This window comes from Paenibacillus sp. J22R3 (genome assembly GCF_056269305.1).
The window spans coordinates 1,038,087-1,095,757 of the sequence record NZ_JBWDNS010000002.1 but is presented as its reverse complement, the minus strand read 5'-3'; the positions used below and the strand labels follow the sequence as shown (position 1 = coordinate 1,095,757).

General features: G+C 49.9%; 42 protein-coding genes (2 of these 42 cut by a window edge). 9 read left to right on the top strand and 33 right to left on the bottom strand.

Going from position 1 to position 57,671, the window contains the following annotated elements; genetic code table 11:
• The 13 genes from AC0YN4_RS12930 to AC0YN4_RS12870 form a co-directional block, all read right to left on the bottom strand.
• On the bottom strand, positions 1-454 hold the beginning of the coding sequence (locus AC0YN4_RS12930; protein WP_475780126.1) for a sensor histidine kinase. The gene continues 1,283 nt to the left of window position 1, outside the view; 454 of the gene's 1,737 nt are visible here — the first part of the coding sequence; the start codon lies at positions 452-454; the stop codon falls past the left edge of the window.
• Positions 451-2,064: a response regulator transcription factor gene (locus AC0YN4_RS12925; protein WP_475780125.1), complete on the bottom strand. Its 1,614-nt coding sequence runs from the start codon at positions 2,062-2,064 to the stop codon at positions 451-453. The genes AC0YN4_RS12930 and AC0YN4_RS12925 overlap by 4 nt, the downstream gene beginning before the upstream one ends.
• 174 nt (positions 2,065-2,238) lie before the next feature.
• A complete protein-coding gene (locus AC0YN4_RS12920; protein WP_475835956.1) occupies positions 2,239-3,558 on the bottom strand; it encodes a carbohydrate ABC transporter permease in 1,320 nt (439 codons plus the stop codon).
• Complete coding sequence (locus AC0YN4_RS12915; protein ID WP_475780123.1) at positions 3,558-4,433, bottom strand: carbohydrate ABC transporter permease; 876 nt, start codon at positions 4,431-4,433, stop codon at positions 3,558-3,560. The genes AC0YN4_RS12920 and AC0YN4_RS12915 overlap by 1 nt, the downstream gene beginning before the upstream one ends.
• 35 nt (positions 4,434-4,468) lie before the next feature.
• On the bottom strand, positions 4,469-5,878 hold the full coding sequence (locus AC0YN4_RS12910) for an extracellular solute-binding protein (RefSeq protein ID WP_475835955.1): 1,410 nt from the start codon (positions 5,876-5,878) through the stop codon (positions 4,469-4,471).
• 89 nt (positions 5,879-5,967) lie between these two features.
• Positions 5,968-7,587, bottom strand: coding sequence for a response regulator (locus AC0YN4_RS12905; RefSeq protein WP_475780121.1), 1,620 nt, complete (start codon positions 7,585-7,587; stop codon positions 5,968-5,970).
• A complete protein-coding gene (locus AC0YN4_RS12900; RefSeq protein WP_475780120.1) occupies positions 7,565-9,406 on the bottom strand; it encodes a cache domain-containing sensor histidine kinase in 1,842 nt (613 codons plus the stop codon). Before AC0YN4_RS12900 ends, AC0YN4_RS12905 begins: the two co-directional genes overlap by 23 nt.
• Before the next feature lie 196 nt (positions 9,407-9,602).
• Positions 9,603-14,051 (bottom strand): sugar-binding protein, encoded by a 4,449-nt coding sequence (locus AC0YN4_RS12895; RefSeq protein WP_475835954.1) that lies wholly within the window; start codon positions 14,049-14,051, stop codon positions 9,603-9,605.
• Between the two features lie 105 nt (positions 14,052-14,156).
• Entirely contained in the window at positions 14,157-16,934 is a 2,778-nt protein-coding gene (locus tag AC0YN4_RS12890) for a chitobiase/beta-hexosaminidase C-terminal domain-containing protein (RefSeq protein ID WP_475835953.1), read from the bottom strand.
• Positions 16,935-17,221: 287 nt separating this feature from the next.
• On the bottom strand, positions 17,222-17,614 hold the full coding sequence (locus AC0YN4_RS12885; protein ID WP_475835952.1) for a VOC family protein: 393 nt from the start codon (positions 17,612-17,614) through the stop codon (positions 17,222-17,224).
• A gap of 25 nt (positions 17,615-17,639) precedes the next feature.
• The gene (locus tag AC0YN4_RS12880; RefSeq protein WP_475835951.1) at positions 17,640-18,518 is read right to left on the bottom strand and encodes a phosphotransferase; all 879 of its coding nucleotides are present in this window, start codon (positions 18,516-18,518) and stop codon (positions 17,640-17,642) included.
• Between the two features lie 33 nt (positions 18,519-18,551).
• Positions 18,552-20,162 (bottom strand): gamma-glutamyltransferase family protein, encoded by a 1,611-nt coding sequence (locus AC0YN4_RS12875; RefSeq protein WP_475781855.1) that lies wholly within the window; start codon positions 20,160-20,162, stop codon positions 18,552-18,554.
• 12 nt (positions 20,163-20,174) lie between these two features.
• The gene (locus tag AC0YN4_RS12870) at positions 20,175-20,741 is read right to left on the bottom strand and encodes a DUF1697 domain-containing protein (RefSeq protein WP_475835950.1); all 567 of its coding nucleotides are present in this window, start codon (positions 20,739-20,741) and stop codon (positions 20,175-20,177) included.
• A 155-nt stretch (positions 20,742-20,896) separates the two neighbouring features.
• Between AC0YN4_RS12870 and AC0YN4_RS12865 the strand changes: the two genes are divergently transcribed.
• Complete coding sequence (locus AC0YN4_RS12865; protein ID WP_475835949.1) at positions 20,897-21,682, top strand: IucA/IucC family C-terminal-domain containing protein; 786 nt, start codon at positions 20,897-20,899, stop codon at positions 21,680-21,682.
• Between the two features lie 68 nt (positions 21,683-21,750).
• Here AC0YN4_RS12865 and AC0YN4_RS12860 read toward each other — a convergent pair whose 3' ends face one another.
• Positions 21,751-22,557: an ABC transporter ATP-binding protein gene (locus AC0YN4_RS12860; RefSeq protein ID WP_475836100.1), complete on the bottom strand. Its 807-nt coding sequence runs from the start codon at positions 22,555-22,557 to the stop codon at positions 21,751-21,753.
• Positions 22,558-22,726: 169 nt separating this feature from the next.
• Between AC0YN4_RS12860 and AC0YN4_RS12855 the strand changes: the two genes are divergently transcribed.
• The 4 genes from AC0YN4_RS12855 to AC0YN4_RS12840 all read left to right on the top strand — a co-directional run bounded on the left by AC0YN4_RS12855 (position 22,727) and on the right by AC0YN4_RS12840 (position 27,016).
• On the top strand, positions 22,727-23,488 hold the full coding sequence (locus tag AC0YN4_RS12855; protein WP_475835948.1) for a hypothetical protein: 762 nt from the start codon (positions 22,727-22,729) through the stop codon (positions 23,486-23,488).
• Positions 23,489-23,606: 118 nt separating this feature from the next.
• Positions 23,607-24,881, top strand: coding sequence for a stalk domain-containing protein (locus AC0YN4_RS12850; protein ID WP_475781850.1), 1,275 nt, complete (start codon positions 23,607-23,609; stop codon positions 24,879-24,881).
• 84 nt (positions 24,882-24,965) lie between these two features.
• Positions 24,966-25,979 carry a FecCD family ABC transporter permease gene (locus AC0YN4_RS12845; RefSeq protein WP_475781849.1) on the top strand — a complete coding sequence of 338 codons (1,014 nt, stop codon included), beginning with the start codon at positions 24,966-24,968 and terminating at the stop codon, positions 25,977-25,979.
• A complete protein-coding gene (locus AC0YN4_RS12840) occupies positions 25,976-27,016 on the top strand; it encodes a FecCD family ABC transporter permease (RefSeq protein WP_475835947.1) in 1,041 nt (346 codons plus the stop codon). Before AC0YN4_RS12845 ends, AC0YN4_RS12840 begins: the two co-directional genes overlap by 4 nt.
• An 80-nt stretch (positions 27,017-27,096) precedes the next feature.
• On the opposite strand, the gene AC0YN4_RS12835 is transcribed toward AC0YN4_RS12840, so the two are convergent.
• From AC0YN4_RS12835 to AC0YN4_RS12795, 9 genes are all read right to left on the bottom strand, one after another.
• Positions 27,097-28,974 carry a methyl-accepting chemotaxis protein gene (locus AC0YN4_RS12835; RefSeq protein WP_475835946.1) on the bottom strand — a complete coding sequence of 626 codons (1,878 nt, stop codon included), beginning with the start codon at positions 28,972-28,974 and terminating at the stop codon, positions 27,097-27,099.
• Positions 28,975-29,139: 165 nt separating this feature from the next.
• Positions 29,140-30,741 carry a gamma-glutamyltransferase gene (gene ggt, locus AC0YN4_RS12830; RefSeq protein ID WP_475835945.1) on the bottom strand — a complete coding sequence of 534 codons (1,602 nt, stop codon included), beginning with the start codon at positions 30,739-30,741 and terminating at the stop codon, positions 29,140-29,142.
• A complete protein-coding gene (locus tag AC0YN4_RS12825) occupies positions 30,734-31,978 on the bottom strand; it encodes a pyridoxal-phosphate-dependent aminotransferase family protein (protein WP_475781845.1) in 1,245 nt (414 codons plus the stop codon). Before AC0YN4_RS12825 ends, ggt begins: the two co-directional genes overlap by 8 nt.
• A complete protein-coding gene (locus AC0YN4_RS12820) occupies positions 31,965-33,212 on the bottom strand; it encodes an allantoate amidohydrolase (RefSeq protein ID WP_475835944.1) in 1,248 nt (415 codons plus the stop codon). The genes AC0YN4_RS12825 and AC0YN4_RS12820 overlap by 14 nt, the downstream gene beginning before the upstream one ends.
• 24 nt (positions 33,213-33,236) lie before the next feature.
• Positions 33,237-34,646: an allantoinase AllB gene (allB, locus tag AC0YN4_RS12815; protein ID WP_475781843.1), complete on the bottom strand. Its 1,410-nt coding sequence runs from the start codon at positions 34,644-34,646 to the stop codon at positions 33,237-33,239.
• 304 nt (positions 34,647-34,950) lie between these two features.
• Positions 34,951-37,581 (bottom strand): SLC13 family permease, encoded by a 2,631-nt coding sequence (locus AC0YN4_RS12810; RefSeq protein ID WP_475835943.1) that lies wholly within the window; start codon positions 37,579-37,581, stop codon positions 34,951-34,953.
• Between the two features lie 187 nt (positions 37,582-37,768).
• Positions 37,769-38,566 (bottom strand): hypothetical protein, encoded by a 798-nt coding sequence (locus AC0YN4_RS12805; RefSeq protein ID WP_475835942.1) that lies wholly within the window; start codon positions 38,564-38,566, stop codon positions 37,769-37,771.
• A 118-nt stretch (positions 38,567-38,684) separates the two neighbouring features.
• Positions 38,685-39,623, bottom strand: a complete 939-nt coding sequence (locus AC0YN4_RS12800; protein WP_475781840.1) for a phytanoyl-CoA dioxygenase family protein — start codon at positions 39,621-39,623, stop codon at positions 38,685-38,687.
• A 419-nt stretch (positions 39,624-40,042) separates the two neighbouring features.
• Positions 40,043-40,294 (bottom strand): YolD-like family protein, encoded by a 252-nt coding sequence (locus tag AC0YN4_RS12795; RefSeq protein WP_475781839.1) that lies wholly within the window; start codon positions 40,292-40,294, stop codon positions 40,043-40,045.
• A gap of 214 nt (positions 40,295-40,508) precedes the next feature.
• Between AC0YN4_RS12795 and AC0YN4_RS12790 the strand changes: the two genes are divergently transcribed.
• Genes AC0YN4_RS12790 through AC0YN4_RS12780 form a run of 3 tightly spaced genes read left to right on the top strand, consistent with a single transcriptional unit; the run spans position 40,509 to position 44,298 of the window.
• Positions 40,509-42,056, top strand: coding sequence for a spore germination protein (locus tag AC0YN4_RS12790; RefSeq protein WP_475781838.1), 1,548 nt, complete (start codon positions 40,509-40,511; stop codon positions 42,054-42,056).
• An 11-nt stretch (positions 42,057-42,067) separates the two neighbouring features.
• Entirely contained in the window at positions 42,068-43,147 is a 1,080-nt protein-coding gene (locus tag AC0YN4_RS12785) for a GerAB/ArcD/ProY family transporter (protein ID WP_475835941.1), read from the top strand.
• Positions 43,144-44,298, top strand: coding sequence for a Ger(x)C family spore germination protein (locus AC0YN4_RS12780; protein ID WP_475835940.1), 1,155 nt, complete (start codon positions 43,144-43,146; stop codon positions 44,296-44,298). The genes AC0YN4_RS12785 and AC0YN4_RS12780 overlap by 4 nt, the downstream gene beginning before the upstream one ends.
• 54 nt (positions 44,299-44,352) lie before the next feature.
• Here the strand turns inward: AC0YN4_RS12780 and AC0YN4_RS12775 are convergent, their stop codons facing one another.
• From AC0YN4_RS12775 to AC0YN4_RS12745, 7 genes are all read right to left on the bottom strand, one after another.
• On the bottom strand, positions 44,353-45,339 hold the full coding sequence (locus AC0YN4_RS12775) for a cell wall hydrolase (protein WP_475835939.1): 987 nt from the start codon (positions 45,337-45,339) through the stop codon (positions 44,353-44,355).
• A gap of 142 nt (positions 45,340-45,481) precedes the next feature.
• A complete protein-coding gene (locus AC0YN4_RS12770) occupies positions 45,482-45,793 on the bottom strand; it encodes a hypothetical protein (protein ID WP_475781834.1) in 312 nt (103 codons plus the stop codon).
• Positions 45,794-45,817: 24 nt separating this feature from the next.
• The gene (locus tag AC0YN4_RS12765; RefSeq protein ID WP_475835938.1) at positions 45,818-47,665 is read right to left on the bottom strand and encodes a UbiD family decarboxylase; all 1,848 of its coding nucleotides are present in this window, start codon (positions 47,663-47,665) and stop codon (positions 45,818-45,820) included.
• Between the two features lie 117 nt (positions 47,666-47,782).
• Positions 47,783-49,795 (bottom strand): bifunctional diguanylate cyclase/phosphodiesterase, encoded by a 2,013-nt coding sequence (locus AC0YN4_RS12760; RefSeq protein WP_475835937.1) that lies wholly within the window; start codon positions 49,793-49,795, stop codon positions 47,783-47,785.
• A 156-nt stretch (positions 49,796-49,951) separates the two neighbouring features.
• Positions 49,952-50,410 carry a DinB family protein gene (locus AC0YN4_RS12755; RefSeq protein ID WP_475781831.1) on the bottom strand — a complete coding sequence of 153 codons (459 nt, stop codon included), beginning with the start codon at positions 50,408-50,410 and terminating at the stop codon, positions 49,952-49,954.
• 43 nt (positions 50,411-50,453) lie between these two features.
• Positions 50,454-51,269 carry an ABC transporter permease gene (locus AC0YN4_RS12750; RefSeq protein WP_475781830.1) on the bottom strand — a complete coding sequence of 272 codons (816 nt, stop codon included), beginning with the start codon at positions 51,267-51,269 and terminating at the stop codon, positions 50,454-50,456.
• Positions 51,266-52,294 (bottom strand): ATP-binding cassette domain-containing protein, encoded by a 1,029-nt coding sequence (locus AC0YN4_RS12745; RefSeq protein WP_475781829.1) that lies wholly within the window; start codon positions 52,292-52,294, stop codon positions 51,266-51,268. Before AC0YN4_RS12745 ends, AC0YN4_RS12750 begins: the two co-directional genes overlap by 4 nt.
• A 233-nt stretch (positions 52,295-52,527) precedes the next feature.
• On the opposite strand from AC0YN4_RS12745, the gene AC0YN4_RS12740 reads away from it, so the two are divergent.
• Positions 52,528-53,277 carry an SDR family oxidoreductase gene (locus AC0YN4_RS12740; protein ID WP_475781828.1) on the top strand — a complete coding sequence of 250 codons (750 nt, stop codon included), beginning with the start codon at positions 52,528-52,530 and terminating at the stop codon, positions 53,275-53,277.
• Between the two features lie 67 nt (positions 53,278-53,344).
• Here AC0YN4_RS12740 and AC0YN4_RS12735 read toward each other — a convergent pair whose 3' ends face one another.
• The 3 genes from AC0YN4_RS12735 to AC0YN4_RS12725 all read right to left on the bottom strand — a co-directional run.
• The gene (locus AC0YN4_RS12735; RefSeq protein WP_475781827.1) at positions 53,345-55,114 is read right to left on the bottom strand and encodes a methyl-accepting chemotaxis protein; all 1,770 of its coding nucleotides are present in this window, start codon (positions 55,112-55,114) and stop codon (positions 53,345-53,347) included.
• A 160-nt stretch (positions 55,115-55,274) separates the two neighbouring features.
• Positions 55,275-56,552: an L-cysteine desulfidase family protein gene (locus tag AC0YN4_RS12730; protein ID WP_475781826.1), complete on the bottom strand. Its 1,278-nt coding sequence runs from the start codon at positions 56,550-56,552 to the stop codon at positions 55,275-55,277.
• A 158-nt stretch (positions 56,553-56,710) separates the two neighbouring features.
• Positions 56,711-57,671: the 3' portion of a Gfo/Idh/MocA family oxidoreductase gene (locus AC0YN4_RS12725; RefSeq protein ID WP_475781825.1), read on the bottom strand. Its footprint extends 308 nt past the window's final position; only the last 961 of its 1,269 coding nucleotides appear in the window; the start codon falls outside the window, past its right edge; it ends in the stop codon at positions 56,711-56,713.

Sequence of the window (57,671 nt, the reverse complement as noted above, 5' to 3'; positions counted from 1 at the left end):
GAATTTCATCTTTCAAACTCATATTTGGCGATTCTCGCACATTCTCCAGGTTCTGTATGCTTCTTAAGTAATCACCGTCATACTCGGTATCTTCAATCGAATAGATCTGAAAGTTAACGGTCGGATTATCGGACTTCATCGCAGTAATAACGCTTTGCAAATAGTCGCTGAAGTTCATAACGCCTACGAGGTTCTGATCCGTCTTGGTATCCAAATAATTGTAAATGTAGAAGTTGTTATTAATGGCCATCAGCTTATCCATGTTCGAGGACAGCAGGTTGTTGATTCCATTCACACTGCTTGTCAGCTGAATATCATTCTTGTTAATAATGTCTTTCACCTTGGCGCTCCACACTTTCTGAATCATCAAGGAACCGAGAATGATCATAGGCAGAAAAGCGAACACGAATATGATAGCGGCGATTTTGTGGCGATACGTCAGCTTCCCGATCATAAGACAACCTTGCTCTTGTATTCAGCAGGCGTCATCCCGACGTTCTTCTTGAATGCAAGGCAGAAATACGACGTATTCATGTAGCCGACCTCTTCGGCAACAGCAGCTACTCTGCTGTCTTTGTCCTTAAGCAGCTTCTTCGCCGCGTCAATTCGCACTTCGATGACATAGTCGAAGATCGTTTTGCCGACTTCCTTCTTGAACAGCGCGTTGGCATACCTGCCGCTTAAGTAGACCGATTTCGAGATATCCTCGATCGTGATCTGCTCGTGGTACTTCGTCTTGATGATATCCTTGATCGTGTCGACAACCTTCGTATTCTTGCTCGTATTCTTCTCCGATAACCGATCGATAATGGTCATGAGCCATTGGTAAATCTTCTCGCTGACATTGACCGGCGTATCCGGCTGGCTGAATTGCTTCCAGACCAGCAGGTCGTCCTCGGCCAGATCGCGGAAGGATTGATTGGCTTCCTGCAGAATAATCCGAGTAATATTCACAACCATGAAAGCAAAGTTCTTCACATAATTGGCATCATGCCGAGATACACGTTCGCCTAAATATTTGTCCACGAACTCCCTTACATCCACTGCGGTGCTATAGATCATTAGGGTTTTCAAATCCTGATAAACAGCTTCGAGATTCGGCAGATCCTCGAATGGGACATCCGTGCGATCTTCGATTTCTTCATAGGTAATAATCGGGTTGCTGCCGCTGTAGAACCGGGTATGTACGGCTTTCTGGGCCTGCTTATAAAGGGTTGAAATAGCTGCGATTTCTTCGGAAACTTTACTGATTCCGGTGATGGCCGTAAGCTCGACTCTTCTGCTAATCTCCATGCTGATCTCTACGGCTGTATTCATCATGTTGTCTTCATCATCAGCTTCGAAGATAATGGCGGCATAATCCAAGGGGGAAAATTGAATCGGATAGATATAACGATTGCCCGTGCTTAAGGAGGTAATGCTTCTCTTGACGGAGTAGGAGACGAAATAGGCATCCGCCACGCCATGATCGGTGGCTTGCTCTTCCGCTTCATGAAGCTGGATCGACAGCACATGGATCCGGTCATGCGGCCGGACGGCAACCTTGAGGAACGCCATCCGTTTGATAATATCCGCCTCATTGTGGAAATTGCCGAGCAGCAGCTCCTTGAAGAACTGCTCTTGCACGAGCGGAAGCATCATCTCCAGCTGCTGCAGCATGCGTTCCTTCTCCATCGATTGCGAATGCTTGATATCGATATCATGGACAAGCTTCTTGACCGCTGTGACGAGCTCATCCGCGATAATCGGTTTGAGGACATAACCATAGATGCCTAGATCGACGGCTGACTTGGCGAATTCGAAATCACTGTGGCAGCTGATGAAGATGACTTTTATGTCAGGATAACGCTGATAAATCTGCTCGGACAGCTGTACCCCGTTCATGATCGGCATCGCAATATCGGTTACGATGAGATGCGGCTTGAGTTCATCAATTCGCTCCAGCGCTTCCGCGCCATTCGGGAAAGTTGCCACCACTTCAATGCCTAGCGATGCCCAATCAATATGATTTTTAAGACCATTGCGCTCGTACTTGTTGTCATCCACGATGAACATTCGATACATGCTAGTCCCCCTCAAAACCCTTTTCTATGCATTACCATAAAAATATAGTGAAAGCGTTTTAATAGCAAGATGTTTTTGGAGGTGCTGCATCTTTGGAAATGCATGATCGATTCAAGAAGCAAACAAAAAATCCTTGAATTCTCAAGGATTCCGTTTCCTTTTTCTATTCACCATCTACCCTTTCACACCCGAGTACGCGACACCTTTCTCGATGTATTTCTGCGCGGTCACGAACACGATTAGCAGTGGAAGCATGGAGACGAAGGAGCTCGCCATGATCATATTTTGCTGGACGCCGCTACGATTCTGCAGATTATTCAGCGCAACGGTAAACGTCCAATTAATCGGCAAATTGTTTACGACGAGCGGCCAAACAAACTCATTCCAAACCGGAATAAAAGTCATGACCGCCACGACGGTGAATATCGGTACAGAGAGAGGAATGACAATTTGAGTAAAGGTACGAAATTCCGACGCGCCGTCGACTCTAGCCGCTTGCATCAGCTCCCGAGACAGCTGATCAAAGAAACCTTTGAACAGAAATACCACGATGCCCCAAGCCGAGTGAGGTAATATAACTGCCAGCAGCGTATTCACCAAATGTAGGTCCTTCATTAGCAAATAGAGCGGGAGCAGCAGCGAGATATCCGGAATCATCATCGTCGCCAGAAAGAACATGATCCAGAATAGCTGCCACCGTTTGCTGCTAATTAATTGCGACAAGGCATAGCCAGCTAACCCGCCTAGAATAAGCTGCATCATCACACTTGCAAACGTTATGATCGCACTGTTCTTGAAATATTGAAAGAAACCGAGCGTCCCCGAGACGTCTTGGGCTAATTTATTCAGAGACAAGTAGCTGTCAAACACCCGCATATAGCTGGGCGATTCGGTAATCGACGCAACTCTGCCTGTCACGAAAGCAGTAGAGTCGAAGAAAAGATTGAATTTCGCAGAAATCGCAGCGTGCAATTTGCCATCCTCTTTCGCAAAGGAAGCAGCCTTCCCTCTATCCCCATACCACCTAAAGTCGGAAAGTCCCTTCTCCCGAATAATCGGCAGCTTCAAATTAATCATCTTCGCATTGAACATGGTTGATGGTGTAACAGTTGGCTGTCCAACATGGAAGTTGGATGAAATGGTGCGAGATCCATAGAGAAGCTTACCTTTCCGAATTCCCGTTACACTCACTTCGCCGATATTTTCTCGGATATTCTTCATCCACGGGTACCACGTTGCCATCATCGCTTCCTTCTCGTAGAACAGTGCATCCTTCTGTTCATAGCCCGAATAATCGATCGTAATTCGAATCGCCTGCGGGATGCTGGGCAGCCATCTAGGCGGATATGCTTGAATGTCGGTCTCGTTCTTTAGCGAAGAAACCATCATCCAGAGAATCGGAACGATCGCCGAGATGGTGAAGAACAGCGTGACCGCATAAGCGGTCATCTTCAGCGCTCTCTGTCCTTTCTCCGCAATTCGAGGCGATTTCATCAAGCACCCTCCCTCTCAGCTGAACATTTATATTGCACGAACGTAAGAAGCGCAATTAGCAGGAACATAAACAGCGACATTGCTCCGGAGATGCCGAATTTGGATTGCTGGAACGCCGTGTTCACAATCAGCATCGATACCACTGTTGTGCTGCCTGCAGGTCCGCCCTGCGTCATGACATATATGTTGTCGTAAGCCAGGAGAACGCCGGACATGAAGGAGACGAAATTGATAATGACAATGAATTTGATATTCGGCAGAAGCATGGTCCACAACCGTCTCCAAGGGCCTGCCCCGTCTACTTTTGCCGCTTCGAGCATTTCCAAGGGGATGGATCGAATTGCAGAATAGTAGAGCAGAAGCGAAATGCCGCCGCTGGCAAAGAATCCGGGCAATACGATGGCAAGCTTCGTCATATGCAAGTCACTCAGCCACAAATATGGGCCTAACCCGATCTTCGACAGCCAATAGTTGAGCAAGCCGTAATCCGGATTGTACATCCATTTCCAAACCAATACGCCTGCTACCAGAGGAACGATCGTTGGCAGCTGGTAGAGAAATCGGAAGAAACCGTTCGCCCTGCGAATCTCGCTTAAGAATAATGCCTGCGCAATCGGCAGCCAAAAGGTCAACGCCATGTACAGCAGAAAGAACATAAATGTATTCTTGACGGCAAACCAGAACGTAGACGTCCGCAGAAACTGAACGTAGTTGTCCAAACCAATGAATGGACCCGGCGGATTCACGATGCTGTAATCAAAGAAGCTGATATAAATCATGTGAAGCAGCGGGTAATATTTGAACAGCATATAGCAAACGACAGAGGGGAACAGGAATAGCACCGGCATCCAGCGGATCGTTATCCTCATCTTCATAGTCTGATCCGCTCCTTCTCTGGGCATCGGTCGATTTATGGATTGAGCGCAGCATTGTAGGGGTCCACAACTTCCTTCTGCGCCAGATCTTGTGCCGCTTGAAGCTCTTTCTTCGGATCTGCGTTCGAGTCTAGCAGGATCTTCTGAATTGCTTTCACCACATAGGGGCTAAGGCTGGATTTCAAGAAATATTCCACATGCGTTTCCTTTGCCGCATTCTGAACGCTTGTCACCAAATCAGGTGAAAGACCGTCTATATATTGCGTCACATCGACGTCGGAGCGGACCGAAAGCAGGTTCGGAAACAGACCATTATCCTTCGCATATTGAAGCTGCGATTCGATAACTTCTTTGGACGTTACATAAGTCGCATAAGTAAATGCCGCCTGCTGTACTTCCTTGGAAGCCTTCGGATTAATAATCAAATAGCTCCCGCCGACTTGAGAGGGGGATTTGCCTGAAGGTCCTGCAGGTAGAGCGGCAAAACCGATATCGGCAACGTCCATCCCTTTGGAAATCATGCTGCCGATCCAGTCCGAAGCGGCCAACGTCGAAGCGGCATGTCCGGTGTAGAAGTCCTTCTGATTGTCATCAAGACTTTGGACAACGTTCTTCTGCGTCGCTTTATGCGTCCATTTCAAATCTTTGTAATATTGCAGCGCTTGTACGGCGGCATTCGAAGTGAAGTTTAGCTTAACTGCCCCACCTTCCTGCTTCTCCGTTAAGTCGCCGCCTGCCTGCCACACATAATACTCGAAGAACCAATCCGCCCAGTCCGTGCCGAGAATAGCATTGCCATAGATGCCTTTGGTCCGGTTGGTCAGCTTGGCGCTTGCTTCGGCGAACGAATTCCAGTCTTTGAATGCTGCCTCAGGATCAAGGCCGGCTTCTCTGTACATTTTCTTGTTATACATCAGTGCCGTTACGTACATTGAGCTGGGTACGCCATAGATTTTGCCGTCAACGGTTGCTGCATCCAGAGCGGAAGACAAGTACTTGTCTTTATCGGGATAAGCGTTCCACAGCTCCGTAATGTCCGCTGTTATGCCTTGCGCAATGTACGGCGCCATATCCGGGTATGCATTGTAATAGACATCCGGCTGTTCGCCGCCGGCTACGGCCGTCATGAACTGTTCCCGCTCCTTGCCCTTGGTTTGCTCCACATGGTTGACTTGGATATATGGATATTTTGCTTCAAAAGCAGTAAATTGCTGCTCCCTCAGCGACTTGTCCGCATCATCCGCATGCGGCTTATCCCATACCGTAATTTCTACCAATTCGATATCCTCATTCGATGACGCAGAAGGAACACCATTCGAGTTGGCTGCCGCATCGGTCGCATCGTTAAATTCGTTAGCCAAATTACCTGATCCGCATGAGGTAATCACAAGTGCAAATGCCACCATCATGACGGAAATCGCGGTAACCTTTGAAGCCTGCTTCAAGCTGGTTTCCCCCTCGATCATTGTGTACTTGACACTTCTAATTGTAGGTTCTCCGTGATGAGAATTTAAGCGAATATCTTACGCATCCATTATGAAAATGTTAAGCTATCCCTTTCCCGAAACTGCTTCGGCGAGACGCCAAAATGCTTGCGAAAAACGCTGCCGAAATAAGCCGGGTCCTCGAATCCGACCCGTTCGGCAATCTGATGTACGAGCAGATCACTGTTCAGCAGCAGTGACGACGCCTCTCTCATGCGAATGGAGGTCAGGAACTCGATGAAGCTGCTGCCCGTCTTCTCTTTGAACCGCTTGGAGAAATAATTGGGGTGAATGAAGAAACGATCCGAGATGGACTGCAAGGATACCGCCTCCGCGTAATGGGATTCGATATAGATCCGAACCGCTTCAATGGTGTCCTTCCCTGTCAGATCTGTATTTCTCGTCAAATGACCAATGATATTAGCCGCGGATCGTCTCATATGCGCCAACATTTCACTCCAATGCGACGCCTCTTGCAGCCATTGCAGCAGGTCCTCTGTTTCCCCGATTGTCCACTCCGAATCAATGGCATTGGCAAGCACCACTTTGTGAAACAACAGATGAAGGTCCATGCAGAACCATTCCAGATGGATATACGAAGAATCGGCATCCTGGACGATTGCCCCAACACGCCTGTCCATCCAGCGGTATAGCTTCTCGACATCCCAATCTTTCAGCCACTGGCCTACGAGCTGCTTATCCTCCTCGCCGATAATCGATTTACGGATTTGCCCCTTCGGTCTTGCTGCGTCATACACATAGATTCGACTTCTGCCGTGGATGACAGCGTCACGAATGAGCAGCTTTGCCTCGCGGTACGACTCCTGCACTTTCTCAATCAGATCCACTTGAGGCCCAATGCCAACCGTAAGCTCAAGCTTCATAAACTTGCGAATGCCCTGAAGAATTTCTTGCATCGCTCCTGCAGCGGCAGTGCGCTCAGTCGCAATTCTAGTGCCAAGAACAAATACCAGCTCATTGCGATGAAGCGCATGTTGAAATAATGTCCCATGAATGCCGCAGCGCGCGAATATGTCCGTAATAATGTTCCTGAGCGCGTACCAGAGCAGATTCTCTTCTCCCTCGACGAAGGACAAATGCGGCAATTCGAAAGGCTCGAACACAAATACTACAGTGGCAAAATGGGAGCAATCCCCTCTCAGTTCAGCAATCGTTTCCACATCCATCGAACGGTCTCCATGCTCGATAAACTGCGTCAGTGCCTGCTGCCTTGCAATTTCCTTACTTGACTTCTCTAGCAGCTTCAGTTCGGAGAACGACTTCTGCCGGCAGTCCTCTTCTTCCTGTTTCTGAAGCATTTGCGTCATCGCTTCGACCAATTCTTCATCTTCAGCAGGCTTGAGCAAATAATGGCTGACTCCATATCGAATGGCTGATTTGGCATATTCAAACTCGTCATAGCCGCTCAATATAATAAACTCCAGCTGCGAGTCAAATGCCTTCGCTTGGCGGATCAATTCCAGCCCGCTCATCTCCGGCATTTGAATATCGGTGAGCACCAAATTCGGCTTTAAAGCGCGAATGAGCGCCATACCGGATATACCGTCCCCGGCTTCGCCGACAACCGTAACCGGCAAACCGGACTGATTGATTTTATAAATGACCCCCTGCCGAATAATCGGTTCGTCATCTATCACGATAATCTTCAAAGTCATTCCCTCCTTCGGGCAATGTCGAGTGAATGGTAAGGGTGAACGACGTGCCGAGCTCCTTGCTGCTCTCGAATTTAATGCCATATTGGGCCCCATACAGTAGCCGGATCCGGTTATGTACATTCATTAACCCGACGGACGAACGCTCGGAATCGGCTTCGGTGCTTCTAGCGTCTGATGCCAGCAGCATCCGCAGCTCCCTTTGCTTGTCATCGCTGATCGGTTCGCCGGTGTTCCACACTTTAATCTGTATGCGTTCCCGATCTTCGCTTGACGCTTCAATCCGAAGCGTGCCGCCTTCGATTCGCTTACTGATGCCATGTAAGATGCTGTTCTCGACCAACGGCTGAAACAGCAGCTTCGGGATCGGAACTTCTTCAAGCCCTTCCTGCAAATAAACCGAATAGGCTAAACGGCTGTCAAACCGAATCTTCTGAATCGACAAGTACAGCCGAATCTGCTCCATCTCGGCCGCCAAGGTTGAGATATCGTTTCCGCTGATGTTATATCGAAACATTTTCGCGAGTGATCTGGTGATTAAAGAAATTCTCGGATCGCCGCCCATACTGGATAAGCTATCGATCACGCCGAATGTGTTATAGAGAAAATGCGGATTGATCTGCGACTGCAGCGACTTTATCTCTGCATTTTTCTTTACGAGTTCCGTTTCATACACCTTCATAATCAGCCGTTTGATTTCCTTGGCCATCCGATTGAAAGACCCGCTTAAATAACCCACCTCATCGATCCCTCGAATTGGAATACTGACATCGTAATTGCCGAACTCGATCGATTTCATCCCTTTGCTAAGCTCCTTTAACGGCGTAACCGTCCTCGATGAGAAAATACTCGCGAGCACCATCGAGACTAACAGACTAAGGGCAACAATTAAGGCCATCCGCTTCGTAAAATCACTGACAGGCTTTAACAGCAGCTTATTAGGTGCAAGTGAGACAAGCACCCATTCCGTACCCGGCAGCTTCTTATAAACAACGAGATTGGTTCCCTCATGGTCGTTCATGTAGAAATGACCGCTGTTCTTCTTCCCTTGAATCACTTGCATATGCGCAGCCGTAAGCCCAATCGGCGGTTCGTTCTTCGCTAGCGACTGTATGATGGTCCCATCCGATTGACTCAGCACATATGATTTCGTCCCGAAGCTGCCTTCTGTATTCTGCAGCCAGGCTTCCAGCTCTGGTTTGGACAGCCCGTACATCATGACGCCAATAATCGGTCCCGGAGAGTTAATCGATATGCTCTTAATCGCCTGCACGAACGTAACGGTCTTCACAACCGCATCTTCAGACTTATCGTACATGTCCGATTGCACCCAAGCCCCTTTGCCGGAGAGCTTAATGGCGATAGCTGTCAGCCTTGCCTGCTCGATATCGGTAACGTCGTTCGAGGAAGGGCCTGATCGTATGCCGAAACCTTCCAATTGGTTCACATAGATATACGAAATGATCGGATTATCATTAACAAACTTCATAAACTTGCTGTTGTAATAACTAAGTGATTCCGGATCTTGACCCATGTGACTAACAAATTGCTGAAAGTTCGTATCGCCAAAATAGTTCCAAGCAAAGCTCTTCACATTGTTCATATAAGAGGATAACGTGGCCGACGACTGCTGAGTAAGCAATTCCGTCGTTTCGATTGACTGGCGCTTGAGGTCGCTGGCTGTCCGGAAATAGACATCCATAACGAGAAAGGACACCGTAAGCACGATGATGAGCAAATAGGAGATTAAGATTTTACGATAGATGGATCGTTGGAAATAACGAATGATTGCGAGCAGAAATGTTGGCGCTTTCACAAATGCCCTCCTCCATGCTACTACCTGCAAGATTGCGAGCTTCGAGCCTCACACAATATGAACTCATTATAATAGATTTAGGCAATAAAGGGATTAAATTCAATTAGAAGAGGCTGCCCCTCATTATCACCGTTTCCGATGAGAACGAGAGACAACCTCTATTTAGAAGCGAAACTACATCATGCTTAGCTAGCCATTAGTTCATTAACAGATTATAAACGAACACCGCTGCTTGCGCGCGAGTCGCCGGCACTTTAGGCGAAAGCTGCCCATTATAGCCTTGGATGAAGCCTGCCGCAACTAACCGTGCCATGCTTTCCTTCGCGTAGGCAGCAATTTGATTCACGTCTTTCATGCCGTTCAAGAGTGCTGCCCCATCTGCTGCGGAAGGTTGTTTACCTGCGATCTCGAGCGCTCGATCAGCCATGACGGCCATATTCTCACGCGTCAAGAATCCATCCGGATTGAAGAGGTTCGCTCCTGTCCCTTGCACAATGCCAAGGCTTCTGGCGATAAGGATCGACTCTGCATTGGCATCATCTTTGGACACGTCGGCGAACTGTTCGCCCGGTTCGCCGGATAACGAGAGCGCCTTGACGAGCATTGCAGCAAATTGGCCCCGCGTTACGTTTGCTGCAGGACTGAACCTGCCATCTTCACTCTCCGTTACGATGCCTCTTGCCGCCAGCGCGTTAATTTGCTTGTTGGCCCAGCTTAAGGAGGCTATGTCCGTGAACACCGGTTTCACATAAGCAGCTGCGTACAAGCTGAAATGCGTTGTAGTAAAAGTGACTGTGCCTGCTTTCGCATCGTATTTGCCATTAGGCACCGAATGAAGGGCTCCATCGCCATCGATATACCAAACGACGATTTGCTCCGGATTCTGCAGCTCTTCCGCCGTTAACGAATAAGGAATTGACACCGTCACGGCTTCAGCAGGATTATTCCAGGCGACCGTCTTGCTGCCTGACTGCATTTCAAGAGAAATGACCGGATGAGCGCCTATTGATTCACGAAGCTGATCCGCTAGGCCTGCTGAATCCACCTTCTTGATCTGAATTGTCACATCTGCAGCTGTCAACTCACTTGCTTTGAACATGTTTCCGGGAAGCGTAACCGTTGCTGCATTCGTTTGAATGATAGCTTGAATACCTGAGGATCCGTTTAGTGACTTGGCTGGCAAAGTAAGCTCATAATTCTGCAGGTCATCTTTGCCTTTCAGATTAATAATAAGCGCGGAATTGCCAGCTTTAGCGGATGCAAGAGCTTTCTCCCAATCCGATAAACTGATCGCAGCTGTCAGCGAGTGCGCAGCGTTGTTCACATTCGTGCTTGGAACAACGATGACGGCTCCATCCTGTTGCGTGATCGTTGCGGAAGGCGGCCAGAATAAACCACCTGTGCTAGGCGCCGGATCTGGATTTGGCGTGCTGCCCGCTGCTAATGCCACATCGTTGTACACCTTGGTATCTGCCCAATACGGCAGGTTCTTATCTACCCAGCTGATGTAATTGTCTCGATGACCGTCGCCGTTCTCGTCGTCATTCGCACTTGCGTTGAAGCCGATAATGCTGCCGATCTGCGGTGATAATGCAGTGAACGGAACGGCGATTTCTACGTTGTAGCCATCCGTTGTTTTCTTAACCGCATGCTGGGTACCGTTCAAATCAAGTTCAGATGCGGTTGTAATCGCGTCCTCCATATCGACACGAAGCTGGTAATCGCCGATTGTGCGTGCGCCGTTTCTTGTGCTAAGCTCATCCACCCAAACTTCGACGGAGTCGTTATTCTCATTGGTCGCCTCCGCAAACGGCGTGCTGTCTTTCATTTCAAACAAGTAATAAAGCGCATCCTCGTCCCAAGCGATCTTCGCTTTGCCTGTCGTGCCTTTAGGCGTATCGCTCATTTGAAGCGAGCTTGAATAGGTCCACAATCCATCTACTTCGCCGTCAATCACCGGCTTGCCCTTGGTAGCCTTAGGCAGCCTGCTGGCAGGCGTGCCGACCAGTTCAACCTCGTTATATACCTTGGTGTCTGCCCAATATGGCAAATTCTTATCGATCCAGCTGATGTAATCATTGCGCAGGCCATCACCATCTTCGTCATCGTTCGCGCTGGCATTAAAGCCAATAACGTTGCCGATTTCCGGCGTCAGCGCCGTATACGGTACGGCAAACTCCGCGATATATCCATCTTTGATCATTACGACAGCGTGTTCTACTTTCGTGAGGTCCGTGCCGCTCGCCGTTGATAAAACATCGTTGATATCGAGTCGCAATTGATAATCACCAATTGTGCGTGCGCCGTTCTTACGGTTAAGCTCGTCGACCCACACTTCAACCGAATCGTTCTTCTCATCAACCGCTTTCGCAAATGGCGTCGTATCTGTCATTTCGAACAAATAGTAGATTGCATCCTCATCCCATGCAATCTTCGCCGTTCCCGTTGTACCTTTATCGGTGTTGCCCATTTGGAGTTTGGTGGAATACCGCCACAGCTTGTCGATCTGACCATCGATAACCGGCTTTCCTTTCACGGCAACATAGTCGTTTTCCGTACCGCCGCCGTCCGGACCCTCATTCTCCATATCGCTTATTACGTTCGCACCGGTTGCTTGATTGGAGAATGCCGCTTTCCCTGGTTCAATAACGGTATTGCCAGCGAAGCTCAATGAACCGATGACGGTTTTAACAATGTTGATACCGTAGCCTTTCGGCTTCTCGATCACATTGTTTTTAAATGCCACACCATCGATTTCTGCAGTACCGACAATTAGGATACCTGTATCATTGGATCCAAAGAGCGTGTTGTCCTCGATGGTGACATTTTGCATAGAAGGCTGTTTATTCGTTGCTTGTACCCGAATGCCTCCCTTCTCCGGAACAGAGCCATTCGTGCTGTCGTTTACGATTGTGTTGCCCTTCACAACCGTATCTTTCACGGTGTACGTCTGATAATTGCCTTCGGAAGCCAGGTAGATCCCCGCACCGCCGGTGGATGTAATTCGATTGTTCTCCACATTCATGACTTCGCCGCCTGAGATCGTAATCCCGCGCGCGAGACCGCCTGCTTCATCGTTATGGCGAATCGTCACATTCTTCACCCAACTGCCAAACTTCTCGTAGGAAACGACTGCGATTTGATCATCGCCGTTATCGCGACCAATGTTGTTCTCGATAACAATATCGTGGGATAAACCGGTAATATGAATGCCGTCCGCGAGTGTGTTTACCACCGTGTTGCCGCTGATAACGCCATTTGACCCGAAGTTTATGATGCCCGCAGAAGATGCGCCATCAATAACCGTATTCTTAATGCTGTAATTGTTCGCGTTCGGGTCCACATAAATCCGCGCGGACACATCCGTGGACAATCGCTGCGTAGCCGTGACGGTTGTCAGCTGGATATGGCTCACATCTGTGCCCTCGCCTGTAAGCTGGAGACATTGTTCTGCCAGATTCGTGCTGTGAAGCTTGGAATTAGGACCTGTACCCGTCAAATCCACGCCATCGAGCAGGATGATCGAGCTGTAAATGAATGCGCCTGCCGGAACGAAGACGATCTTCCCTTCTTCTTTGGCCTGTGCAATACATGCTTTAATGGCATCCGTATCATCCGTCATATCATTCGGCGTTGCGCCGCATGTTTCAATGCTTAGTGCATTCGCAGGCATCGGTACCGTGCCGTCAATCAACGTGATCGGCGTAAACCTCAGCTGCTCCAGCGCAGCGCCGCCTGTCGGTGAACTGACACGCAGCGTCTGGATGCCGGCAGGCAGCACAACGTTGGCCTTTACCGTTTGCCAGGAATCCGCACTACCTGTGTTCGGAACATTAATGGCACCTAATTCATCGCCAAAGGCATTAAGCAGCTTCATCTGCTTCGCATCCTCTGCACTGGCAACTCGGAAGGAAACCTCGTAAGTTCCGGCAGAATCGGCATTGATGTACGGGAAATCGATCCAATCGCCTTCATGTCCGAAGGTAACAGCCTGTCCATTCTCCGTATCTGCGGAAGTCGTCTTCTCGGCACCTCTCGCAACACTGAAGCTTTCCGCCTCTAAAGTGCCCGGAATATTCGAAAGTGGCGTCGGCACGATTGGAGGTAACGTCGGACCCGTAGGTTCTTCGGGTATAGGCTCAGACAGATAAGTAATGTCCAACCAGTCTATATTAAAGCCAGCGCTAAGGACGTAGACCCGCAGCTTCTGAGCTCCTGTCATCAGATTGACATCTGCGCTGACGGTAGTCCAGTTAAACCAACCATCCGGCGCTTCACCCCTATAGGGAATATTAACAGTTGCTTTTACATCGCCCGCCGCATTTTGGATTTGCAGCTGAGAAGTGGTAAGCGGGCTCGCTACCCGCATTTCGATACGATAGCGTCCGTCTTGCTCTACGTTCAGATCGTAATCCATCCAGTCGCCTTTGTCTGTCCATCCAATGTAAGTCTCATCCGGCGCATAAGGTATCGCTTCCGTTTGAATCCCGCTCATTTGCGCATAATCCTCGATTTCGATTTTCCCTGGCACGTTAAAGGCTTCATCTGCATAAGCCCTCGAATTCGTGGCTACAACTGTGGTCAACAAGCCAAACAGCAGCGTCAAGCTTAGCAGCACGGGCAATGTTTTCCTTCTTACTGACATGTTTGATACCCTCCTAATTCGGATTACGGCTGAACCCTGTATTTGGAATCTATTGCCGCTCTCCGCTCCGCCTCAGCGGCCAAGCGGAGAGCGTTGTTCCCATCCTTAGAAGCCTGTATTTCCGTTCAACACAATCGTGCCCGCCAGGAACGTCGTCGCTGCGCCGGCAGAATTCGTAACGGTATTGGTATTGAAGGTAATCGTGCCGATGTACCCTCCGCCCCATACGCCGATCCCGCCGCTTGCCGCATTTTTGATGATGTTGTCGGTAAAGGTTACGGAATTCAGATTGCCTTGTGAGCAATACACGAGCACATTCGGATGACCGTTTGCGGTGCGCAGACCGGTGTGATCAATCGTGTTGCGATTGAGCGTAATGCGGTCTACATCGGCCGTGTTCCATTCCGCCTCGACGGAAATATAAATACCCGCCATTTCGGTGTTATTGATCAGATTATCTTCGATCAGAACATCTGCGCCGCCAACTACGGATATACCTCGAGCCTGGGAGTTGTAGCCGACATCATTGTTTTTGATCGTTATGTCATGATCCCGCGGACCATCCGGCGTGTAACTGACCACCGCAATACAGTCGTCACCTACGCCTTTCACCAGATTGGATTCCACCGTAATGAAAGAGGCGCCGTTCGTCATATGGATGCCATCGGCATTCGTATTCTCGACCGTGCTGTTCTTTATCGTGCCATTGGAGCCGCCGCGAACCAGAATGCCTGCAGTACTGGCTGTATAGACCCAAATGTTATCGATCGTAAAATGCGTAGCGCCTCGGAGCGTGAAGCTGTTCTTCGTGTCGTTGCCGTCGCCACGCGGAACGACAGTCGCATAAACATGCTTGAAGTTGCTGATCGTGACATTGTCGCCTTTGACATCGATCGAGCCGCGATTCGGGTTCGTGGAGGTCAACGTCGTTACGGTCTTGCCCGCACCGTTCACGCTGACGCCGTCAAAGGTAATGATGTCGCTGAGATTGAAATTGCCTGCCGGAATCGAGAGCACTCTTCCGAATACTTTCGCCTGCGCAGCGCATGCATTGAATGCAGCCAGATCATCTGTAGCATCATTGGCCGTGGCACCGCATGTAGTGACGGAGATCGGGCCTGCCGGAGGAGGCGTCAAATAGGCAAAATCCACCCAATCGATGTTCCAGCCTTCCGTCAAGCTATGGATCCGGAGCATCTGATTGCCCGAAGCTAAATTCAGCGTAACGGAAATCGTCGTCCAAGCTTCCCATCCGCCCGTATTGTTGAACGTCATTGTCGCGAGGGCCGTGCCTGCGGAATTGCGAAGCTCGAATTTCCGCTGGTCGCTCGGAGCGGCAACACGGAATGTAACATTGTAATAGCCGGCGGTTTGGACGTTGAGATTGTACTCCATCCAATTGCCAGGCAGCGTGTTGCCGACATATACATCACCGACACTCGAAGTGAACAACCCCACCCCGTTCTTCGCACTGTAGCTTTCGGCTTGGATTTTGGCAGGGACGTTCTGCGCGCCTGTTCCGGTCGTAATCGTGTAGGTTGCACTCGCTACTGCCGAGTTCGTCATGCCCGACTTGATCGCGATCGCTTTGATCGTCTGTGTCGAGGCGACATTAATGGCTGCGCTGTAAAGCGTCGAGCTTGCTGTCGGCGTACTGCCGTCTGTCGTGTAACGAATGGCCGCACCTGATGTTGACGTCGTAATCGTCACTGACTGCGTGGAGGTGTAAGAGCCGCCGGCCGGGGAGAAAGTTGGTGTTGCCACAGTTGCCGGAGGTGTAATCGTGTAGGTTGCACTTGCTACTGCCGAGTTTGTCATGCCCGACTTGATTGCGATCGCTTTGATCGTCTGTGTCGAGGCTACGTTAATGGCTGCGCTGTAAAGTGTCGAGCTTGCTGTCGGCGTACTGCCGTCTGTCGTGAAACGAATGGCTGCGCCTGATGTTGACGTCGTAATCGTCACTGACTGCGTGGAGGTGTAAGAGCCGCCGGCCGGGGAGAAAGTTGGTGTTGCCACAGTTGCCGGAGGTGTAATCGTGTAGGTTGCACTCGCTACAGCCGAGTTCGTCATGCCCGACTTGATCGCAATCGCTTTGATCGTCTGCGTTGAGGCTACGTTAATGGCTGCGCTGTACAGCGTCGAGCTTGCTGTCGGCGTACTGCCGTCTGTCGTATAGCGTATGGATGCGCCTGATGTTGTCGTGGTTAGCGTTACTGACTGTGCGGATGTGTAGGAGCCGCCTGCTGGAGCGAAGGTTGGCGTTGCTGCCGTTGCCGGAGCACCGCTGTCTGCCCAGACCTCAAGTTCTCCGATGCTTATGTAGTGGGCTAGTCCGCCGGTCGTGCCATAAATCCGAATACCGTCGGCTACGACATTATTCAACGTAAACGTGTACGTCTCATAAGATTGACCGAAAGCAGACTGGGAGTTGGAATTCGGATATGAAGGGTTGATCGTCGACACGGCATCGACCCAGCTTCCGCTTTGCCTGACTTGAATTTTCAATGTGCCGTTCGCATACCAGCCACCGTTTGAATTGTGCAGCCCTTCTTGAAACACCACCTGCGTGAAGGTCTGGTTCGAGCTGAAGGTGTAGCCGTAATACTGGTCGCTCGTGCCACAGCAGCTGAACGTATCATATTGCTTGGATGCATCGCCGCTTCCTACAGCCGGCTTAACGCCATCACGGATTACATTGATGTCATGATTACCTCCACCGGAGGGATTCGTAACACTGGCGATTACAGTTCCTAAGCTGGCAACATTCGATGCAGCCGCATAAGCTTTATTCGGACTTCCGATAACTATAAGGCTTAGAAGTAAGGAGATGCACATCATCACGGATAACACCGGTCTAACTACGGTTTGAGTGGACACAGACATTATTATTCCTCCCTTATGGTACTACAGCTTCAATACTTGAAAGCGGTTACCATTTCGGTTGCATGACATTACATGGACATCCTCCTCTCTAAATGTGAGCTGCATGTGGAGACATGCACACTATGTCTAATCGTAGATGAATTCCCTAAATATGTATTGTGAAAATCTTAATCTCTTACCCTGAAAAAAATAGCTATTCTGGTTTCGACAGACGAGCAACAAAAAACGCCCGGGTCACTTCACCCAAGCGTTCCAGATAAACCGAGCTATTGAACATGTCTGCTACACTATAGCCGCTTCCCAATCTCCCAGTGGTGGCCAAACGGATCAATCAGCCGTCCGATTCGCCAGCCGTGGCCTTCAGTGACAGGCACGACTACCTCCGCACCGGCCGTGACGGCTTGCTCGAACAGTGAATCCGGGTCGGCTACGGTCAGAATCATCCGAACAGAACCTGGCACATCCGGTTTCGGACTTGACTCCGGGTCCTCTTGAATCCAGAAGCCTGCACCTTGAACCGACAGTTCCGCGAGAACCGGCTTTCCCGCTTCTTCTTCCAGTCTATAGAGCTCAACTGCCCCGAAAGCAGCTGTATAGAATTTTAAAGCTTCAACTGCGCTGCGAACTGAAATCCATGGAGCGATTGATGTTACCGTAGTTTGCGACTGGACATGCGACATCCGATTACCTCCCTGGGTGACATTCCTATTCTCGTACAAGTGCTTTCCAGTAGTTCCAAGCTTCCATATACGCCGGCAGATCGTATGGATGGTGAAGCAAGCAGACGCCGATGCGATAATAAAGCCCCGCCACTACCTCCCAAACTAGCTCCTCACGATCCATCTGCTCATGGGCAAGAAGCTCAAATGCCGGAAGCAGCGTATTCATCGTCAGGTCATCCGGCGACGAAACGAATGCAAAGATGAAATCATACAGCAGCGGTCCGGCCATCGGGGTCGGATCAATAATCCCCACCAGCTGCTCGTCACGGAACACGAAGTTATGTACGCCGCAATCGCCGTGAAGCCAATAAAGAGGGCGTCCTTCCCTACGCACGAGCAGCTTCCTCGCAATCGCAAGCACCAGCTCATAGTCGGCAGCCGGCAGCAGACTTCCAATCTCGTTTTTTGCAAAATCTAAACCATCAAGCGTGTGATCATCCCGCACGAGAGACGAGTCCGACTGCTCCACTTTCAAGTAATGATTCAACAAGTCTACCGTCAACTGAGGCAGCCATTCTTTCTTCAAACCACGCTCATCACCTGTAGTTCCGGGAATGAACGCATACACGATGAAGGAGTGATCCGGCGCCGAATAATGCACACTCGGCAATAGCGGACTACCCGCGTAATCATTAAGAAATTGCGCCACAACAGTCAAATACTCCGCTTCTTCCAGCTTCAGTACATAACGCGGCGCCTCGTCCACCATTAAGATATAAACGCGCCCTTCTGTCGTGCCATTCATCTGATGCATAAGCTTCGAATCCGGATGAATGATGTGTTTAACCGCAAGCTTGGTGATGATTTCACTGATATCCGCACCAGCAGTTTGTTCTGCTTCCACCTTGTTTACGCTCTCCATTCCTTTATCAAATTCCAACCACCGCGTCAAACGCTACCACGAAGCAATACAGCCGTCTGTTCTCGGTTCCGTTCCACCGATCAAGACACCATTCGCATCCCGCCAAATAATCTGTCCGCAGCCAAACGCTTTACGATCTCGCAGCACTTGAATGTCATGACCTTTACGCTTAAGCTCCTCTACGACCTCCGCACTAAACTCACCTTCAACGGCTACATGTTTGCCTTCCATCCATTGCCACCTAGGCGCATCGAGCGCAGCTTGCGGATTCTGATGATGATCCAATAAATGAGAGATCACCTGCAGATGACCCTGCGGCTGCATGAAAGCACCCATCACGCCGAATGGTCCGATCGGCTCACCGTTCTTCGTAAGAAAACCCGGAATAATCGTATGATAAGGCCGTTTGCCCGGCTCCAGTACATTCGCATGTGCAGGATCAAGGGAGAAGGATGCACCTCTGTTCTGCAGGCTGATCCCGGTTCCCGGTACCACGATTCCCGAGCCGAACCCCATATAATTGCTTTGGATAAAAGAAACCATGTTCCCTTCTCCGTCGGCAGTAGCCAAATAAACCGTTCCGCCTTTAGGCAATTGTCCAGGTTCAGGCATCAATGCCTGTTCACCGATCAAACCGCTGCGAAGCGCAGCATAGGAAGGCGACAGCAGCTGCTCGACACTGGCTTTCATTCGGTTTGGATCCGTAATATAATGCTTCCCATCGGCAAAAGCGAGCTTCAGTGCTTCAATCTGGACATGAAACCTGCTCGCGCTCTCCTGACCGGCGAGATCCCGTCCATTCAACATATTCAAGGCCATTAAGGCCACTAGTCCTTGCCCGTTTGGCGGCAGCTCCCATACATCATAGCCTCGATATGGCACAGAAATCGGGTCCACCCATTCCGGCTGAAATGAGGCAAGATCCGTGCTGCGAAGCAGCCCCCCGCTTTCTCTCGCATACCGATCAATCAACTCTGCCAACTCGCCTCGATAGAACGATTCGCTGCTAGATTCTGCAATCAGCCGAAGTGTCCGAGCATGATCCGGTGACCGCCACATTTCGCCTGCCTTCGGTGCTCGTCCGTCCGGAGCGAAGACGCGAAACCACTCTTCGAATGCCGGATCATTCCCGCTTCTCTGCGAATACACCTCATAAGCACGCTGCCATTTCAAAGCGAGCTCCGGCGAAACCGGATAGCCGCCATCGGCGTAATCAATCGCGGATTCCAGCAGCTTCGCGAATGGCAAAGCGCCGAATCGAGCAGATAAACCTGCCCACGCTCCCGGAGCACCGGGAACGGTCACCGGAAGCCATCCGCTTGATGGCATATCCGTTTCAAAACCGCGCTGGCGAACCGCTTCCGGCGTCAATAGCTCAGGCGCTCCACCGCTCGCATTCAATCCATACATTTGTCCTTTGTACCATACGATTGCGAACGAATCGCTACCAATGCCATTGCCTGTCGGCTCCACCACGGTAAGACATGCTGCCGCTGCAATCGCCGCATCAATGGCATTGCCGCCTTGCTGCAGCACACGAAGTCCCGCTTGAGATGCGAGCGGCTGCGAGGTAGCGACCATTCCTTTCCTCGCAACGACTGCCGTTCTTCTGGATGGATACGCATACTCGGATAGATTAAACATGATCGGCCTCCCTTAGTTGGCATTACCCATTTTCTGCGACATCGCGATAAGCTTCGTCAATGTATTCCAATTCCGAACGGTTACCGGTGCATTCAGCTTGTCCACTTGGACGGAAAGCTTGGAATCCCGCACACTTTGGCGAAATAATAGATAGACATCCCGGCCCGCAATAACATAGCGATCTTCTTTAAAATCATAGCTCTCCAGCTTCTCTATTTTATCGGACTGCGGCGCATCGAGCATCATCGCAATATAGAGGCATTCTCCTTCAAAAGAAGCTTCGGCTGCCGCAACTTCTGCATCCGAGAATGGCCGATTGGCAGCCATTGCCGCTAGCTCATCTGCTGTGCGAATAATGACGCGAATGGACAAACCAAACCTGTTCGCAATCAGTGCCTCGATTTGCCCACGCAATGTCGGTTCATCCTCATCCGACTCAAACAAAATATTGCCGCTCTGAATATACGTTTGAACTCGCGATAAACCCAGTGTTTCCAGCGCTTCTCGCAGCTCTGCCATCTTAATCTTGTTCTTCCCGCCGACGTTGATACCGCGCAACAAAGCAATTTGAATCGCCATCTACGCTTACACCACTTCCTGAAGAATCTATTTTTCAATAGTCTACCATATCCGTGCATCTGGGGCGTATAGGTCAGGAGGAATTCATTGACAAATGTAATTGAGAACAATTATCATGATCGTAGTTTTAAAACCAAAGGTCAGGAGAATTGCCCATGCTTCCATTGGATCCAACCGTTATCGTAAACCGACATAAGTTTAATTTCGGCGCGCCATCCGTCGAAACGAACGTATATTCATTCGAAGGTGATGACCCTGCTGCACGGATTAAAGAGCTGGTTGATCGATTCGGCTCGCAAATTAACGCTCCCGACAGCAAGACAGTCGGCATGTTGTTTTGGAAACGATATTGTGCTTTATTCGCCGGAGCGGTCTATACGTGGCTGCATCAGCGTTATCCGCTTGATCTCTCCTTCCAGAATGTTCGTTTCGTACAGAGTGGCGCTAACGTCAAATTCTATTTGCTCAGCGATGCGCCTGTTACAGCTATCACGCTGCTGCAGAGCGAAGCCGAACAAGACGAAGCCTATCTGCGTCATCTCTTCCAAGACCATGCCTCGCAAGTGATTGCTGCTGTCGTCAGTCATACCGGTGTTCCCGTCGCCGGAATGTGGCATACGATTGCCTATTTGCTCGCCCATTGGAAGCAGACTTGGCTGCGCGAATCGCCTTCTGAGGCGTTTACTTCACACATCGAGCAATGGTTCGAATATGCGACAAGAAAGCTGGAGCCGGCTTGGCTGCCCGGTCGCGCCGTCAATCCCATGTCCTGCACCTTTAGGGCCGTTGAAGATCCGCTGCATGAGGGCCGCAGCATATTGGTGCGCAGAGCCTGCTGCATGAATTACAGACTTCCCGGGGATGACGATCCATACTGCTATACTTGCCCGCTTATCACCGACGAACTGCGCATCAAGAAATTTCTGGAATCTCATGCCTAACTAACCGCCCTACTAGCTTCCCTATAGTCATAAATAAAAGCGGCTTGCTCAACGCAACCCGCTTTTATTTATGCGAACGATAACGATAACGATCTGCCTTTTCCATGCGGAATACACATCGGTGTGCCAAATAACGGATCGGGAATAATGTCTGCTTTCATGTTGAAAACCGCATCAATCATGCCGGAGGTGACAACCTCCTCGGGAGGTCCCTCTGCATAAACACGATGGTTCTGGATGGCCACAATATGATGCGCGTACCGGCAAGCCAGATTAATATCATGCAGCACCATCACGATCGTACGGTTCTCCTTCGCATTCAGCTCAAACAGTAAATCAAGCACTTCGATTTGATGCGTTAAATCCAAATAGGTGGTCGGTTCATCTAGCAGAATGATATCCGTACCCTGTGCCAGAATCATCGCAATCCATGCACGCTGCCGCTGTCCCCCCGACAAGGAGTCGACTGTCCGCTCAGCTAAATCCGTCAACCCCGTCGTCTGCAACGCTAACGTGACATGACGTTCATCCTCCTTCGACCATTGCTGGAGCCAGCTCTGATAAGGATAACGCCCTTGCTTGACGAGCTGCAGCACGGTCAACCCTTCCGGTGCCGTCGGTCCCTGTGGAAGAAGCGCCATCCTCTTGGCAACTTCCTTCGTAGGCAGCGAAGCGATATTAACCCCTTCAAGCAGCACATTGCCCTGTTCAGGCTTTAGTAAACGCGCCATCGTGCGGAGCAGCGTTGACTTCCCGCAGCCGTTGCTGCCGATTAGCGCTGTGACTTTACCTTTCTCGATAGCGACATTTAAATCCTTTAATATAAATTGGCTACCGTATGCTACCGATAGCCGGTCGGTTTGCAGGGCATTCACGCGGCGCTCAACTCCTTCTTTTACCATCGATTGTATGAGGATTCGAACATTGTTGTCAATGAAAACGAAAATCATTATCACAAAAGTATTGAAAATGATTCTCATCTGGACTAGAATAACTTAGTATTGTTCCGCAATTCCATATTCTCACTCCTAAGGAGGTATCAGGATGAAACGTTATTTCGTAATCGCCATTGCGGCGGCCGCATTAATGACCGCAGGCTGCAATAATACTCCTGGCGCAGAACGCTCGCTTACAGGCGAACAGAACGATAACGGCAAAGCAGTATCGCAAGAAGCAGCACTTCTGGATGCACAGGAAGCTCAGGCAAATGCATCAGAACCGGAGAATACCGAGGTTGAAACGCCTGCCAAGGACACCGTCACAGAAGAAGCAGTCGCAGCAGAAGAAGATACGGCTGCAAACAAATCGTCAGAAGTGAAGAGTGAATCTACCAAGTCGGAAGTGAAACCGGCAGAAGAGAAGCCTGCACCTCCCAAGAAAGCAACAAAGACCGAACAGAAAGTAAAGGAAGCTACGAAGAATAACCTCGATGCTAACAAAGCCGTTTCGGATTCCATTATGGATAACGCTGCGGATCAGAAGGCGGCAGATAAGCAAGTGTCCGAAGCGTTCAAGAGCTCCATCGAACTAATCAGATCTCAGATCAAAGACCTGAAGCAGCATGCAGAGAACAACGACGCCGAGCAGATCAAGACAGTCTCCGATCAAATTATTGCCAGCTGGGACGCGATGAAAGCAGATGTCAAAGCAGCGGTTCCCGATATGGTTAAATTTCTGGATGAGAAAGTCGTCAAGCTGACCGAGCTGAATGGCGCCGAAACAATCGACCAGACTGCTATTCTGCAAATCGACTATGAGCTGTATCAAGGATTCCGTCAGCTTGCAGATAAAGCAGGCGTGAAATAAACATAGCTCCTTCCTCATGGGAAATATTGTATTGACAGCGAAAGCCAACTTATACTATTATTCAATTTGACAATGATAATCATTATCAATATAAATCGAAAGGTTGTGCACTTCCCCCATGTTTAAACCCGTATTTCGTACGTTGGCCTTATCGCTTACTTTCATTCTTGCAATCGTCTCCGTACCATTCACAGCGGCGGCCGCAGAAACGCCGATTAGTGTCGTCCTTGACGGCAGCAAGCTTTCCTTCGACGTACCACCGCAAGTCATCAGCGGCTCAACTATGATTCCCTATCGTCTATTGTCCGAGAAGCTGAATGCCAAGATCGGCTTTGAACAAGCTTCTAAGAAACTAAGCGTTACTCGCGGCACAACGACCGTACAATTGACGATTGGCAGCAATCAAGCGACAATCAACGGCAAATCGGTCACACTCGATGCGAAAGCCGTTGAGAAGAACGGCCGTACACTTGTCCCTCTTCGCTTCCTTGGCGAAGCATTCGGCTTATGGGTCAATTGGAACAGCAGCTCCAAGACAGTCAACCTGGACAGCAAACGCACCATCACGCATGCTATGGGCAAAACAACATTGAATGCTGTGCCCAAACGTATTGCTGTTTTGTTTAACGGCGGGGTCGACGTATCCCTCACACTCGGTGTGAAACCGGTAGGTGCAGTTGAATCTTGGGTACAGACGCCTTGGTACCACTACCTCCGCGCGGATATGGCCGGCGTTACAAACCTCGGCAGCGAGCTGCAGCCGAATATGGAAGCCATCGTTGCTCTGAAACCGGACCTCATTATCGGATCGAAAACACGCCACGAGAAAATTTACGATCAGCTCTCTGCTATCGCTCCGACGATCTTCGTTGAAGAAGTTTTCGGCTGGAAAGCGAACATGCAGATGGCTGCACTGGCTTCGAACAAAGAAGACAAAGCCGCAGCATTCATGGCGGACTGGAACAAACGCGTTGCTGACTTTAAATCCAAACTCGGCAGCCGTGCGAACACGCAAGTATCGATCATTCGTTTCCAAGACGATAACACGGCTCGTTTCTATGTCACCGGATTTGCCGGCAATATTCTCGAGGAAGTTGGCTTGCAGCGCCCTAAAGCTCAGAAGGTCGATGGCAAGGTGCTTGTGAACCTAACCTCGCAAGAGCAAATTCCACTCATGGATGGAGACGTTATCTTCGATATCACATCAAGCTACGGTGAAGGCGAAGAGTTCAAGTCCCAACAAGAATGGCAGAAGAACCCGCTGTGGAAGAATTTGAAGGCGGTTAAGAACAACAAGTACTATAAAGTCAACGACATCACATGGAACATGTCCGGCGGTGCAACTGCTGCGAAAATGATGCTTGACGACCTCTACTTCTACTTCGATCTATAAGAGACTGTATCTACAATAAGTACGTCTGAGAGAATGGGCCGACCGGCTCATTCTTTCGTGCGTCAGGGGACTGGAGCGACGAGCATGGAAAGGTTGTTTGCCGGAATTCCGGCTAAGATTACAGGTCTGCTACTTGGATTCATTATTATGATCCTCTTTATTATTGCAAGCATGGTATTCGGCGCAACGCCAATTTCGCTTTCGGATGTCTATCATTCCTTCACTCATTACGACGAAGCATCGAACGAACAAATTATCGTACAAACATCGCGTGCGCCGAGAGCTTTCGTGGCAGCCGCTATCGGAGCGAGCCTAGCCGTTGCCGGGTCGTTGATTCAAGGGTTAACCCGTAATCCGCTGGCTGATCCGAATGTGCTTGGCATTAATTTTGGCGCATCGTTTGCCGTCGTGTTTACCGTAACCATGTTATCGATCAGCTCACTGCCTGTGCTTACCGGCGTTTCTTTTTTAGGTGCCGCAGTCGCTGCTCTGGCTGTTTACTTCTTAGGGTCAATCGGACGCGACGGTCTGACGCCGCTCAAAATCATTCTTGCCGGTGCAGCACTCAGCGCACTATTCTCTTCCTTCACGCAAGGCATGCTTGTCCTTGATGAGCAAAGCTTAAACGAAGTGATGTTCTGGTTAACCGGCTCTGTTGCCGGCCGTTCCCTGGATATGCTGCAGGCCGTGCTGCCCTTCATGGCGGCAGGCTGGGTTGCGGCATTATGGATTGCGCGACATATGAACGTGCTAACCATGGGTGAAGATACCGCGCAAGGACTTGGTCAGCGGACGATATTCATTAAGCTGATCGCAGGAATCATTATCATGGCACTCGCAGGCAGCTCTGTCGCTGTAGCCGGCCCCGTCGGGTTTATCGGACTCATCATTCCTACGATTGCGCGCCTATTTGCCGGAAACGATTATCGCTGGATTATCCCTTACAGCGCATTGCTTGGCGGGATTCTGGTACTTGCAGCTGACATCGGCGCGAGATTCGTCGTAAGACCCGAAGAGCTTCCGGTTGGCGTCATGACCGCCGTCATTGGCATTCCTGCGTTCATCGTGATCGCCAGAAAGGGGATCGTTAAGTCATGAGAAACTTCACCTATATCCGGTTCAATAAGGCTCCGGTATCCTTTTTCCTACATAAGAAAACGGTCAAACTCACGACCTTGCTGCTGCTCGCAAGCATCGTCTCCTTACTGGTCAGCACGGCGCTTGGCGACATGCGCATCTCTCCAATGAACGTGATCCGTACGTTGGTCGGCGGAGGAACGGAGGAGTATAAACTCATTATCCATACCCTTCGGCTGCCTCGCATTATCGCTGCGTTCCTGGTAGGCGCTTCGCTTGCCGTCGCCGGTGCCATCTTACAAGGGATCATTCGGAATCCGCTTGCCTCCCCGGACATCATCGGCATTACGAGCGGAGCTTCTGTTGCAGCAGTTGCGTTTATCAGTTATCTATCGGGTACGCTCAGCATCGCGTGGCTGCCGGTTGCGGCTATGGTTGGCGCAGGCATTACCTCTATCCTGATTTACACGCTCGCTTGGAAGAAAGGAGTGACGCCAATTCGCCTCGTGCTCATCGGGATCGGCATCAATTTCCTGCTTGCCTCGGTTACCAAAGTCATGCTCGTCATGAATCCCATCTATACCGCTTCGCAAGCCTATGTCTGGCTAACAGGTACCGTTTACGGCACCGATTGGAAAATGGTATGGACCATCGTGCCATGGGTCAGCGTCTTTATCCCCCTTTCCTTCCTGTTCGCACGGAACGTCAATGTGCTGCAGCTTGGCGATGATATTGCCAAGGGGGTAGGCAGCACCGTGCAACGTCAACGTTTCGTGCTGCTTATGATCAGCGTCGCGTTAGCCGGCGCCGCCGTTTCGGTCGGCGGAGCTATCTCTTTCGTCGGTTTGATCGCGCCGCATATGACTCGTAAACTAGTAGGTCCTGCCTTCGGCGGGGTGTTGCCGATTGCAGCATTGATTGGCGGACTCATGGTAGTCATAGCCGATACAGTGGCTCGAACTGCCTTCTTGCCTTATGACATTCCGGTCGGCGTCTTTACAGCTGGCATCGGAGCACCATTCTTCATCTTCTTGCTCTATCGCAATCGAAACGAGTAGGGAGTCTAAAAGCAACGATTGCAGGAATCGTCCCACCCGCGAAAAAGACGTGCCCCAACCAGGCACGTCTCTTCTCTATGCTAATATTTGAATTTCTCCACAGACTCATTGAGCTTCGCGGCCATATAAGAAAGCTCCTGCGAAGAAGCAGCCGTCTCTTCCGCCGCCGCTGCCGATTGTTCGCTGATTGCCGCAACCGAGCTGATCGACTGCATAACTTCACCTGATGCTGCTGCTTGGACCTGGCTGTCCTTGAAGATTTCTTCCACTTTGCTTGAGGTCATCTGCACATTCATGACGATATCCCCGAAGGAATCTCGCGTTCTGCCAAACTGGGCTACACTTTCGGCAACCGCTAGAACGCTCTTCTCCGCGCTGTTCTGCATAACCTTAATGATTCCTGCGATTTGTCTGGTGGCATCACCGCTTCGTTCAGCCAATTTGCGCACTTCATCTGCTACAACCGCGAAGCCGCGTCCCTGCTCCCCTGCACGGGCTGCTTCGATGGCCGCATTCAGCGCCAGCAGATTCGTTTGCTCCGCAATATCGTTAATAACGCCGCTAATATCGCCGATTTTGCGCGAATCGCTCTCCAGCTGGGACATATGCCGATTCACTTCGTCCATCTGACCGATCGTTTGATTAATCAGGTTCGTGCCTTCTTTGGCAATGTTCACCGTTTCACCCGACAGCGATTTCGCTTCTCTTGCACTTGTCGACACAGACCGGATGGAGTTATCGAGACTGCCGAACAATTCTGACATGACACCTGCTTGTGCTGCCTGATCCACGCTTCCTTTTGCCACTTCATCCGTACTGATCGTAATTTGTTCAGCCGACGAGGCTACGCCTACGGAAGCTGTCGATACCTGCTCAATCATACTGGACAAGCCGTCTAACATCCCGTTCATATGAACGGCCAGTTCGCCCAATTCATCCTTGGAACGAATTTCGATTCTAGGTCGGAGATCACCTGTCGCCAGTTTCTTTACCATCGCTGTAATGTAGATGATCGGCTGAACCATTCTGGTTGTAAACGTATAGATCGCGACTAAAGCGACTAATGCAACAATGAGTGCTGTAACCAGCGTAGTGCGCATCATTTGATTGATTGGCGCCATTAGTTCGCTCTCCGGAACGGCCAGCATGGTCACGAATCCGGTTTCAGATCCGTACGCGTAGCCGATTTTTTTGACGCCGTCAAATTCATAGGAGTAAGAGGCCGGTTTTCCTTTCTTCGCCGACTCGAACGCTGCTGTAAGTTCAGGAATGTTTAGATCAGCGATGTTTTTCTTCATGATATAAGTGGCATCCGGATGATAGACCATTGTCCCGTTCATATCCAGGAGGACCGCATAGCCGGAGTCGCCGATTTTCGTTTCGCGAATGACGCGAGTAGCTTCATTGATCTCTATAGCAGAGGAATAGAAGCCGTAAGTGACGCCATCCTTAATCAGCGGGGCTGCAAATGGAACAATCAAAGTGGACGGATCTGCCTTGGAGGCTGCAGGAGGTGCAATCGCCGACTCTCCACGTCTTAATTGCGGAATATACGTCCTTCCCGATAGGTCTATGCTCAAGCCTGTACTCAACACGGCATTCTTGCCATCCAGATCCATGGAGAGAGAAACACCTTGCCCAAATTCTTTGTGCTGTGCCGCGAAATCCTTCACCATCTCCAAGTGACGCGCTTTATCAGGGCCAAGCAACTGCGCGTAGCTCGCAAAGGACTCCAGCTTTGTTAACTCTTGTTGTAGATTATGATCAAAGGAAGTGGCTATATTCTCTGTCGTTAACGCCAATTCCTGATTAATCTGATCACGAAACAATTTGGAGTTGGGCAAGAAAAGTGCGATCGACATCGCCGCAACGATGATAATCATAATGAAGAGTGTTACCGCTGAGAACCTAGTTGCTAGCTTACGGAATGTGAATAATTGAAGTGCGTTCTTAACCATCGCTTAATGCTGCCCCCTACTTGAAGTGAATAGTTTCTGGTTGACTTCCAGCTATCTCCAAGTTTAAGCGCTAAATGTTTAAGAAGATTATGTATAACAATTAGATCCCTACGAGATTTCATAGAAAAGTTAAATAAATATTAGATTGCAACCAAATTATGTAAGCTAGCCGCCAATTGCAGCTCCGTCTCCCCTTGGATCCGCCGCTCCACTGATGACGCCATCACTGCCAATGAGGATCCCTTGCGCCTGACCCATTATGCCGTCCCAGCCATCAACCAAATCCACCTTATGTCCCCAAGCTTTCAATCGCTCAGCGGCATCGCCGAGATCGCGGTTCTCCAAACGGAGCCGATCACTATCGTCGCCCCAGGTGCGCCCGTACACCCACCTTGGTAATTCAATAGCCTCTTGCATGGTGCAGCCGTAATCCAATACGCCGGTAATAAGCGACAACTGGGTCTGCGGCTGCCCTTCTCCGCCTTGCGTTCCCATCAGCATGATCGGTTTTCCATCCTTTAGCGCCATACCGGGCATAAGCGTATGGAAGGGACGTTTTCCCGGAACCAGTACGTTAGGATGAGCAGGATCGAGAGAAAAGTAGGAACCGCGATTTTGCAAAATAATGCCTGTCTGCCCGGCCGTATACGCGGAGCCGAAATCGTAATAGAGGCTTTGAATGAAGGACACGGCATTCCCCTCTTCATCTACGACCGAGGCGTAAGCGGTGTCTTGACCAGTGGGCACGGAGTCAAAATCACTTGCCTGCACAGGATTCTTCTGAATCTCGTTAACCAGCTGCTCCGCCATTTCCTTACTAAGCAGCAGCTCCAGCGGAATTGTGCGGAATGCCGGATCGGTAAGATACATGTCTCTGTTGCGAAATGCTCGCTTCACCACCTCGGTCACCAAATGATAGAAAGCCGAAGAGCTGCGCGGTATTCGCTTTAGATCGAACAGCTCCAACATATTCAACATCATGAGGAGCGAAAAGCCTTGTGAATTAGGCGGCATTTGATAAACCTGTACCCCTCTGTATTCCACGGCGAGCGGCTCCACCCACTCACTATGGTGCGAGGTGAAATCCGATTCGGCAAGCAAACCGCCATCCGCCCGCACCGCATCGACGATTGTTTTCATGAGTGTGCCTTCATAGAAGGCATCGCGACCTTCATGCATTAAGATGCGCAGTGATTCGGCAAGCTGCGGCTGTTTGAGCTTCGCACCTTCGGGCTTGATCGCATTCATGACGGGATCGATGTACAAGTCGCGCAGAACAGGATCCGCACGCAGCAGCTGCTCATCGCGAGTCATCCAAACATGCAGATTGCGCGAAATCGGAATGCCTTCTTCGGCATATCGGAGTGCCGGTCGCAGCAGCTCTTCCCAAGGCAGCTTGCCGTATTTCGACCAAACCTCCCACCATGCATCCACCATCCCGGGAACCGTTATCGCACTCTGCACGCCGCGATCAGGAAGCCGACTTAGCCCGTCCTTCAGGAACAGGTTCGGATTTGCAGCCGCTGCTGCTCTGCCGCTGCCGTTCAGGCCGATGATTCTACCTTCTTGCGCGGAATAAATCATAAAGAAGCTGTCACCGCCAAGCCCTGTCATATGCGGATACATGACGGCAAGCGCAGCGCTGACCGCCACGGCAGCATCTATCGCATTGCCGCCTTGAAGGAGAATCGCGCTTCCCACCTGGCTTGCCAAATAATGAGGTGTCGTCACCATATAGCGATAGGATCGCGGCATTACGTTATGCATCCGGCTTCGCCCCTTCCACATAAACAGCCAGTGCCGCCGAAATTGCAGAACCTTGTATAATGCTTGCTCCATTTAGCGGCAATACCGCTTCGAGCGCCGCCAAACCAAGTAAGATATTGGATTTGCGGCAGCTGTACCCCATTGTGCCGATTCGCCAAATTTGACCTTTGAGCGGGCCGAAAGAGCTTGCGATCTCGATACCGAAATCCGCAAGGAGCTGGCTGCGCACCGCTTCACCGTCTACGCCTGAGGGAATGCAAACGCAGGTAACGACAGGCATCTTGCAGCTGTCGTCGCCGTATCTTGTCAGTCCCATCGCTTGAAGCCCTGCGACTAACGCATGTTCATGCAGGCGGTGACGCGCAAAACGCTGCTCCAGTCCTTCTTCCAGCACAAGACGCAGTCCTTCTCGAAGTCCATACAGCATCGCCGTCGCTTCGGTATGATGGTTCAATCGCTGCGGACTCCAATATTCCTGCAGCTGCGTCAAGTCCAAGTAATTGCTGCGGATGAATAATTGCGGATCCTCAACGATGTAACCATCCGGCCGGATTCCCTTCTCAATCCGCTTACGCTTCATTAGCTTCGCTTCAATCCGATCGTTATACGTGATTGGTGCCATGCCGGATGGGACAGATAGGCATTTCTGCGTTCCGCCGATCACGGCGTCGAGCTGCCATGCATCCGTTTCAACAGGAACGCCGCCGATTGTCGCGACTGCATCCACGACGAGTAAGATATCCCGTTCGCGGCAGGCTTGGCCTATCGCTTCAAGCGGCTGCATGCAGCCTGTCGAAGTTTCGCCATGGACAATGGCTACAAGAGTCGGCTTGAGTCTGTCGATGGCATCGATGACATCGCCGGGCTTAAACACAGTGCCCCACTCCGTCTCGATGGTCACGACTTCCGCGCCGCAGCGTTCCGAGATCTCGGCGAGCAGATAGCCGAATCGGCCGAAGATCGGAACGAGCACCCGGTCTCCCGGCTCGATGAGTCCGGTTAGCACCGCCTCCAGTCCTGCGCGAGAAGTACCGTCAATCGGGTAAGCCCATCGATTGGACGTTCGGAAGAGCTCGCGCAGCATTTGCATCGTCTCATTCATGAGCGCCGTAAACTCCGGATCGAATTGACCTAGCATCGGATAGGAGAGCGCTCTGGATACGCGCGGATCAACCTCGACGGGACCCGGTGTCAGTATAATGCGTGGCGAGGGAGATAAATCCTTATATCGCTTCATGGGACTCCTCCACATAGGCAAGTTGATAGAGCAGTTCGGTTAATACGTCGGTACCGCGCACGATGGCGTCCGGAGCTGTATTTTCCAGCGGTGAATGGCTGATGCCGCCTTGACTCGGCACGAAGATCATCGCGCACTCACATTGCGGAGCGAATAATCCTGCATCATGGCCGGCTCCGCTGGTGACCATCATATGCGAATACCCTTTCTGTTCAGCGATGCGAGCAATGCGTTCTTGTATCGCCGCATTCATTGGAGCAGGATGCTCGCTCAGCCAGCACGACTTCGATATCTTGACGTGATGCCGAGCCGCTGCCTCTTCGAACGCTTGAAAGGTCCTCTCACAGAATGCGGTAATCACGACTTCATCTCGGTGCCGAATGTCTACGGAGAAGCGAATTATACCCGGTATGACGTTGGCGATATTCGGTGAGACGTCAAGCTTTCCGACCGTGGCCACGAGACCATCCCCATGCTCCACGCAGGCTTTGCGCAGCCAGACAATCATTTCCGCTCCCGCTGCCAATGCATCCTCGCGGATCGCCATTGGTGTCGTACCTGCATGTCCGCTTCGTCCCTCAATATCCACGAAATAGCGCCGCTGCCCGCAGATGGCATCTACGACTCCGATATCACATTGCGCACGCTCCAGTACTTCGCCTTGCTCAATGTGCAGCTCGATGTACATGCCGATATCCGTCCGCCTGCTTCGCCGATGTGCATCCGGATCGAATCCTGCTTCTACCATCGCTTCGCGAAGTAAGATGCCCTCGGAATCCTTTGCTTCCAATGCGCCATCGAAGCTCTTGCAGCCGGTAACATTGCCCGATCCCCAATACGCCAGCGGGAAACGGCTGCCCTCTTCCTCACAGAACGACACCACTTCAAGCGTTCGGCGAGGCTGTCCGAACTTGAACTGCAGCTCCGAGAGTGCCGCAATGCCAGCCGCAATACCAAGCGCACCGTCATAATGTCCTCCGCATGGCACCGTGTCGATATGCGAACCGGTCAGCACATGTGATGCTTCGGCATCCGATCCGGCCAACCTCCCATATACATTGCCGACTTCATCGATGGTGACAGCGAGTCCGGCATCAGCCATCATACGAGCAGCCGCTTGCTGCGCTTGCCGCCAGGCTGAATCATACAGCAGCCGAGTGACGCCTCCACGCGGATCTACGCCAATCGCAGCGAGTTCCGCAAGCAGCTCTGATGTCCCTATGCTTGCCTTCAATACAGACTCCCCCTCCCTGCATATTCAAGTCCCGGCAACATGAGGCGATAGCCGCTGCCCACCGCCACCCACCGTCCGGACTCCTCCTGCTTCAGCGCTTCTGTTATAAAGGATATTCCCGCGCAGCAGAGTCATGTCTACTTGGCAGCCAAACGCATAGCCGACATATGCGCTGTGCGGATGCCGATATTTCAGCTGCTGCTCAGTAAGCACATAGGGAGAAGTCAAATCGACTATAGCCAAGTCGGCATCAAATCCGAACGTAATCTTCCCCTTCTTATGCCCGAAGCCGAAGCGTTCAGCAGGCGCAGCCGACATTGCCCTGGACAACACGTGAAGGGGGATACCGCGTTTCAACCCGCCCTCGCTCACGATGACTTCAAGCAAACTCTGCGCGCCGAGTATTCCGCCCCAAACGTCAAAATAATTCCCACCCGTCTCTTCCTTCATTGCCGGCGGACAAGGAGAGTGATCGGATGCGATGATCTCGATCTCTCCTGCGGCAAGCTGCTTCCATAGTGCCTCGCGCTCGCGTGAAGAGCGTATTGGTGGCGAGCATTTCGCTGCGGCGCCAATTCGAATCACATCCTCATCGGTGAAAGCCAAATAATGCGGGCATGTTTCCGCCGTAACATCGAGCCCCGATTGCTTGGCCTCACGAATGAGATCAATCGCCTCAGGCGTACTGATATGGACAAAATGCAGCTTGCACCCCGTACGCTGTGCCAAATGCAGCGCATGCTTCACTGCTTTCCATTCAGCCGCAGGCGGTCTGGCGTCCAAATAATCTCGCAGGCTTACTTTGCCTTCTGCTTGCTTGGCAGCAGCAAGCGCCGATACCATCGCTTCATCCTCCGCATGCAGCGCCAAGATTCCGTCTAGCGAGGCGATTACTTTCATGCCCTCCATTAATGTCTCGTCGTCCACATTCATGAAGCACCCTTCTCCCGTATCGCCGGGATAGGACATGAAGGCTTTAAACCCCACAACTCCTGCTTCGGATAGCGCCGCCAAATCGCCGATATTCCCGGGGACCAGCCCTCCCCAGACGGCATAATCCGCACACGATCCGTTCTCCCCGGCTGCCGCATCCAGCTTCAACTTCAGTGCCGACAGATTTACGGTAGGCGGTAATCCATTAAGCGGCATATCAATGAACGAAGTGCAGCCTCCTGCAGCAAGTGCCGCAGTACCGGTCGCGAAGCCTTCCCAATCGCCAAGCCCCGGCTCATTGAAATGCACATGGGCATCCACAACACCGGCGAAAATATGCTTGCCTGCTGCTGAAATCACGAAATTCGCAGCGGCTTCCGGTAGATTCGATGACAGGCCGGTTATTCGCCCATCTGTAATTCCGATGTCGAGTACCTCGACTCCATCCGGCAGCACGACACTGCCGCCTTTAATGAGGAGATCCCATTGCCTATCGTTCATCTCGCCTACCTCCCTATTTATGCACAAAAACGGCAAACCTCGCCCGAACCCACGCTCAAAGTTTGCCGCCTTACTATACTCCAACTAATAATGTCAGATAACATAACACAACAGTGACTAATAAACCTATATTATCCTGATTATTTCGTGATGTCACTTCCTAATTCATACAACTACTACCCTATGCCTGTATATCATCTGCTAGAACGAGCTTGCCAGGCAACCACAATAACAATCTAGCGTTACATAGTCTTACACAAAATAAAAAGAAGACTCGCGAAACGCGACTCTTCCAATGAAATCATTATTGCAGCAGCCCGATCCACTTCCAATAAGGAACGGAAACGACTACAGCGAGCAGCACGGCAAGGGCATACCCGAAAGCAACCTTTTGCCCCTGTCGATGACTGAACGCTCGCTCTTCCGAACTGAAATAGGCAGTCAAATAAGTAGGAGACTGATAGCTGAAGAAGAACGGATCTGTTGAGAGCAAGATGACAAATACCAAGATCCAAGGATGCACCCCAGCCTGCTGGGATAATGGAAGCAGTGCCGTCACAAGCAGGATAACCGCCGGATCATCTCTGACGATCAGCGTCACAAGAAAGCACAGCACAATTACTGCCGTCAAGAACAGCGCAGGCGAGCTGATAAAGAACGACATGTTGGAACCCAGAAAATCAGTCAGCGACTCCACGATACCAAGCTCATTGGCTACATTGGCGAAGCTAAAAGCGATGCCAAGGAAGATCAGGAACGTCCAGTCGATGCCGCTAATGAGCGACTGCCTGTCAAGCACGCCGCTTATGACGAGAACCGAGAAGCCGATCAGCATAATCCACGTACTGTCTATGCCATGCAAAGGCTGCAGCATCATGAGCACAATACATCCGACCACCGTGCACACCGATATTCGTTCCTCATTGGTCAAAGGCCCCAGCAAACGAATTTGCTCATCGAGTACTTTGCCGGAAACTTGTTTGACTGCTATCGTACTACCTCTAAACATAAGTGATAACGCAGCCAGCATGACCGCCCCGAAGACGACGAAAGCCGGCAGCGCGTACAGCGCCCACTCCAGCCATGTGACCGGCCTGGCTGCTCCCGCCAAACTATACGCCATCACGTTGGTGTAAGATCCGGTTAATACAAAAGGAGCTGTAAACCCGTAGAACACCATGGCAGCGAGCCCCAGCCCGGCAGCGCCATGACTGCGATCCTTGAAGCCCATCGACTCCGATAACGTTTGGGCAATCGGAACCCCCAGTGAAACTTTGGCGGAAGAGGATGGAATGAGTGGATTCAGCACAATGCCTCCCGCCACGATTCCCCAGAGCTGACCGCGAAAATGCGGCGGAAATCTTTTTAACGCATGTAAGGACAGCCGGTAAAGGATGCCTGATTTCGTAATGACCACGCTGATCGACATGATGAAGATCATATACAGCCACGTAGGGGAAGCGAACCCCGATAAGGCCACCTCCGGTTTTGCAACGCCTCCAAGCACCCACAGCATGGCCATCCCTAACGCTACAATATAGTCCGGGATGATATTGACAATCCACAGAATAACCGCTGCGATGGCGATTCCGATGAACAGCATGCCCTTGTCAGACAGGCCGGCGACCGGCGGCATGAAGCCGAAAATCACAATCATGCTTATCGCCATTACAAGTGCAAGCCAGCGAGCCCATTGACTCGGATTAATAAGGCGGCTTGCCCGCTCAGCGAAGAACATGCTTTTGCGATTGGTCAGCTTCTGCTGGGCCAGCTGATATTCCCGTTCCTCATCTTGAATCGTATGCGGCCTGCGGCCTGACAACGCCTGTGCCGCTGCTTCTGCCAGCTGCAAGTAATCCAGTGCCTTATGCCGATTATGCAGCAGTCGGCTTAGCTCAGCTCCCCATTCATACAAGGCAATGAGCTGTACGGCTTTGTCATTTAACGTTCCCTCTCTTACGGCATATTCGACGATCCGAAGGCCCTCTTCTGCGCCATGAAGCATACTTAATCGAACAGCCAGCTCCAGTGCAGGATTACAGCGTAACAATACCTCGATCGGACATTCCGTGAGCAGCCTGAACATGTCCTGTTCTTGCGACTCCGACATCGCTTGCTGCCTAATGACAGTGTGTACGACTTTGTCCCAATTGCCCTCATCCTTGTACATAGCCGCTAGGGCGAGCCACTGTTCCTGTTCCGTATAGAAGGCTTGCGCATCCTCGGTCCATTGCCGTTTCTCCTTGTAGCTGTACGCAGCAGTTGCCATTTCCATCAAAGCCGACTTGGCTTCCTGCTTGATATGGCTCCACTGTTGCTCGCCACTGTCATCATTATCTAGCGATAGGAATTTGGTCATAGCCGGGTATTGCTTGATCTGCTCTTGAAGTGAGAAACCAAAGCGAAGCTCGATCAGTTGGTTATGAACCTTCGCCATATGAGCGGACCAGAGCAGGAATTGGACAAGCGGTTCCGGCAGCTGCTCCAGCTCTTGCATGATCCAATGCGTCCGCATTTCCTTCGAATCGCGCAAGCGTTCATTCGTATTCATCAAACGCTGCGAGATTAATCTGATAAAATAAGCCGAAATCGTCGGGTGCTCCGTTATGAGTTGGTCGAAGGTTTCCCGATCCAGCTGCATCAACACGACATGGGTTGTCGCTACCGCCATGGCTGAACGAGCTTCGCCGGTGAGCAGAGCCATCTCCCCAAGCGTGTCACCTTCACTTAGAAAAGCAAGCGAGTGTCGCATCCCATCCGAACGCGTAAACAGCTCAATCGTGCCGCTGTCGATAATATACATCTTATCTCCGGGGTCACCTTGTTCGAACAAGGTAGCTCCGGCCTGCAGCGTTAGCCTCTCCAGCTTGCCGAGCAGCTTAGCCAGCTCCATATTGGTGAGTTGCTTGAACATTTCAATTTCAATTAGTTTCATGGACCCTCTTCCCAAACTTTTGACCTATAGCTTCACATTATCTTCTATGATTTACGACATAAACCGACTGGTTCCCTTCTTTACGTATCAATAATTTCAAAGCTTCGTGGTTGCCGCCATGAAAGACAACAAAAAACACGCCGCATTCGGCGTGTTTGATGACCTCTATATCGTCACTTGGCTCGGTTTAGGAAGGTATTCTTTCCAGCATCTCTTTGGCTCTAACATCCCGCTCTTCCGGCGTCATTCGCGGACAGACATAACATTTGGTCCCATCGACGCGGCGGTCAAACAAACAGCAGGAGGATCGCATGACCCAGTTCTCGTCAGGCTTCAAAGGATTTGCTACATAGCGGCGGGTCCACTGAAACGGATTCCGTTTACGGTTAAAGACTTCAAGGGAAATCGACTCTGTGAGGAGCTTGAAATGATAATTAAACCCATCCTTCACTTGCTCCGGCAGCTGCATAGCATGAACGAACTCCATCATCATGCCCGCTAATCCGCCAAACTGCTGCCAAATCAGCTCCGGCTTCATCGATGCTGCACTTGCAATCGCTTCGACCGCCGGCCTAACCGTCGTAACGATGAACTGCTCCCAATCCGCCAATACGAAGGCCTCGCCATTCTCCGAAGGAATATCTTGCGTAATGAGCTGGTTAATCTTGTAGCCCAGATGAGCGTGACCATGTCCTTCTTCATAATCAATTTGAAATAGAAGATGATCGAGGGATAAGTCCAGCACCTTGTTGTACGCCGACAGAAAATACAGCTTCGTAATACATAGATTGCACAGAGAAGTGCCGAAGAATGAGCCCGCCAGCTGGTTGTCACTCGCTTGAACCGTCTCCCCTGTCTTGCGCAGCATGTCATCTAAGCGAGCAGGTTGAAAGAAATCCACGGCCGGCATTTCATCCAGAATATGATCGGCTCCCTCAGGCGAGATATGTAAATACATTTTAATTAAGGAAAAATCGTAAGCCATTGTCATCTCTTCACCTCACATGAAAATGATTATCATTGTCGTCATTCTATCATGACAACCACTTTCCTACAATGAAATAAAGAAAAGTCCACGATCATGATCGTGAACTCTTCCTTATTTATTCCGCTCTGGACCAAGTACACGGTTCCCCGTCTTTCAGGCCGAGAGCTGTACGTATCATGCGTTCCACAACCGAGTAATCCTCCGGATTCTCCCGATTGAAATTCATTCGTTCATGCGTTGGCGCTACACGGTTGCACATGAAGCGAGGAACGCCAAGCTCGTTGTCGGATGGAGCATGGTACAGGAACGGATGACAAATCACCATGTCGCCGGGTTTTCCTGTTGTCTCTACTACACGAAGCGAGTAGCCGTCCGGATCTTCGTAAGCCGTATCCTTAAACTTCTGCAGACGCTCTTTCTTCGCTTGACGATTGTCGGAAGGCGTTGCAGCATAGATGTCATCGGAAGCTGGGATGTTCTTGCCCAGCAAATCAGCCAGCCATGGGTGCTTGTTACACTCGCGAATCGCCTCGCCAAGGCCGATGCCTTCAGGGTGCTTCTCCAGCATCTTAGCCACAATATTATGGGAGCCTTCGGCAACCAACGTTCCCGAGCCGCCTTTGTTAACTTCGGAGAACAAGCAAACGAGAAGTACGCCCTGTTCCCAGCTATCCAGGTAATGACGGAAATGGCTGCCATCGTAATGCCAGTTGCCCGGCACCTCCGGTCCGAAATTGACGATATAACCGCCCCAGCTGACATTCTCTCTTTCTTTGCCCAGTTGCCAGCGGCCTTCACCGATCAAATCTTCAATTGCGCCCGTCAGTCGATCCGAGTTCAAACCGTTATGGATGGGATGAACATAGTCGCCAAGCCGAACGACAGGTTCCGTCCAAGTGGTTTGATCTTCTCGTTGCACCCCCCGTTTCGCCAGCTCCTCCCACAAGAAATCCTGCACCTTAAGCGCTTCTTCCCGCGGATAAGCTTCCTCGACTTTAACCCAGCCTTTGTCTATGAAATGCTTCACTTGTTCTTCTGTAAGTACTTTGGGCAATCTGAACACTCCCTAAATAATGAGATGGTTGAACTTGCTTGTCCTTATGTTAGCGCTTTTATGGAATCAGAGCGAGAGAGGATTATCATAAGCTGATAGGAATATCGTAGGAAACTCCTCAGGATTGCTAACAATTATCGGAGGTTCTGCCAACAATATTCCTACCTGAGAGGCTAGGCGCATCGTGGAGGCCCTATTTGGCGTTTCACATCTAGTTAAGAGCCAATTTCCCCATAATAAGACCTCTACGATTCATTAGCTATCCAGAACCGAGAAATTTATCCAAATAACATCTCTACGGTTCGTTAGCTTTTCAATTAAAAGCTCTGCTCTAACAATCGAGCTGTTCAGTTGAAAGCGACAAGAAGCTGCCGGTACCAGCCGGCAGCTTCTTGCTTCTTGCTTTTTGTGCTTCTGTTTTACATTCTCGGATAATTCACTTGCATGATGTCCATAAACGGCACCTTCTGCAGGCCCTCGGCCGTCTCGACATGCACCCGACCGGTCCGCGAATCCATCGTGACGATTTGACCTTGCACGCTTTCTTCTTTTCCCCACACCGATAACACGATTATGGATTCCTCTTGATACGCTTCAACCAATTGATTACCCAATTCCTCCATTACAAACTCGTCTCGCGTCGGCCTTTTTGGAACCTTTGCTTTAGCCACTACTGTCACTCCCCATTTATATATGAATCCGTTATGTCTATTGTTAAATTGCAGCCAAGCGTCTACTAAAGAGCCCTGGACTTCCTATTATACCAAATTATTTCTACTATAAATAAAAAATTGTGCTGCTAGAATGCGATCAACTTGCCAAGGTGCATAAATATTCCAATCTGTCGCAAAATAACCATATTGAGCGTACTGGGGGTATTCGACGATGGGATTTTTTCGCTACATACTGCGAGGAAAACGGCAAAACAGCCGGCATCACAGTTCGGCAGCTCAAGCGAAGAAGCCGCAAGCTACGAAGCTGATCAGCAGTGAACTGGACACCAATATATCTGATCTACAATCCTTGCTCACCGAATCTCCCGAACTCATTACACGACGATTTCTAATTAAATCGACGCAAGAGCGCGCAGCCTTGATCTATCTCGATAATATGACGGACAAGGTTGCCATTAATAACGATATCCTTCGGCCGCTTATGCACGAAACCATAGCCGATCCTCAAATCGAACATATTATTACCGTCGGCGGGATCAAAGCCGCAACGGATTTATATGTAATCGAGCAGGCCGTTCTGCAAGGAACAAGTGTCCTATTTGTTGAGCATACTAGCACGGCTACTCTTCTAGATACATATGGCTGGCCGCAAAGAGCCATTGAAGATCCCCAAATGGAAGCCTCATTGAAAGGTGCTCACCAAGGCTTCGTGGAAACGGGATGCCAAAATATCGCCCTTATTCGAAGATACATTCCGAACCGGGAATTGAAAATAAAGGAAACCAGTGTCGGAGAACGCGGGATGACCAAAATCAGTATTTTATATTTGGCAGACGTAGCTAATCCGCAATTGCTTCAAGAGTTAATCGACCGAATCGACCGAATCGATGTTGATGCCATCCTATCCTCCGGTGAGTTGGAGGAGTTCATCGAAGATAACTCGTTCTCTCCCTTTCCGCAATTCATTACGACGGAACGACCGGATTCCGTCGCATCGCAAATCCTGCAAGGCCGCTTAGCCATCGTGATCGATAAGTCTCCGGAGGTTCTGATCGGTCCTGCCAATTTCGTGATGTTCTTCCAAACGATCGATGACTACAGCAATCGCTGGCAGGTGTCGTCCTTTATTCGGATACTGCGGTTTCTCGCCTTCTTTATTACCATATTCTTGCCCTCGTTCTATATCGCGGTCATCTCGTATAACTTCGAGGTCATCCCGCTTCGGTTACTATTATCGGTCGGGCAATCCCGGGCAAGCGTTCCGTTCCCTCCGATTCTTGAAGCATTGATTATGGAAATTACACTTGAAATGCTGAAGGAAGCCGGGATTCGACTGCCGGCTCCGATTGGCCAGACCGTCGGGATCGTCGGCGCCATTGTAATTGGACAAGCGACTGTTCAGGCAGGTGTCGTGAGCAATATCATGGTTATCGTTGTTTCGCTAACAGCGCTATCTTCGTTTATTATCCCAAATAACGACATGTCATCCGCCATCCGATTAATTCGCTTCCCCATGATGCTGGTTGCGTTCATCTATGGCATCCTTGGCGTAGCCATTGGCATGCTGGTGTTGCTCATCCATTTGATTTCGCTTGAGTCGCTTGGCACCCCTTACTTCAGTCCCTTCAGCCCGGTAAGGTTTAGAGATTTGAAGGATACGATCATCCGTTTGCCGATTTGGAAAATGACTACGCGTCCACTCAGTGCCAGAGGCATTCAGAGTAAGAAGCAAGCTTCTGACCGAGGTGATAAAAGTTGAAAAAATATGCGTTGAACGAGATAACGGTGATGCAATATATCTTAATGATCCACTCGACGCAGTTAGGATTTGGTTTATTGTCGCTGCCGGCGGATTTAGCGATGTATGCCGGAACGGACGGCTGGATTTCCCTTCTGATCGGATGGGCACTTGCCGTTCTTGCCAGTCTCTTTATTGTCCAAGTGATGAAAAAACACCAAGATGACACGATCTACGATCTTTTTCCTCGCTACTTCGGCAAAGTACTGGGGTTTATCCTGAATAGCTGTATGATCGTCTTTTTCATGTGCGGTTTCTTTGTATCGTTCTTTTCCGCTGTTGGCTTCTTCAAATTAGAGCTCTTAGCCAATACGCCGAATTTCTTATTGGTACTCTTGTTTGCCTTGCCCACCTATCAGCTTGCCCGTAACAATGTTCGCATTCTAGCGAGATATGCGGAAATCACGTTTTGGAGTTTCATGTGGATTATGCTCGTCATCCTGTATCCTTTGAAAGAAGCGCACTGGCTGTACTTATTGCCGGTCCTCAAAGATGGATGGGGGCCAGTCCTGAAAGCGGTAAACCCGACCGGACTCTCTTTCCTCGGGTTTGAAATCAGCTTTATTCTGTATCCATTCCTTAAACATAAAGAGAAGGCGGCAATGGGTATTATCGTGGGAAATACGATCACGCTTGTGATCTATATGGTTGTGATCCTGATTTGTTTCCTGTTTTTCTCGCCGGACGATATTACCTCGTACAAATATCCAACTTTAAAAGTATTAAAGATTATAGAATTTCGCTTCATGGAACGGATTGAAATTATCGTCCTGGTCGCCTATTTGTTCTTGATCTTTCGCGTATGGACCTCTTATTTGTATGCATCCACGTTTGGGATCAGTCAGCTTCTGGGAAAACAAGACCATGAACCCTTTGTTAGGCTCACCATGATTGTAGTGCTTCTAGTATCAACCTTTTATAGACCTTCCAGTACTGGATTTGCTTCTCTCCTTCTCAGGTTCGGTCAGGTGGGGTGGTACTTCTCTTTTGCTCTTCCTTTATTCTTATTGGCATACACAAGTGTATTCACGCGTAAAGGAGGACTACAATGATCCGCATCCTCAAGGTGCTCCTTACACTAGCCATGTTTGTGCTGCTGCTGCCCGGCTGCTACGATCAGATGAATCTGGAGGATGCCTCCATTTCACTCATGCTCGGCATTGATGTCGATGAGGATAATCAAATTGTCATCTACTCACAGAGCCCTGTCTTTTATAAAGAAGCGCAGGAAAAAACCGAAACCGCGTCCGTACGTGCAGATTCAATCAGGCTTGCGCGAGCAAAATTCGACTCCATGTTAACAGGGATTACAACCGGCGGGAAGCTCCAATCGATTCTAATTGGCAAGCGACTGTTACAGCAGAAAGATTGGTATAATATGTTCGATCTTTTCTATCGCGTCCCGAAGCAGACGGAGACGCCTATCGTAGTCGTTGTTGACGGGCCGATCGAGAGCATCTTTCACTATAAGCCGATTGATAAGCCGCGCCTCTCCCTTCATGTACGGAAGCTCATTGAAACGGCGAATAAAAGCAACATTACGGTTTCAAGGAATTTGCAGGAGCTGCGGCGAGAGATGAAAGACAAAGGAATGACAGCCTCTTTAACGCAGGTAAGGAAAGAGAAGAAAAACGTTGTTGTAACCGGAACTGCATTGTTGAACAAGAAAGGTCAGTTTACTGAGCATTTCTCGCTTCAAGAAACAACATTGTTTCTCCTCTTACAGCATCAATTTATAGGGACGCCTTCGTTCATTCTCGAATTGGATGGCGTTCAAGAACAAAGTGAAGATAGTAATCAAGCCGTCAAGAATGCAGTAGCGTTCGAGATTGTAAAAAGCATCTACGACGTGGATACAAACGTACGAGATGGAAGGTTTATATATGACGTAACGATGCAGCTCAATATAATCATATCGACGCTGCAAACCGATAATCCAGAACTCGCCAAGGAAACGACACCCAAATTACAGCGTTTAATTGCAGCTAAACTTCAGCAGCAGTTCGAGCAGCTCATCTATAAATGTCAGGACAAGCAAATTGACCCTTTTGGATTCGGCATATATGCCAGAGCTTACCAGTATAAAGCCTGGAAGCCTGTTCAGGATGATTGGGGTGCTGCGTTCGCGGATGCGCATGTGAACATCAAGATGAAAGTCGCGATTAAGAGTACAGGGGTCGTCGATTTGTATAGTCCTTTGTAACACGAGCGGCAAGGCAAGAGAAAAGCCCACGATCATGATCGTGGGCTTCTACGTTTATTTGGCAAAACGATGATGGCCAATAGTTGAAATGACTTCAAGACCGGACCAGAATGGTCCTTGGGAGACCGCAGGATTGAAGAAATAGACGGCATCCTTGATATTGTTCTTCCCGTTCAGCGCATCCTTGGCTGCCCGCAGCGCACCTGCATTCGGCTGGCTCTTGTCCAGCATCCCGTTATGGGCCGGAGGAAACTGTCTTCCGGAATAAATGACATCGCGGATCGAATCCGGGAACTTCGAATTCTTCACTCGATTTAGAATCACATTAGCTAATGCAAGCTGACCTTCATACGATTCATAACCGGCTTCCACCATCGTAATCTTGGCGAGCAGCATCAGATCTGCTTCTGTGAAAGGTTTGGCCGCTTTATTAAAGAACGAAGGAATGACAACTTTAAGCTTCTTTCCAGCGGCAATCTTCGAATCACCTGATAGAGCATTACGCTTCAGGAGTTCTTCCTTAGAGATATCGAATTGCTGACTGATTTGGTCCAAGCCATATTCTTCTGTAATCGCTGCGGGTTCAACTGTCTTCAGTTCAATGACATCCGTGTCGGCATTCCATTTCAATTCTGCGTGGAGCAATTCTGAGAGCTGACGCAAAGGAACATAGAGCCTGTCATCCGCCAGAAACGGGAGAGCTCCCATCCGGTAACGTGCACCGTTGAAATAAACGACCGGAACTTCATTTCCAAGCACAATCTTATCGCCGAGCGCTGTGTTTATCGTTAATTCCTCATTCACTTTGTTCCAGCTTGTCTTCGCGCCAAGCAGCTGTGCAACTCGAGCCACAGGTATGTAGGTTCTGTTCTCTACCATCATTGCAGGATCGGCCAGTTTCACCGTCTCGCCATTCAGTTCAATCGCAATATGGGTCTTCTTCGTAGTTTCCGCTGCTGAAACGATGGACTTTGGCCCAATTCCAATCAGAAGTAATGCCAAGGCCATCGTTACGATAAGCGGCTTGAATGGTCTGATCATGAATACCTCCAAGCTCATCCGTAGTATAAATCTGCCAAACTTGCTCTGGGCAAAATTATAACACAGCTAAATGCACCTGTAGGATTAACATTTTCACAGAATTAATAAAAACTTTAACTTTGCTCCATGCTGAAATGAACAATTACCCTTCTTCGATGTCTGCAACTAGGTCGCTTGCCACTTCTACCATCTTCGGAATGACCGCTTCATTCGTGCCGGAAACGTAGAGATCCCCTTGATAATGACGGAACGGGATCTGGCTATCCCCATAGCTCCACATGAAGAAATCACCTTCGATGGACATGGTCGTCTCGCCTTTCACGGTAAATACGGATGTATAGGTAAAATCAGGCTTAGACGCAAAATAATTCTTGCATTCCTCCAGCGAAATCGTTTGTGCGGCTAAATCCTCATGGGCTTGTAACGATCTCGTAATGCGATAACGCTGACTCATAATCGGCCTCCAATATGATGTTGATTAAGCTTTATGCAGTTGATGGACGCCGCTTAAGCTGGCACCTTGGACGAAGAAGCGTTTAATGTTCTCCTCCACCACAGGATCCTGCAGCAACGGCGGCGCTTGATGCGGTTTCGTGCGAGCGTCGATAATGACATTATCGCATGCCCAATGCTTGAACTCGTAATAGCTGTTTACACCGTAGATATCATGGGAGGGATTGCTTCGCGTGAAGGTCGCCCACAAGAAATTATTCAACGTTTCGCTTACGAATTGGCTGTCGTCACAAACAATAATCATCGGGCACCCATCGATCGAGCCTTTGGCATGAATCGCCTCGGATAACGCCTGGAATTGCTGAGCAGCTTCGGGGTAATCTCTAAATGCAGGTCCTTGAATAGCAACGATGCCCGGCATGACAAGCGAGGCATGCTCATACCCCGGAAGATCTCTCAGGACCTCCGGAACCTCTTGGCACAGCACTCTCTTCTTCTCCCCAACCGCGGCGAAAATCACCTTACTGCCGGAATTTAATCCGGTTCCGGAATAATCCAACGTGTCGATGGTCGTATTCGTATAGAAATGGATATCACGCTGAAGGTCGATCCGCTCTAGGATATAGGTGAGAAACCCTTCAATATCATGCGTATCCACCGGCTGATCTTCTTCGGCTGTGATGAACAAATACTTCGCCAGGCTCAATTGTCCTGTTCCCAAAATGCGATTCGCGATGGTCAGAATCTCTGCCGGCTGTTTGATTTGTGCATATGGCGTGTATCTTTCGCTGCCGATCGCAAACAGGAGCGGATGGACGCCTGCCGCATCTACGGCATGGACCTCCTTGACGCCGGGAATTTCCTGCTGAATCGCATCCCCTGTCAGTTCATGAATGAGTGCGCCGAAGGCCGTGTCCTCTTGAGGCGGGCGGCCAACAACGGTGAACGGGAAGATAGCGCCCGGCCTTGCATATACTTTATGCACTTTCATAACCGGGAACTCGTGCGTAAGGCTGTAATAGCCCAAATGATCGCCGAAAGGACCTTCCGGCTTGGTCTCGCCTTGGTGGATTTCTCCTGTGATGACGAAATCGGCATCATTGCTGATACAGAAGCCATCGATATAGCTATAGTGGAAACGACGTCCCGCGAGTAAACCTGCGAAGGTAAGCTCACTCATGCCTTCCGGCAGCGGCATCACCGCAGACAAGGTGTGGGCAGGCGGACCGCCGATAAAGCAGCTAACCTTGAGGGGAACGCCTAGTTTGTTCGCTTTTTTTTGATGAACGCCGATGCCGCGATGAATTTGGTAATGGACGCCAATTTCTTTGTTCAACTCATAGTCATTGCCGCTAAGCTGAATCCGATACATCCCCAAATTGGAGTTCATAATGCCCGGCTTCTCCGGATCTTCCGTATACACTTGTGGCAAGGTGACAAAGGCACCGCCATCATCCTGCCAATGTTTGATCAGGGGAAGATCGCTAATTTGAATTTCCTGCATGGCAACAGGCTGCCCGCCGGATTTCCGTACCGGCAGCGCTTTACGTGCGGCTAGGCCTGTTCCGATATGCTTGAAGGGGTTCTTAAGGGCTTGCATAGGATCATTGCGCAGCGCAATCACGTTCTGAACCGAATCCCATGTATGCCGGAATATAAACTTACTGCGTTCCACCGTTCCGAAGAGGTTGGATACCGCACGAAACTTCGAACCTTTGACATTCTCGAATAATAAGGCAGGACCGCCGATTTCGAACATTTTCATATGGATGGCCGCCATCTCCAGATGCGGATCCACTTCTTCACGTACACGGACCAAATGACCGTTTCGTTCCAGGTCCATAATGCATTCTTCCAAACTCCGATAATTCATCGTATGACTCCAATCTCTGAGCTTCCTATCTGCTATCTTTCATTATAGCCTTATCATTAAGAAAATAAAGAGCGTGCCGAATGGTCTCGGAACGCTCTGTAAGAAGTGTTGATCTTGTTACACCACAGCCGCTTGCTGCTTCTGCTCCAGCCAGACTGTCATATCCTGAGCCGTCATCGGCTTACTATAATAGAAGCCTTGCATCACATGGCAGCCTCTGGACTGCAAGATATCGATTTGATCTTGCGTCTCCACGCCTTCGGCCACGACCTCTAGGTTTAAGTTCTTCGCGATGGCGATGATATTGCTTATAATAGCTTGTTTGGACAGCTGCGCGCTCTTGTGAATAAAGATTTGATCGATCTTCAGCGTATCCACCGGCAGCTCGTCCAATGTGCCGAGTGAGGAATAGCCCGTACCGAAATCATCAAGCGACACTTTCACAGCAAGATCGCGGATGCTGCGCAGCTGACTGACGATATCGTTCACATCACTCTTCGCAATCGATTCCGTAATCTCCAGTTCCAAATAATTTCCCTGCAATCCCGAAGCCCTTAGTGCATCATCAACCATCTCAAACAGCAGTTGACTTTCGAAAATCCGAATCGACATATTCACCGAAATACAAGTGAAAATGTTATCGTTCTCCTGCCAGGATTTGTTCTGCTTGCAAACCTCTTGCAGCATCCAGCGTGTCATCGGAATAATCATGCCCGTTTCTTCTGCTACTGCAATAAATTCACTCGGCGATACGGCGCCGAGCTCCGGATGCTGCCAGCGCATTAAAGCTTCCATGCCGCTCAATTGATCGGATCCCGTATCCCATTTCGGCTGATACATGATCGCGAACTCGCCATGTACCATCGCTTTGCGCATATCCTTCTCCAGCACCAGCTTGCGTATCTGATTGCGGCTCATCTCTTCATCGAAGATCCGGAATCTGTTCTTGCCATCCACCTTAGCGGCATACATCGCCGTATCCGCTGCTTTAAGCAGCGAAGAACGGTCTACGCCATGAAACGGAGCATGGCTGATTCCGATGCTGCAAGTCACATACAGTTCATGTGCTTCTACGAAATAAGCTTGTTTAATCTGGTTCAACAAATTATTGGCCAGCTGCTCCAATACGCCGATGTCCGGTGTTCTTGTGACGATCAGGAACTCGTCGCCCCCGAGTCGGAATATCAATTCCCCGTCGGCGGCACATAATCGCAAGCGGTCCGCCACCTGCTGTAGCAACAAATCGCCAACATCATGTCCTAGCGTGTCGTTGATCATTTTGAAGCGATCCAGATCAATAAAGAGGAAAGCGCCTTGCTCAAGGCGATCATTCTTCTCGTTGAAAAACCGCTGCAAGTCATGTCGATTAGGCAGATTCGTCAGCTGATCGTAATAGGCCATCTTCTCCAGTACATGTCGATCGAAGAAAACGGCTCCCCACGAAACAGCCAATATGAAGAAGGTGGATACGGTTACGCCGAACAGTAGAAAAAACTGCGGTTCTCCGTTATCCATTACATGCTGAATCTCACTGTTTACGGTAAACTTCGCTGCCGCCATTCCCGTATAATGCATGCCACAAATGGCAATGCCCATCACAATTGCAGAGATGAGCTTCCATAACGTGAAATCAGGAGAGTAACGCAGTTTATGGAACAAATAAAGTGCGGCATAGGAAGCTGCTAGTGCGATAAATGCCGATAGTAACCATAACGCCTTGTCATACGTCACTTGCCCCGGCATACGCATCGCACTCATGCCTGTGTAATGCATCGCCACGATGCCGCATCCCATAATCAATCCGCCTAAAGCATACCTCAGCGGGCTGGACTGACTTCTGGCCGTAATCCGAAAGGCAATGAACGAAGCCAAGATGCTGCCAAGCGACGATAGAATCGTCGTAGTCGTATCGTATGTAACTTTCGTATCCATGTGATAGGCCAGCATTCCGACAAAATGCATGGACCAGACGCCCATCCCCATGACCACTGAGCCTGCAATTAGCCAAATGGTTCTCGTTCTGCCGCTTGATCGTGTAATTTTACCTGCTAAATTCAAGGCTGAATAGGAGGCCATCACGGCAATAGCAAATGATAGAAAGACAACCCATATATTAAAGTGACCCTGCATGTGTTGTTCTATGGGAATCCCCTCTTTCCGAACGAAATAATTATGTATTCCTATTATATGTTATTCGACATTTCTCTGATAGCAGAAATATATATTTTTGTTTGAAAAGATCGAAAAAAGCCACTTCTCATCGAAGTGGCTTCGTTCTTGTAATCTCTATCCTCGACTGACGAAAAACGGCAGCTTATCGATACCTGCTATTCGCAAATAGATAAACATCTGACCTTTGTGATGAATTTCATGATCCTTGGCATTCTGAAGCAAGACGCTGCCTCGGAGGACATTCCCGAAAAAATCGATCGGTTGATCCAAATGCTCCGGTGTGATCGTTCTCAGAATCGCTTCAGTTTGTGCGGTTTGGGCCTCTATGTTAGCTTTGAGCTCATCGATTGTCGCGAAAGGTTTCGGAGGAACGGGCGGCGAATAGGCTCCATTCTGAACCGTCGAGGCAAACATGCCCATCGAACCGGTAATATGCAGGACAAGCCCCGACAGGGACATGCCTTGCTCCCATGGCTTCATCTGGAGCTGTTCGGTCGTTACATCCGTCAGCATTTGATGCAGAACTCTGCGATGGCTCAGCCAGTCTGCAATAAATCCATTAATCATTGTCATGTGAAGGCGTGCTCCTTAGGTTTCTCTGCAAGTAGTATATGCACTATGTCCGGCGCATATAAGCTTTCACCGTAATTGGAGCAAAGATTGCTACGATTACTGCGGCACCGAGGAGGGAAATGACTAGATCCCAGCCTACCGTTCCTTTGTTGGTCAAATCGCGAACGGCCGAAATAAGGTGCGAGATCGGATTCATTTTGACAAACCATTGGAGCCAGTTCGGCATCGTTTCAGTCGGTACAAACGCGTTAGACAGGAATGTAAGTGGAAACAACACAAGCATGGAAATCCCTTGTACGCTCGAAGCGGTACGCGCGATAACGCCGAAGAAAGCGAAGATCCAGCTCATAGCCCATGAGCAAGCAATGACAAGAACGGCAGCTAAGGCAACGTGCTCCAAACCGCCTTCAGGACGATAACCCATGATATAGCCCATACTGAACGTTAGCACAGTGGCTATCGTGTATCGAATGGTATCGGCCAGCAGTGCTCCCGCAAGCGGCGCAATACGAGCGATCGGCAACGACTTGAATCGATCGAACACACCTTTATCCATGTCCTCCCTCAGCTGCACCCCAGTGACGATGGAAGTCGTAATAACCGTCTGCACAAGGATGCCGGGAATGATAACAGGCAAGTAGCTCGCAACGTCCCCGGAGATCGCGCCTCCGAAGATATACGTAAACATCAAGGTGAAAATAATCGGCTGTAACGTAACATCAAATAATTGCTCCGGTGTACGCCGGATCTTCAGCAAACCACGGTAAGCCATGGTAAGCGAGTTGCGTATGGTCTGCCCGAGGCTCGTGTGGTTCTTTAGCTTGAGCGCTGCGGCCGATTTATTGGATATTCCACTCATGCTCTTGCCTCCTTCGCTTTGTACATTTCATCGGATCCCTGTGTCACTGTCGCATCTTCCTTTACACCTTCGCCTGTAATCGTTAGGAAAACTTCATCGAGCGTCGGTTTCTGCACGCTCATCTCGGATAGATGAATGCCCGCGGTGCGCAGCGCAATCAACAGATCGGTAACGAGGTCGGCATTCGCCATCGGGGCCGTAATTTTGCCCGCTTCGGATGATATTTTGGTCGGGACACCCAGCACCTGTTCAATAATGTGACGCGCACCGTTGTTATCCTCCGGATTTACAAGACGCAGATGCAGCGAAGATGTACCCACGGATGCTTTCAATTCATCTACAGTACCTTCCGCAACTACTTTGCCCGTATCTATAACGGCAATTCGATCGGCTAATTGATCGGCCTCATCGAGGTACTGCGTAGTCAGAAGGACGGTTGACCCCGTTTTCACGAGACGGCGGATCGTGTCCCACATCTGCGAACGAGTACGCGGATCCAAGCCGGTCGTCGGCTCATCCAAGAAGATGAGCGGCGGCTGCGCAATAAGGCTTGCTGCCAAATCCAGCCGACGTCTCATACCGCCTGAGAAATTCTTGAGCGGACGCTTCGCGGCCTCTGTCAAACCAAATTCCTCAAGAAGCTCTTCTGCCTTACGGCGCGATTCTGCCCGTCCCAGCCCAAGCAGCCGGGAGAAGATGATCAGGTTCTCGGTAGCGCTAAGTGATTCATCAACGGATGCATACTGTCCGGTCACTCCGATCAACTGGCGGACGATCTGTGCCTCCTTCACCACGTCATGTCCGAAAATTCTCGCCGAACCTGCATCCGGACGAAGCAAAGTCGCCAGCATTCTGATTGTCGTTGTCTTCCCTGCACCGTTCGGGCCGAGAACACCGTAGATCGAACCGGTGCGTACTTTTAAATCGACACCATCTACTGCACGGTTATCGCCAAATGTTTTGACGAGTCCATGCGCTTCAACGGCCCAATCGCCGTTTGATCCGCTCTTGTTTCCATAAACCATTGCAATTCCTCCTAGATAACTGATTACTTAGGATGTTATCTCAAATTTATGAACTGAATATGAACCGCCAAGTCATATTGAAACAGCATTTCAGGAAATAATACGATGAAGGTTGTCACAGATTGAAGCCGACTATCGTTTTATGAGTGTTCAGGCAACAACACAGCGGCGTCTGGATCTTCGCGTTGGAGATCAAGTTTATACAAATACAGCAAACAACTAGGAGGATTAACATGAAAATCGTTGTTATCGGCGGTAGTGGACTAATCGGGAAGAAACTCGTAGCTAATTTAAAGGATCTTGGTCATGATGTAGTGGCGGCATCGCCTTCCTTAGGTATCAATTCCGTTACCGGAGAAGGACTGACTGAGGCAATCAGCGGTGCGCAAGTTGTCGTTGACGTTTCGAACGCCCCTTCTTGGGAGGACCAAGCCGTTCTGGAATTCTTCGAAACATCAACGCGTAATCTGCTTCAAGCTGAAGCTGAGGCTGGCGTGAAACATCACGTTGCATTGTCGGTCGTGGGTACAGACGGACTTCTAGAGAGTGGTTACTTCCGCGCCAAGATGGCGCAAGAAGAAATGATCAAAGCATCCGGCATTCCTTATACCATTGTTCGCGCGACACAGTTTTTCGAGTTCGTCGAAAGTATTGCTCAATTCTCCACTGAAGGGCAAACCGTCCGTATGCCGTCTCACTTTATTCAACCGATCGTTTCGGATGATGTTGCAGCCGCGCTTGCGGTCTATGCACTCGAAACGCCGGTTAATGGTCTAACCGACCTGGCCGGTCCGGAACGTATGGGGCTCGATGATCTTGTTCGCAAATTTCTAACCATTACGAAAGACTCGCGACATGTGGTTACAGACGATAATGCACCTTATTATGGCGTAGTATTAAAGCAAAATTCTCTGGTTCCCGTTGGCGAGGCACGAATCGCAACGACACGATTCGAAGATTGGTTAAACCGCGCTGCGAAATAAAATGTTCGGATAAAAAATCGGATGATCTCCTCCCATGGAGATCATCCGATTTTTGTATTTGTTTCTATTAGATCACGAATCGACTAACAGCCCCGCCAAGCTTGGTTGCCATGGCCCGGAGCTGCTCGGATGCACCGTAGACCTCTTCAACCGAAGCCAGCTGCTCCTCAGATGCCGCCGCAACATGATGGGAATGGGTGGATGATCGTTTGGCGATCTGCTCCTGCTCCACCATTGTCGCCGCAATTTGCTCGCTGCCGGCAGACATTTGCTGACAGGCTGCCGATACATCCTGCACCAGATTCGAGACTTGCTTAATGGATGCGAGAATCAATTGGATCGAGCTGCCCGTCGTTTGGGCCAGCTCTGTACCTGTGCGAGCTTCCTCTGCGGAAACTTCAAGCACCGCGGATGCTGCCGCTGTCTGTTCCTTGATCGCTTGCAGAATCATTCGAATTTCATCTGATGATTCTCTGGATCGCTCTGCTAATTTGCGAATTTCTTGAGCGACGACTGCAAAGCCCTTCCCATGCTCGCCTGCGCGAGCCGCTTCTATAGAGGCATTCAAAGCCAGTAGATTCGTTTGACCGGCAACCTCCGTAATAAGCGTGAGAATGCCGTCCACTTTGCCGCTGGAGAGCTGCAGCTCATGCATCGTGTCCGTTGCATGAAGAACGCCTGCTTGAATGGAATTCATTTGGTGAACGGTGTCTCGCAGTGCCTGCTCACCTTCTGAAGCACGTTCTGACGTATGTAAAGCCAGATCGGATACGATGGCAGAAGACTCGGTAATTCGCTGAATACCGATTGCCATCTCGGTCATGGCCCGCTGGGTTTCCTGCGAGCTGCTAAACTGCGCTTCCGCACCGGAAGCGACCGTTTGAATCGCTATCGTTATCTCTTGGGTAGCCTGTGAGGATTGATTCGCAAATTCTTTCAAGTTTAAGGAAGATACGGTCACCTCGTCCGAGGTTTGCTTGATGCTGCTCGTCAACTCACGCAAACTATGGATCATTTCATTGAACGAGGCAGCAGCTCGGCCGATTTCATTGCTGCTCGTAACCGGCATACGGATTGTCAAATTACCTTGTGCTGCTTCCTGCGCCGCTACGGCCAGCATGCGAAGCGGTCGAACGGTCGCGCGGATAATAAAGAAAAGAATCCCTATCGCTACAGCTGCAGCGAGCATACCAATCCCAATAACTCCCCATAATAAAGCAGTCAGTTCTCGCTTGACTTGGCCGTAATCGTAATCCAGCCCGAACATAGCGACAATGTTTCCTTGATCATCTTTAACCGGAGCCAAGTAGGAAATCCATGTTCCGATATCATCCGAGTATGCATGGGTTAACAACGTCTCTCCGGTCATGACACGATGATAACCATCCAGAAATACATCATCCAACGGATAACTCGTCCCGTTATCGTCACTTCCCTCGCTGCTGAGACTGGACTGAATCATGGTAATCAGGTTCGGCTGCCCATCGATCTCAAATTGTTTCGCAGACATATAATAAGCGTTGGTCAGGTTGTCATCATCAATCATCGCATTAAGCTGCAGCTGCAAGCTGGATACATGGTCTGCTTGAGGAATCTGTTTGTTCTCGTAAGCTCCCGCCACAGAAGCGATGAGATCACTGCTGACTTGCGCCTGAGCACTTAGCTTCGCCCCAATTTCTGTGAAATCATGAAAGGCCGCATTCTTCTGCTCGTTGTATAAAAGTCCCACCATAACGGCGATCAGACAGAGACAAAGGATGGAGAGTACCAAAGTGGATGTTACGACCAGGCTTCTGCGTTTGGAAATAAAGGACAAACTAAACACCTCGTTACTCAAGTTTTATTAGCTTCAGTATACGGGTAACTTGTTAAGAAAATAGATTGCTAAACGTTTAATTTCTGTTAGTTGCCACGTCTATCGCTATTCCTTCCATTACTTGCGCACACCAAAAATCCGCCAAGAAGGCGGATTCTCGCTGATATCCATAGGTTCATTCTTATTCCTTATTCAACATCATGTCGAGAATAAGGTTATCAATATCCGAGGTCGCTTCATTCCCGATCCGGCAGAAATTATCGATCGTTTTCTCTGCATCGTTCTCGATAAAACCATTGGTCGATGAAATGGTCATCCCTTTAGAAGCCAGAAGTGCCGATTGAACGGCAGCGCTCGTACAAGTGGCTACTTTCATGGCGCAGCCGCCTTTGGCACCATCACACATCATCCCGGTCACATTCCCCAGCATGTTCTGGATCGCGCCTTTTATCTCTGATTTGCCTCCGCCAAGCAGATAGGTGATCCCACAGCTTGCCCCTGTACCGGATACCGTCACGCCGCATAATGCCGATAACCGGCCAAATTTTGATTTGATATAAATCGTCACTAAATGGCTCAGTGCTACCGCGCGAATCAGTTTGTCTTCCGATGCTCCAAGCTTCTCTGCGGCTGCAATAACGGGATTCGTCGCTGCAATTCCTTGATTGCCGCTTCCCGAATTCGCCATAACAGGCATCGTCGATCCTGCCATACGCGCATCCGATCCTGCTGCCGCCAGCGCCATCGCATGAGAGATTAAATCGTCGGACAGAATGCCTCTTTGCACATTTTCTTTAATCGTCTTCCCGACTTCCAGACCATAGGAATGAGCTAACCCATCTAACCCGGCCTTACGGTTCAACTCGATACTTTGCTTAACCAGATGAAGTTCATCCGGATCAATCGTATTCACAAAATCTACAATCGTATCGATGGATAGCGCACTGCGTTCTTCCTTGGAGCTCTTAAAGCTAACGTTCGCGCAGCCGCCTGATTCGACGACCTTCCCGTCCACTTCGATCAGCGTAATATTCGTGTGATTGTCTGTAATGACAACCTTTGCATAACCGTCTGCTGTTTCCGCGATGACCTCTATATATAATTTCCGAGGCGTATCCGCCAGTTGAAACACGGCATTACCTTGATCCACCATCGCCTGAGCCTTTGCAATATCATCTGAAGTGATATCCGCAAGAACCTCCAACTGCTTATCGGCATTACCTGCCAATGCACCTAAAGCAGCGACAAAATCTATACCCGTCAGCTCCGTTCCGGGTATTCCGACAGCCAGTGCATTCTTAATAATACCGGCACTCGCTTTCACCGTGATTCGTACAATCGGATCAGGCAAGTAGGTTTTGGCTTTTGCCGCCGCTAAGGCGATCGCAACCGGTTCCGTACAGCCAAGAGCGACGACAAGCTCATTTTGCAAGATTTGAATGAAATTGTGCTTCTCCAACTTATGTCCTCCTAGAACACCTAAAGGCACCGAACACCTTCGCATAATTCTAAAAATATACTATAGGTTGCTCCTCTGAATCAATCATATTCTCCAGTAAGTTTTAACCTTTCCGCTAAAGCACAAAGAGACTGCTTATCGCTAAGCAGTCCCTCCGTTTATTTCGTTATATGATTCTGCATCAATTCTTCCGCATATTCGGCGAGCGTAATGGATTTACCGCCGTTCAAACGCGATTCTTCGGCAGCAAATGCCATCAGATGACTGCGCACAGAAGCCACTGCTGATGTTAATGTCTCTTGTCCGTTATAATCCCGCACATCGGTCAGGAAACTTCTGACGATGCCTGCGTCACCGCCGCCATGTCCGCTCGATTGCGATGGGATCGTGATTTCGGTCTTCTGATGCGTAAGGAAATCAAACCATGTAATCTTGTCGTCATCCCCGCGCAGTTCACCGCGTGTACCCATAATTTGAATTCTTCGTTCCTGCTCGAACGTAAAGCCGCACATACTAAACATGGCCGTTGCTCCGTTCGCAAACTCCATGCCAACGACTTGATGGTCAACCACGTTATTATCGCTCTTATAGACGCAGCGGCCATAATTCGTTTCGCGCAAGCCTTGAACGATATTTTCTTTGGTAAGCTCCGGTGTGAAATGTCTTGCCCAGCCTTTAAATTGATCGCTTAAATAGAATCGAGGCGCGGAATACGGACAAGTCGTTTCGACTGCACAATCGAGGCAACGATCAGTCGATCCTTCAGGTGCATTCGCTTCATTGAAGTGCATGAGCGATCCGTAGGAGTTCACACGCACACAAGGCTGATCCATGAGCCAGGAGAGAACGTCCATGTCATGGCATGATTTTGCCAATATCATCGGGCTGGACGTCTCGGAATTGTTCCAATTCCCTCTGACGAAGCTATGCGCGATATGCCAGTAGCCTACATTCTCATTGAGCTGTATCGATACGATGTCGCCGATATGCCCCTCATTTAGAATATGCTTGATCTTACTCCAGAACGGCGTATACCGCAGCACGTGGCAGATCGACAGCAGACGGTTATTCTCACGAGCAGCCTGCTCCATCTGCAGACACTCCAGAGGGTCCGGGGAC

Excerpts from the sequence above, each read along its gene's own strand:
- ggt (WP_475835945.1), bottom strand. The coding sequence starts at position 30,741 with ATGCATAACGTAATGCCGCGATCCTATCGCTATATGGTGACGACACCT.
- AC0YN4_RS12825 (WP_475781845.1), bottom strand. The coding sequence starts at position 31,978 with ATGAAGCGATATAAGGATTTATCTCCCTCGCCACGCATTATACTGACA.
- AC0YN4_RS12865 (WP_475835949.1), top strand. The coding sequence starts at position 20,897 with ATGCTTCCATTGGATCCAACCGTTATCGTAAACCGACATAAGTTTAAT.
- AC0YN4_RS12915 (WP_475780123.1), bottom strand. The coding sequence starts at position 4,433 with ATGAAGATGAGGATAACGATCCGCTGGATGCCGGTGCTATTCCTGTTC.
- AC0YN4_RS12870 (WP_475835950.1), bottom strand. The coding sequence starts at position 20,741 with ATGGCGATTCAAATTGCTTTGTTGCGCGGTATCAACGTCGGCGGGAAG.
- AC0YN4_RS12845 (WP_475781849.1), top strand. The coding sequence starts at position 24,966 with ATGGAAAGGTTGTTTGCCGGAATTCCGGCTAAGATTACAGGTCTGCTA.
- AC0YN4_RS12775 (WP_475835939.1), bottom strand. The coding sequence starts at position 45,339 with ATGATCAGACCATTCAAGCCGCTTATCGTAACGATGGCCTTGGCATTA.
- AC0YN4_RS12810 (WP_475835943.1), bottom strand. The coding sequence starts at position 37,581 with ATGAAACTAATTGAAATTGAAATGTTCAAGCAACTCACCAATATGGAG.
- AC0YN4_RS12805 (WP_475835942.1), bottom strand. The coding sequence starts at position 38,566 with ATGGCTTACGATTTTTCCTTAATTAAAATGTATTTACATATCTCGCCT.
- AC0YN4_RS12755 (WP_475781831.1), bottom strand. The coding sequence starts at position 50,410 with ATGACAATGATTAATGGATTTATTGCAGACTGGCTGAGCCATCGCAGA.
- AC0YN4_RS12875 (WP_475781855.1), bottom strand. The coding sequence starts at position 20,162 with ATGTTTAATCTATCCGAGTATGCGTATCCATCCAGAAGAACGGCAGTC.
- AC0YN4_RS12835 (WP_475835946.1), bottom strand. The coding sequence starts at position 28,974 with ATGGTTAAGAACGCACTTCAATTATTCACATTCCGTAAGCTAGCAACT.
- AC0YN4_RS12760 (WP_475835937.1), bottom strand. The coding sequence starts at position 49,795 with ATGCAGGGTCACTTTAATATATGGGTTGTCTTTCTATCATTTGCTATT.
- AC0YN4_RS12745 (WP_475781829.1), bottom strand. The coding sequence starts at position 52,294 with ATGGTTTATGGAAACAAGAGCGGATCAAACGGCGATTGGGCCGTTGAA.
- AC0YN4_RS12880 (WP_475835951.1), bottom strand. The coding sequence starts at position 18,518 with ATGGAGAGCGTAAACAAGGTGGAAGCAGAACAAACTGCTGGTGCGGAT.
- AC0YN4_RS12925 (WP_475780125.1), bottom strand. The coding sequence starts at position 2,064 with ATGTATCGAATGTTCATCGTGGATGACAACAAGTACGAGCGCAATGGT.
- AC0YN4_RS12895 (WP_475835954.1), bottom strand. The coding sequence starts at position 14,051 with ATGTCAGTAAGAAGGAAAACATTGCCCGTGCTGCTAAGCTTGACGCTG.
- AC0YN4_RS12850 (WP_475781850.1), top strand. The coding sequence starts at position 23,607 with ATGTTTAAACCCGTATTTCGTACGTTGGCCTTATCGCTTACTTTCATT.
- AC0YN4_RS12780 (WP_475835940.1), top strand. The coding sequence starts at position 43,144 with ATGATCCGCATCCTCAAGGTGCTCCTTACACTAGCCATGTTTGTGCTG.
- AC0YN4_RS12840 (WP_475835947.1), top strand. The coding sequence starts at position 25,976 with ATGAGAAACTTCACCTATATCCGGTTCAATAAGGCTCCGGTATCCTTT.
- AC0YN4_RS12770 (WP_475781834.1), bottom strand. The coding sequence starts at position 45,793 with ATGAGTCAGCGTTATCGCATTACGAGATCGTTACAAGCCCATGAGGAT.
- AC0YN4_RS12765 (WP_475835938.1), bottom strand. The coding sequence starts at position 47,665 with ATGAATTATCGGAGTTTGGAAGAATGCATTATGGACCTGGAACGAAAC.
- AC0YN4_RS12790 (WP_475781838.1), top strand. The coding sequence starts at position 40,509 with ATGGGATTTTTTCGCTACATACTGCGAGGAAAACGGCAAAACAGCCGG.
- allB (WP_475781843.1), bottom strand. The coding sequence starts at position 34,646 with ATGAACGATAGGCAATGGGATCTCCTCATTAAAGGCGGCAGTGTCGTG.
- AC0YN4_RS12740 (WP_475781828.1), top strand. The coding sequence starts at position 52,528 with ATGAAAATCGTTGTTATCGGCGGTAGTGGACTAATCGGGAAGAAACTC.
- AC0YN4_RS12855 (WP_475835948.1), top strand. The coding sequence starts at position 22,727 with ATGAAACGTTATTTCGTAATCGCCATTGCGGCGGCCGCATTAATGACC.
- AC0YN4_RS12885 (WP_475835952.1), bottom strand. The coding sequence starts at position 17,614 with ATGTCGCATGTCCAGTCGCAAACTACGGTAACATCAATCGCTCCATGG.
- AC0YN4_RS12890 (WP_475835953.1), bottom strand. The coding sequence starts at position 16,934 with ATGTCTGTGTCCACTCAAACCGTAGTTAGACCGGTGTTATCCGTGATG.
- AC0YN4_RS12920 (WP_475835956.1), bottom strand. The coding sequence starts at position 3,558 with ATGAAATCGCCTCGAATTGCGGAGAAAGGACAGAGAGCGCTGAAGATG.
- AC0YN4_RS12750 (WP_475781830.1), bottom strand. The coding sequence starts at position 51,269 with ATGAGTGGAATATCCAATAAATCGGCCGCAGCGCTCAAGCTAAAGAAC.